Source organism: Zwartia lucis (assembly GCF_965234455.1).
Classification (GTDB): Bacteria; Pseudomonadota; Gammaproteobacteria; order Burkholderiales; family Burkholderiaceae_B; genus Zwartia; species Zwartia lucis.
Genome location: NZ_OZ248475.1, coordinates 57,077 through 112,689, shown reverse-complemented (window position 1 = coordinate 112,689; position 55,613 = coordinate 57,077). Strand labels below are relative to the sequence as shown.

At 50.5% G+C, this 55,613-nt stretch carries 59 protein-coding genes, 1 tRNA gene and 3 pseudogenes (2 of these 63 running past the window's edge); 32 read left to right on the top strand and 31 right to left on the bottom strand.

Annotated features, from left to right (window positions below; all coding sequences use genetic code 11):
* On the bottom strand, positions 1–903 hold the 5' portion of the coding sequence (locus AC8GE9_RS14850; protein ID WP_506677933.1) for a Bug family tripartite tricarboxylate transporter substrate binding protein. The gene continues 81 nt to the left of window position 1, outside the view; only the first 903 of its 984 coding nucleotides appear in the window; its start codon is at positions 901–903; its stop codon lies beyond the left edge, outside the window.
* Between the two features lie 214 nt (positions 904–1,117).
* Between AC8GE9_RS14850 and AC8GE9_RS14845 the strand changes: the two genes are divergently transcribed.
* From AC8GE9_RS14845 to AC8GE9_RS14825, 5 genes are all read left to right on the top strand, one after another.
* Complete coding sequence (locus tag AC8GE9_RS14845; RefSeq protein ID WP_506677932.1) at positions 1,118–1,456, top strand: helix-turn-helix transcriptional regulator; 339 nt, start codon at positions 1,118–1,120, stop codon at positions 1,454–1,456.
* A gap of 81 nt (positions 1,457–1,537) precedes the next feature.
* Positions 1,538–1,924: a DUF2946 domain-containing protein gene (locus AC8GE9_RS14840; RefSeq protein WP_506677931.1), complete on the top strand. Its 387-nt coding sequence runs from the start codon at positions 1,538–1,540 to the stop codon at positions 1,922–1,924.
* A gap of 66 nt (positions 1,925–1,990) precedes the next feature.
* Positions 1,991–2,494 (top strand): copper chaperone PCu(A)C, encoded by a 504-nt coding sequence (locus tag AC8GE9_RS14835; RefSeq protein WP_506677930.1) that lies wholly within the window; start codon positions 1,991–1,993, stop codon positions 2,492–2,494.
* A 9-nt stretch (positions 2,495–2,503) separates the two neighbouring features.
* Positions 2,504–3,391: an MbnP family copper-binding protein gene (locus AC8GE9_RS14830; protein ID WP_506677929.1), complete on the top strand. Its 888-nt coding sequence runs from the start codon at positions 2,504–2,506 to the stop codon at positions 3,389–3,391.
* A gap of 4 nt (positions 3,392–3,395) precedes the next feature.
* Positions 3,396–4,541, top strand: coding sequence for an MbnH family di-heme enzyme (locus AC8GE9_RS14825; RefSeq protein WP_506677928.1), 1,146 nt, complete (start codon positions 3,396–3,398; stop codon positions 4,539–4,541).
* A 248-nt stretch (positions 4,542–4,789) separates the two neighbouring features.
* On the opposite strand, the gene AC8GE9_RS14820 is transcribed toward AC8GE9_RS14825, so the two are convergent.
* Complete coding sequence (locus AC8GE9_RS14820) at positions 4,790–5,368, bottom strand: TMEM165/GDT1 family protein (protein ID WP_506677927.1); 579 nt, start codon at positions 5,366–5,368, stop codon at positions 4,790–4,792.
* A 67-nt stretch (positions 5,369–5,435) separates the two neighbouring features.
* Positions 5,436–6,380 carry a sodium-dependent bicarbonate transport family permease gene (locus AC8GE9_RS14815; protein WP_506677926.1) on the bottom strand — a complete coding sequence of 315 codons (945 nt, stop codon included), beginning with the start codon at positions 6,378–6,380 and terminating at the stop codon, positions 5,436–5,438.
* An 83-nt stretch (positions 6,381–6,463) separates the two neighbouring features.
* Here AC8GE9_RS14815 and AC8GE9_RS14810 point away from each other — a divergent pair, with 83 nt between their 5' ends.
* From AC8GE9_RS14810 to AC8GE9_RS14800, 3 genes are read left to right on the top strand one after another with little or no spacing between them, the layout of a single operon-like run.
* Complete coding sequence (locus AC8GE9_RS14810; protein ID WP_506677925.1) at positions 6,464–7,360, top strand: LysR family transcriptional regulator; 897 nt, start codon at positions 6,464–6,466, stop codon at positions 7,358–7,360.
* Positions 7,357–8,253 (top strand): cyanophycinase, encoded by an 897-nt coding sequence (locus AC8GE9_RS14805; RefSeq protein ID WP_506677924.1) that lies wholly within the window; start codon positions 7,357–7,359, stop codon positions 8,251–8,253. The genes AC8GE9_RS14810 and AC8GE9_RS14805 overlap by 4 nt, the downstream gene beginning before the upstream one ends.
* 43 nt (positions 8,254–8,296) lie before the next feature.
* Positions 8,297–9,079 (top strand): YdcF family protein, encoded by a 783-nt coding sequence (locus tag AC8GE9_RS14800; RefSeq protein WP_506677923.1) that lies wholly within the window; start codon positions 8,297–8,299, stop codon positions 9,077–9,079.
* 13 nt (positions 9,080–9,092) lie between these two features.
* Here AC8GE9_RS14800 and AC8GE9_RS14795 read toward each other — a convergent pair whose 3' ends face one another.
* Entirely contained in the window at positions 9,093–10,049 is a 957-nt protein-coding gene (locus AC8GE9_RS14795) for a hypothetical protein (RefSeq protein ID WP_506677922.1), read from the bottom strand.
* 197 nt (positions 10,050–10,246) lie between these two features.
* Here AC8GE9_RS14795 and AC8GE9_RS14790 point away from each other — a divergent pair, with 197 nt between their 5' ends.
* The 8 genes from AC8GE9_RS14790 (at position 10,247) to AC8GE9_RS14755 (ending at position 16,955) form a co-directional block, all read left to right on the top strand.
* Complete coding sequence (locus tag AC8GE9_RS14790; RefSeq protein WP_506677921.1) at positions 10,247–11,515, top strand: DUF3300 domain-containing protein; 1,269 nt, start codon at positions 10,247–10,249, stop codon at positions 11,513–11,515.
* Positions 11,516–11,566: 51 nt separating this feature from the next.
* On the top strand, positions 11,567–12,472 hold the full coding sequence (locus AC8GE9_RS14785; protein WP_506677920.1) for a DUF2950 domain-containing protein: 906 nt from the start codon (positions 11,567–11,569) through the stop codon (positions 12,470–12,472).
* A gap of 76 nt (positions 12,473–12,548) precedes the next feature.
* The gene (locus AC8GE9_RS14780; protein ID WP_506677919.1) at positions 12,549–13,772 is read left to right on the top strand and encodes a pyridoxal phosphate-dependent decarboxylase family protein; all 1,224 of its coding nucleotides are present in this window, start codon (positions 12,549–12,551) and stop codon (positions 13,770–13,772) included.
* Positions 13,769–14,497: an alpha/beta fold hydrolase gene (locus AC8GE9_RS14775; protein ID WP_506677918.1), complete on the top strand. Its 729-nt coding sequence runs from the start codon at positions 13,769–13,771 to the stop codon at positions 14,495–14,497. The genes AC8GE9_RS14780 and AC8GE9_RS14775 overlap by 4 nt, the downstream gene beginning before the upstream one ends.
* A gap of 100 nt (positions 14,498–14,597) precedes the next feature.
* A complete protein-coding gene (locus tag AC8GE9_RS14770) occupies positions 14,598–14,873 on the top strand; it encodes an EF-hand domain-containing protein (RefSeq protein ID WP_506677917.1) in 276 nt (91 codons plus the stop codon).
* 59 nt (positions 14,874–14,932) lie between these two features.
* The gene (locus tag AC8GE9_RS14765; RefSeq protein ID WP_506677916.1) at positions 14,933–16,183 is read left to right on the top strand and encodes a PrpF domain-containing protein; all 1,251 of its coding nucleotides are present in this window, start codon (positions 14,933–14,935) and stop codon (positions 16,181–16,183) included.
* A complete protein-coding gene (locus AC8GE9_RS14760) occupies positions 16,180–16,332 on the top strand; it encodes a hypothetical protein (protein WP_506677915.1) in 153 nt (50 codons plus the stop codon). The genes AC8GE9_RS14765 and AC8GE9_RS14760 overlap by 4 nt, the downstream gene beginning before the upstream one ends.
* Before the next feature lie 2 nt (positions 16,333–16,334).
* The gene (locus AC8GE9_RS14755) at positions 16,335–16,955 is read left to right on the top strand and encodes a glutathione S-transferase (RefSeq protein WP_506677914.1); all 621 of its coding nucleotides are present in this window, start codon (positions 16,335–16,337) and stop codon (positions 16,953–16,955) included.
* On the opposite strand, the gene AC8GE9_RS14750 is transcribed toward AC8GE9_RS14755, so the two are convergent.
* The 3 genes from AC8GE9_RS14750 to AC8GE9_RS14740 are packed head-to-tail and all read right to left on the bottom strand — an operon-like array spanning position 16,949 to position 19,056.
* Positions 16,949–17,167: a SlyX family protein gene (locus AC8GE9_RS14750; RefSeq protein ID WP_506677913.1), complete on the bottom strand. Its 219-nt coding sequence runs from the start codon at positions 17,165–17,167 to the stop codon at positions 16,949–16,951. The two genes, AC8GE9_RS14755 and AC8GE9_RS14750, sit on opposite strands and share 7 nt — an antisense overlap.
* Positions 17,168–17,192: 25 nt before the next feature.
* Positions 17,193–18,419 carry an MFS transporter gene (locus AC8GE9_RS14745; protein WP_506677912.1) on the bottom strand — a complete coding sequence of 409 codons (1,227 nt, stop codon included), beginning with the start codon at positions 18,417–18,419 and terminating at the stop codon, positions 17,193–17,195.
* Between the two features lie 25 nt (positions 18,420–18,444).
* Positions 18,445–19,056: a glutathione S-transferase family protein gene (locus AC8GE9_RS14740; protein WP_506677911.1), complete on the bottom strand. Its 612-nt coding sequence runs from the start codon at positions 19,054–19,056 to the stop codon at positions 18,445–18,447.
* 99 nt (positions 19,057–19,155) lie between these two features.
* Here AC8GE9_RS14740 and AC8GE9_RS14735 point away from each other — a divergent pair, with 99 nt between their 5' ends.
* From AC8GE9_RS14735 to AC8GE9_RS14705, 7 genes are all read left to right on the top strand, one after another.
* Entirely contained in the window at positions 19,156–19,884 is a 729-nt protein-coding gene (locus tag AC8GE9_RS14735) for an SUMF1/EgtB/PvdO family nonheme iron enzyme (RefSeq protein ID WP_506677910.1), read from the top strand.
* 38 nt (positions 19,885–19,922) lie between these two features.
* On the top strand, positions 19,923–20,267 hold the full coding sequence (locus tag AC8GE9_RS14730) for a protein tyrosine phosphatase family protein (RefSeq protein ID WP_506677909.1): 345 nt from the start codon (positions 19,923–19,925) through the stop codon (positions 20,265–20,267).
* A gap of 92 nt (positions 20,268–20,359) precedes the next feature.
* Positions 20,360–20,824, top strand: coding sequence for a universal stress protein (locus tag AC8GE9_RS14725; RefSeq protein ID WP_506678087.1), 465 nt, complete (start codon positions 20,360–20,362; stop codon positions 20,822–20,824).
* Positions 20,825–20,987: 163 nt separating this feature from the next.
* Entirely contained in the window at positions 20,988–21,491 is a 504-nt protein-coding gene (locus AC8GE9_RS14720; protein ID WP_506677908.1) for a peroxiredoxin, read from the top strand.
* A gap of 117 nt (positions 21,492–21,608) precedes the next feature.
* A complete protein-coding gene (locus AC8GE9_RS14715) occupies positions 21,609–22,745 on the top strand; it encodes an MFS transporter (protein WP_506677907.1) in 1,137 nt (378 codons plus the stop codon).
* On the top strand, positions 22,733–23,803 hold the full coding sequence (locus tag AC8GE9_RS14710) for a metal-dependent hydrolase (RefSeq protein WP_506677906.1): 1,071 nt from the start codon (positions 22,733–22,735) through the stop codon (positions 23,801–23,803). The genes AC8GE9_RS14715 and AC8GE9_RS14710 overlap by 13 nt, the downstream gene beginning before the upstream one ends.
* Positions 23,804–23,820: 17 nt before the next feature.
* On the top strand, positions 23,821–25,062 hold the full coding sequence (locus AC8GE9_RS14705; protein ID WP_506677905.1) for an MFS transporter: 1,242 nt from the start codon (positions 23,821–23,823) through the stop codon (positions 25,060–25,062).
* Between the two features lie 18 nt (positions 25,063–25,080).
* Here the strand turns inward: AC8GE9_RS14705 and AC8GE9_RS14700 are convergent, their stop codons facing one another.
* Both AC8GE9_RS14700 and AC8GE9_RS14695 read right to left on the bottom strand, forming a co-directional pair.
* Entirely contained in the window at positions 25,081–25,377 is a 297-nt protein-coding gene (locus AC8GE9_RS14700; RefSeq protein WP_506677904.1) for a helix-turn-helix domain-containing transcriptional regulator, read from the bottom strand.
* A complete protein-coding gene (locus tag AC8GE9_RS14695) occupies positions 25,367–25,708 on the bottom strand; it encodes a type II toxin-antitoxin system RelE/ParE family toxin (RefSeq protein ID WP_506677903.1) in 342 nt (113 codons plus the stop codon). The genes AC8GE9_RS14700 and AC8GE9_RS14695 overlap by 11 nt, the downstream gene beginning before the upstream one ends.
* Positions 25,709–25,945: 237 nt before the next feature.
* Between AC8GE9_RS14695 and AC8GE9_RS14690 the strand changes: the two genes are divergently transcribed.
* On the top strand, positions 25,946–27,079 hold the full coding sequence (locus AC8GE9_RS14690) for an ATP-binding protein (RefSeq protein WP_506677902.1): 1,134 nt from the start codon (positions 25,946–25,948) through the stop codon (positions 27,077–27,079).
* Position 27,080: 1 nt separating this feature from the next.
* Here the strand turns inward: AC8GE9_RS14690 and AC8GE9_RS14685 are convergent.
* From AC8GE9_RS14685 to AC8GE9_RS14655, 7 genes and pseudogenes are all read right to left on the bottom strand, one after another.
* Positions 27,081–27,200: pseudogene (locus AC8GE9_RS14685) on the bottom strand (helix-turn-helix domain-containing protein); the annotation flags it as partial.
* A 137-nt stretch (positions 27,201–27,337) separates the two neighbouring features.
* On the bottom strand, positions 27,338–28,105 hold the full coding sequence (locus tag AC8GE9_RS14680; RefSeq protein WP_506677901.1) for an ABC transporter ATP-binding protein: 768 nt from the start codon (positions 28,103–28,105) through the stop codon (positions 27,338–27,340).
* Positions 28,106–29,140 carry an ABC transporter substrate-binding protein gene (locus AC8GE9_RS14675; RefSeq protein ID WP_506677900.1) on the bottom strand — a complete coding sequence of 345 codons (1,035 nt, stop codon included), beginning with the start codon at positions 29,138–29,140 and terminating at the stop codon, positions 28,106–28,108. It abuts the gene before it with no gap.
* Positions 29,141–29,184: 44 nt separating this feature from the next.
* Positions 29,185–29,946, bottom strand: a complete 762-nt coding sequence (locus tag AC8GE9_RS14670; protein WP_506677899.1) for an ABC transporter permease — start codon at positions 29,944–29,946, stop codon at positions 29,185–29,187.
* 3 nt (positions 29,947–29,949) lie between these two features.
* Positions 29,950–30,714 (bottom strand): ABC transporter permease, encoded by a 765-nt coding sequence (locus tag AC8GE9_RS14665; RefSeq protein ID WP_506677898.1) that lies wholly within the window; start codon positions 30,712–30,714, stop codon positions 29,950–29,952.
* Positions 30,711–31,019 (bottom strand): DUF4387 domain-containing protein, encoded by a 309-nt coding sequence (locus tag AC8GE9_RS14660; protein ID WP_506677897.1) that lies wholly within the window; start codon positions 31,017–31,019, stop codon positions 30,711–30,713. Before AC8GE9_RS14660 ends, AC8GE9_RS14665 begins: the two co-directional genes overlap by 4 nt.
* Positions 31,020–31,031: 12 nt before the next feature.
* Positions 31,032–32,402 (bottom strand): acyclic terpene utilization AtuA family protein, encoded by a 1,371-nt coding sequence (locus AC8GE9_RS14655; RefSeq protein ID WP_506677896.1) that lies wholly within the window; start codon positions 32,400–32,402, stop codon positions 31,032–31,034.
* 127 nt (positions 32,403–32,529) lie between these two features.
* Here AC8GE9_RS14655 and AC8GE9_RS14650 point away from each other — a divergent pair, with 127 nt between their 5' ends.
* Positions 32,530–33,282 (top strand): GntR family transcriptional regulator, encoded by a 753-nt coding sequence (locus AC8GE9_RS14650; protein ID WP_506677895.1) that lies wholly within the window; start codon positions 32,530–32,532, stop codon positions 33,280–33,282.
* A gap of 30 nt (positions 33,283–33,312) precedes the next feature.
* On the top strand, positions 33,313–34,227 hold the full coding sequence (locus AC8GE9_RS14645; protein WP_506677894.1) for an SMP-30/gluconolactonase/LRE family protein: 915 nt from the start codon (positions 33,313–33,315) through the stop codon (positions 34,225–34,227).
* Between the two features lie 76 nt (positions 34,228–34,303).
* Here the strand turns inward: AC8GE9_RS14645 and AC8GE9_RS14640 are convergent, their stop codons facing one another.
* The 8 genes and pseudogenes from AC8GE9_RS14640 to AC8GE9_RS14605 all read right to left on the bottom strand — a co-directional run.
* Complete coding sequence (locus AC8GE9_RS14640; protein WP_506677893.1) at positions 34,304–35,197, bottom strand: LpxL/LpxP family acyltransferase; 894 nt, start codon at positions 35,195–35,197, stop codon at positions 34,304–34,306.
* Complete coding sequence (locus AC8GE9_RS14635; RefSeq protein ID WP_506677892.1) at positions 35,194–36,690, bottom strand: LTA synthase family protein; 1,497 nt, start codon at positions 36,688–36,690, stop codon at positions 35,194–35,196. Before AC8GE9_RS14635 ends, AC8GE9_RS14640 begins: the two co-directional genes overlap by 4 nt.
* Positions 36,683–37,435: an SDR family NAD(P)-dependent oxidoreductase gene (locus AC8GE9_RS14630; protein WP_506677891.1), complete on the bottom strand. Its 753-nt coding sequence runs from the start codon at positions 37,433–37,435 to the stop codon at positions 36,683–36,685. The genes AC8GE9_RS14635 and AC8GE9_RS14630 overlap by 8 nt, the downstream gene beginning before the upstream one ends.
* Positions 37,432–38,649: a capsule polysaccharide biogenesis protein gene (locus tag AC8GE9_RS14625; RefSeq protein ID WP_506677890.1), complete on the bottom strand. Its 1,218-nt coding sequence runs from the start codon at positions 38,647–38,649 to the stop codon at positions 37,432–37,434. The genes AC8GE9_RS14630 and AC8GE9_RS14625 overlap by 4 nt, the downstream gene beginning before the upstream one ends.
* Positions 38,650–38,720: 71 nt before the next feature.
* On the bottom strand, positions 38,721–39,968 hold the full coding sequence (locus tag AC8GE9_RS14620) for an aminotransferase class I/II-fold pyridoxal phosphate-dependent enzyme (RefSeq protein ID WP_506677889.1): 1,248 nt from the start codon (positions 39,966–39,968) through the stop codon (positions 38,721–38,723).
* A 78-nt stretch (positions 39,969–40,046) separates the two neighbouring features.
* Positions 40,047–40,478 (bottom strand): hypothetical protein, encoded by a 432-nt coding sequence (locus AC8GE9_RS14615; protein ID WP_506677888.1) that lies wholly within the window; start codon positions 40,476–40,478, stop codon positions 40,047–40,049.
* 270 nt (positions 40,479–40,748) lie between these two features.
* Positions 40,749–41,926, bottom strand: a pseudogene (locus AC8GE9_RS14610) (IS3 family transposase); the annotation flags it as partial.
* Between the two features lie 53 nt (positions 41,927–41,979).
* A pseudogene (locus AC8GE9_RS14605) lies at positions 41,980–42,744 on the bottom strand (ATP-binding protein); the annotation flags it as partial.
* 205 nt (positions 42,745–42,949) lie between these two features.
* On the opposite strand from AC8GE9_RS14605, the gene AC8GE9_RS14600 reads away from it, so the two are divergent.
* Positions 42,950–43,438, top strand: a complete 489-nt coding sequence (locus AC8GE9_RS14600; protein ID WP_506677887.1) for a DUF411 domain-containing protein — start codon at positions 42,950–42,952, stop codon at positions 43,436–43,438.
* A gap of 52 nt (positions 43,439–43,490) precedes the next feature.
* Here the strand turns inward: AC8GE9_RS14600 and AC8GE9_RS14595 are convergent, their stop codons facing one another.
* A complete protein-coding gene (locus AC8GE9_RS14595; protein WP_506677886.1) occupies positions 43,491–44,267 on the bottom strand; it encodes a TOBE domain-containing protein in 777 nt (258 codons plus the stop codon).
* Between the two features lie 88 nt (positions 44,268–44,355).
* Here AC8GE9_RS14595 and modA point away from each other — a divergent pair, with 88 nt between their 5' ends.
* Genes modA through modC form a run of 3 tightly spaced genes read left to right on the top strand, consistent with a single transcriptional unit; the run spans position 44,356 to position 46,911 of the window.
* On the top strand, positions 44,356–45,114 hold the full coding sequence (modA, locus tag AC8GE9_RS14590; RefSeq protein ID WP_506677885.1) for a molybdate ABC transporter substrate-binding protein: 759 nt from the start codon (positions 44,356–44,358) through the stop codon (positions 45,112–45,114).
* Positions 45,115–45,118: 4 nt separating this feature from the next.
* On the top strand, positions 45,119–45,808 hold the full coding sequence (modB, locus tag AC8GE9_RS14585; RefSeq protein WP_506677884.1) for a molybdate ABC transporter permease subunit: 690 nt from the start codon (positions 45,119–45,121) through the stop codon (positions 45,806–45,808).
* On the top strand, positions 45,805–46,911 hold the full coding sequence (modC, locus tag AC8GE9_RS14580) for a molybdenum ABC transporter ATP-binding protein (protein WP_506677883.1): 1,107 nt from the start codon (positions 45,805–45,807) through the stop codon (positions 46,909–46,911). Before modB ends, modC begins: the two co-directional genes overlap by 4 nt.
* 37 nt (positions 46,912–46,948) lie before the next feature.
* Here the strand turns inward: modC and AC8GE9_RS14575 are convergent, their stop codons facing one another.
* Positions 46,949–47,158, bottom strand: coding sequence for a hypothetical protein (locus AC8GE9_RS14575; RefSeq protein WP_506677882.1), 210 nt, complete (start codon positions 47,156–47,158; stop codon positions 46,949–46,951).
* 259 nt (positions 47,159–47,417) lie between these two features.
* Between AC8GE9_RS14575 and AC8GE9_RS14570 the strand changes: the two genes are divergently transcribed.
* A complete protein-coding gene (locus AC8GE9_RS14570) occupies positions 47,418–48,890 on the top strand; it encodes a hypothetical protein (protein ID WP_506677881.1) in 1,473 nt (490 codons plus the stop codon).
* Positions 48,891–49,022: 132 nt separating this feature from the next.
* Here the strand turns inward: AC8GE9_RS14570 and AC8GE9_RS14565 are convergent, their stop codons facing one another.
* From AC8GE9_RS14565 to AC8GE9_RS14555, 3 genes are all read right to left on the bottom strand, one after another.
* The gene (locus AC8GE9_RS14565) at positions 49,023–50,978 is read right to left on the bottom strand and encodes a sulfatase-like hydrolase/transferase (RefSeq protein ID WP_506677880.1); all 1,956 of its coding nucleotides are present in this window, start codon (positions 50,976–50,978) and stop codon (positions 49,023–49,025) included.
* A gap of 349 nt (positions 50,979–51,327) precedes the next feature.
* Positions 51,328–51,777: a VOC family protein gene (locus AC8GE9_RS14560; RefSeq protein WP_506677879.1), complete on the bottom strand. Its 450-nt coding sequence runs from the start codon at positions 51,775–51,777 to the stop codon at positions 51,328–51,330.
* A gap of 34 nt (positions 51,778–51,811) precedes the next feature.
* Positions 51,812–51,901, bottom strand: a tRNA-Ser gene (locus AC8GE9_RS14555).
* A 141-nt stretch (positions 51,902–52,042) separates the two neighbouring features.
* Here AC8GE9_RS14555 and yaaA point away from each other — a divergent pair.
* The gene (gene yaaA / locus AC8GE9_RS14550) at positions 52,043–52,813 is read left to right on the top strand and encodes a peroxide stress protein YaaA (RefSeq protein WP_506677878.1); all 771 of its coding nucleotides are present in this window, start codon (positions 52,043–52,045) and stop codon (positions 52,811–52,813) included.
* Between the two features lie 22 nt (positions 52,814–52,835).
* Here yaaA and AC8GE9_RS14545 read toward each other — a convergent pair whose 3' ends face one another.
* Together AC8GE9_RS14545 and AC8GE9_RS14540 are read right to left on the bottom strand one after the other, a co-directional pair.
* Positions 52,836–53,618 carry a 3-hydroxybutyrate dehydrogenase gene (locus tag AC8GE9_RS14545; protein WP_506677877.1) on the bottom strand — a complete coding sequence of 261 codons (783 nt, stop codon included), beginning with the start codon at positions 53,616–53,618 and terminating at the stop codon, positions 52,836–52,838.
* A gap of 1 nt (position 53,619) precedes the next feature.
* On the bottom strand, positions 53,620–55,613 hold the 3' portion of the coding sequence (locus AC8GE9_RS14540; protein WP_506677876.1) for an FUSC family protein. Its footprint extends 196 nt past the window's final position; the window shows 1,994 of its 2,190 coding nt (coding positions 197–2,190); the start codon falls outside the window, past its right edge; the stop codon is at positions 53,620–53,622.

Sequence of the window (55,613 nt, the reverse complement as noted above, 5' to 3'; positions counted from 1 at the left end):
AGGTGTGCTCTCAAGCGCCTCACAGCCTTGCTTGAGTAAACGCTCTTGGACGTCTTTGTCAGCCAAAGCTGTCTTGATGGCGGCGTTGAGCTTGTTGACGATGGCCTCCGGTGTGCCAGCAGGCGCCAAAATGCCGTACCAAGGTGTTGAGCCAAAGCCAGGAATCGTTTCGCTAATAGAAGGCACGTCAGGCAGCGCACCGATGCGTTTTTCGTTGGTCACAGCCAAGGCTTTGATTTTTCCGGATTTAATTAAGCCTAGGGAGGAGGGCGCACTTTGTACTGAGACGGGAACGATTCCGCCTGCCACATCTGCTGCTGCTGCAGATGCAGTTTTGTAGGGCACATGTTGTATGTTGAGGCCGATCTGCTGTTTGAACATTTCCATAATCAGATGATTGAGCGTGCCATTTCCTGCTGAGGCATAGTTGTACTTGCCTGGGTTGGCTTTGATTTGAGCAATCAGTTCATTGACATTGTTGGCTGGAAAGGTGGCATTGGCGACGAGCACATAACCTGCGCTGGCCACGAGGCCAACCGGCGTGAAGTCTTTGATGGGATCAAAGCCTGTGGTTTTATAAAGCCAGGGGTTGATGACCTGTGCGCCGTTGGTCGTGAGCATCAATGTGTAGCCATCTGGTTTAGCTTTTGCCGCTGCAGCGGTGCCGATGTTGCCACCCGCACCCGTCCGGTTTTCAACAATAAATTGCTGGCCGAGAACCTCGCTGAGCTTGGCGGAAATAATGCGGGCAATGGTGTCGTTGGCGCCACCTGCGCCTTGGGGCACGATCACGTTTACGGGTCGCGTTGGGTAATTTGCTTGGGCTGAGGCTGTGCCATGCGCCAGGGCGATGAGGGCAGCACCTGCGACGAGGGCACGAGTCATGGTCGAAATAATGCGCATGTCAATCTCCGATATTTTTGTTAGAGGTTCGTTTATACCGTAAGCACCTTACTTTGGTCATTTTTTTGTACTAAAAAGAAAGTAGATCTTTACGCCTTACCTCAAGGATGGAAAGAGTAACGTGATATCAAAAAATGAATCATTAATGAGTCATAAGCGTTCGTTGTGATACATTAATGAGTCAAAAAACAAATAGCGACTTAGTCTACATAGCATGGTCAAGCCTGTCGATAGACCTTATTCCCAACACAGTCAGGATGCTTTGCAATTGTTAGGACAGTTGATCCGCGAAGGGCGAATCGCTCGCGCGTTGACCACGACCGATCTAGCGTTACGAGCGGGGATCTCTCGTGCATTATTACAGCGGATTGAGCGTGGGGATCCCGGGTGCTCTGTGGGCGCGATATTCGAAGTGGCCGTGCTGTGTGGCGTTCCTCTGTTTGAGCCCAACTCTAGGCTCCTCGCGACGACCTTAGCCAGGCACTCTGAAAAAATGACGTTGTTGCCAAAAGCGGTTCGCTACCGTTTGAAGGAACCCAACGATGACTTCTGAACAGGTGCGGGAATGGTCGGATATCAGTAGTTTCATTTAAAAATCTTTGAAGTTAAATTTTCATATTAAAATTTGAACGTTATGTTCACCCTCCTCCCACTCAAACGCCTCGCTATGCATCTCCTCGCGGTGATGTTGCTGGCCGTTTCTGCGCCTACGATTTCCAAAGTGATCGTGATGCATGGGGCACAGTCTACATTGATGGAGATTTGTACGACCGAGGGTGTTCAACGTATTAGCCTCACGGACGCGGGCCTAAGTGTGCAGGACTCTTCAGATGGGCAGTATGTCCATGCTGAGGACTGTCCGTATTGTCATCTTCAGCTCAATCCATTTACCTCACCTTCGACGCCGACTTTTTTGAGCGTTGATGTCCTTGCATTTTTCCCCACGCTTTTTTATCAAGCACCTAAGGCTCAGTTTGTCTGGGCACCTCAGCTCGCTCGCGCTCCGCCTGTCCTCTCCTAATTTCTAAATCCAGAGAGCCTCTCGCCTATGGGCGCGAGGTGCTGCACTGATTTATTTGGAGAAGTCATGAGCCGAGTCCATCTCTTTCGCCGTGCATTGTTGGTCAGTGTTGCAACGCTGCCCTTTGCGATGGAAGTACACGCCCACACCTATAAAGCCGATGGTTTAAGAGTCGATCATCCCTACGCGACACGAACACCGTCTGGTGAAAAAAATAGTGCTGTGTATTTCCGTTCTATTGATAACGTTGGAAAAACTGCCGATGAGCTTATTGGTGCCCGAGCCGATATCGCCGAGCGAGTCGATATTCGGCTTACACAGCTTGGTGCTTCTGCCGCAGAGGATCTGCTCGTCAAGGAGGTGAGCTTACCCAGTGGTCAAGGCCCTTCATTTAGGCACAATGCGCCAAATGGTTATTACTTGTTGTTGGTCAATCTTAACGCGCCATTAAAAAACGGCGATCGCTTTCCGATCTGGCTGATGTTTCGTCACGCAGGGGAAAAGAAAGTCATGGTCTGGGTACAGACACCTAGAGGCTCACAAGCGCCTCAGCACGATCACAAACATTAAGGAATAAAGATGAAAACCTATTTAGCTTTAGTTGGAACATCGCTGTTGGTTGCATGTTCGACCGTCCCTTCACAACAGGCTGCCACTCAGCCCGTTGAGTTGCGTTTTCTCGCAGAGGTCAACGGACAGGCGTTTGAATGCGGTCAATCCTATAAAAATATTGGCACGACACGCTCAACGATGACGCCCAACGATTTCCGGATGTTTGTCAGTCAAGTTCATTTGATGACGGCAGAGGGAAAGGCTGTCCCAGTGCAGTTGGTTCAAGACAGTACTTGGCAGTTAGAGGGTATTGCTTTGCTGGACTTTGAGAATGGTCAGGGCCCATGCGTAAATGGTACGCCTCCCATGAATACGGTTGTCCGTGGCATCGCGCCTGTAGGACAATATACCGGTGTCAAATTTACTGTGGGAGTACCTTTTGAGCGTAACCATGGTGACCCCACGGTTGCGCCTGCGCCTTTGAGTTCGACAGCCATGTTCTGGACGTGGCAAGCAGGGTACAAGTTCATTAAGTTTGATGCGTCGACTTCAGGTCGTCCCTTACATACGGCGCAGTCAGCGGCGCATGGGAGTGCCAGTGCATCTGGTTTTTCGGTGCATTTAGGGAGCACGCTGTGTGCTTCTCCAGCTCGGACGCAAGCCCCATCCGCCTGTCAGAATCCTAACCGGATTGACGTGACACTGATTGACTTTGATTTAAAGAAAAATCAGGTGGTGGTGGATATGGGGAGAGTATTGGCCCGCTCTAATGTAGATGTGAATGCACCCAAGACTTCGCCGGGCTGCATGAGCTTTCCAAAGGATGCGGATTGTCCGCTTATCATGAATGCGCTGGGTCTGCCCTACGATGGAAAGGCACCCTCGAGTCCTCAGCAGTTCATCATTAAACGGTAAGCCGATGAAGTTGCGTTTGCTACGCCTGGCCGTGGTGTCCTTTTGGAGCATCATGGCAAGTGCCGCACAGCTTGATGTTGCGGCGCAGACTTATCAGTGGGACATTCCTGCTTGGGTACCCGTGCCTGTCGTGCCAGACGACAATCCTATGTCGGATAAAAAAGTCGAATTAGGTCGTCATCTTTTTTACGACAAACGCTTATCGGCTGATCAAACGATGTCGTGTGCGACCTGTCATCACCAAGACAAGGCGTTTACGGATGGTCGTCGGTTTGCAAAAGGGATTAGCGGTCAGCAGGCGATTCGCAATGCAATGTCACTGACAAATGTTGCGTATCTGCCTGTGTTGACATGGTCCAATCCTCTTTTGACTTCAATGGAAGCCCAGGTGTTGATCCCGCTTTTTGGTGAGCACCCGGTTGAAATGGGCATGGCGGGGAAGGAAGCAATTTTGTTTGAGCGTTTGAAAACAGAGCCGGTCTATCAGCGTTTATTTCGTGACGCTTTTCCCAAAGAGGCGCAAGGCGGTGAGACTCAGCTGTATTCCCTTTCAACGGTCACAAAGGCACTCGCGAGTTTTCAACGCAGACTGTTGTCCTTTGATAGTCCCTATGATCGGTTTCGCTATGGTGGCGATCAGGCCGCATTGAGTCCGCAGGCTAAGCGTGGGGAGGCTTTATTTTTCGGTGAAAAAATGGAGTGCTATCACTGCCATGGTGGTTTGAACTTTACCGATAATATAAAGCACGCACGCCTGCCATTTCCGGAGCTTGGCTTTCACAATACGGGTCTCTATAACGTAGATAGAAAAGGCGCGTATCCTTTAGGTCAGACGGGGATCGAAGAGTTCACAGGAGCAGTCTCGGATATGGGCAAGTTTCGCACACCGACTCTGCGAAATATTGCTAAAACTGCGCCCTATATGCACGATGGTTCTGTGCCGGACCTGGCGACAGTGATTCGCGCGCATTATGCGCGTGCGGGTCGTGCCGGTGGAGAGCCTTCGGGTCCTAACCCGAAGCGCAGTGAATTATTACTGGGGTTTCAGGTGAACGAACAAGAGGTGCAAGACCTGATCGCGTTTTTGCATGCCCTCACGGATGAGAGTTTTTTGAAGGATGAGCGATTAAGCGATCCGTGGAAGCGGTGAGGCTTGAACGACATTTTTCCAGCCCCAGACTGTGATTCCGTCGCGTTCGAAGTTGTTTGTTCCACCATACAGTATGGTCGAGTCGAAGGACTCTGTGCCTGCGAGTGATTGCCACTTTTTAAGACTCTGAGCTCAGTCTGAAGCGTAGGTGCTGCATCACGTTGAGTCTTTTACAAATCCAAGTTTCAACTTTAGATTTGTAAAATATAGGGAAAAATTGATTCAGATGCTTGATTTAAATGGTTTTTCTAAAACCCAAATCCCGCGCCTGCACCAAACAATGTCGCAATACCGAGGATGGCAAAGATCGCCGCCGCAATGGAATGGACCAGTTTCATCGGGATCTTGTTGGCTAATTTATCCCCGAGAAAGACCGCGGGGACGTCCGCAATCAACATGCCGAGCGTGGTGCCGATCACCACTATCAGGGGGGCGGCATAATGGGCGGCCATAGCAACCGTTGCGATCTGTGTTTTGTCGCCCATTTCGGCGAGAAAAAAGGTGATGAGTGTGGCACCAAAGACGCCAAACTTTTGCGCGACTTTGGTTTCTTCATCCTCGATTTTGTCGGGAATCATGGTCCAGATTGCCATGCCGATAAAGGAAATGCCCAACACCCAGCGCAGTATTTCGGGCGTCACGGCTGAGGTGATCCAGGCACCGAGGGCACCTGCCAAGCCATGATTGATTAGAGTCGCCACCAGGATGCCGAGAATGATGGGTACGGGTTTTTTAAAACGGGCGGCGAGAATGAACGCTAAGAGCTGCGTTTTATCGCCGATTTCGGCGAGTGCGACAACGCCTGTTGAGACAAGGAGGGATTCCATGGAGGTCTGGGCTGGTGATTGGCGCAGCCGCGAGTGGCGAAAGAAGTGATCTTAACAGGGTGAGATATCAGCCTAAAAAATACGCAGCAGCCTTTGCGTAAAGCGGAATCCCAATAATTAAATTAAACGGAAACGTCAGCCCTAGCGACAAGCCAAAATATAGACTTGGATTGGCTTCAGGCACGGCGTAGCGCAACACGGCTGGCACAGCAATATAGGAAGCACTTGCCGCGAGTACCATCAGCAGCGTGGCGTTACCGGGTGATAGGTTGAGCAGTAACGCCAGACCGAGCGCAATCGAGGCATGCAGCAGAGGCCCGAGCACGGCGTAGAGAATCAGTACGGGTGAGATACTTTTAAACTGAGGCAAGTTGCGTGCGGTCATCAATCCCATGTCAAGCAAGAAAAATGCCAACATGCCTTTAAACAAATCGCCGGAGAAGGGCTGCATGGCGGTTTGTCCCGCCTCGCCGGTCATCAGGCCGACCACCATGGCACCCAGCAAAAGAAGTTGCGCGCCATCCGTAAAAGATTCGTGCAAAATTTTCCCAATCGGAATGGATTTTTGCTGACGTAAGGAGTTGGCAAGGGTGACGGCCAAAATAATAGCGGGCGACTCCATAAGCGCCATGGCTGCAGCCATGTGACCGCCATATGCGATTTCCTGATTTTCTAAAAACTGAATGGCGGTGACAAAGGTGACTGCACTGACAGAGCCGTAAGTGGCTGCAATAGCCGCTGCATCAAAACCTGAAATAAAGCGTTTGAGTATCCAGTAGCCCATAGCAGGAACAAGGATAGCCAACAGAATCGCAGCAGCCAAACTCGTTGCCACTTCGGTAGTGAGTCCAGACTGCGCAAGCGCAAAGCCGCCCTTGAGGCCAAGCGCCATCAAAAGGTAAAGCGATAAAAATCGCGAGATGGCGGGTGGGATTTCTAAATTAGAGCGGACAAAACCGGCGAGGACGCCGAAGATGAAAAAGAGAATGGCGGGATCGAGAAGATTTTGCATGAATGTCCTTTCATGCAATCGTAGTTTGAGAGTGAATACATTGTAAAATCGATTTTGATGTATCTATATATAGATAAAAATCTATGAATATCACTTTTCGGCAGTTAAAACTTTTTCTTGCATTATCTGAGTCAGGTAGCGTGAGCGCGGCAGCACGGGTCATGCACGTCACACAACCGACGGCATCTATGCAGCTTAAAGAGGTGACCCAAGCGATTGGCGTGCCTCTCTATGAGGTGATCTCAAAAAAAATACATCTCACGGATGTTGGGCGTGAACTTGCGCTCGCCGCACGGGAGATGGTGCAAACATGGGCTGCCTTTGAGCAGGGAGTCGATGGTATCAAGGGGCTTGCGCGGGGCAAACTCAGGGTTGCGGTGGTGAGTACAGCTAAATACTTTATGCCGCGTCTCATCGGGACTTTTTGCAAAAAGTATCCAGAAATTGATGTGTCGCTTGAGATCTTGAATCGTGATGGCGTGGTGCAACGTATGCGAGACAATCTTGATGATCTCTACATCATGTCGCAACCACCCATTGGTCTGGACCTCAGTGATGAAATATTCATGGCGAATCCGCTCGTTCTTGTAGTGGCAACACGTTCGCCGTTAGTGAAAACAAGCGGAGTGAGTCTCGCAAGCCTGGCTGAGCAGCGATTTATTCTCAGGGAAAAAGGGTCGGGTACAAGAATGGGGGTTGATCAGTTTTTTAAGAAACACAAATTTCGACCTGACATCAGAATGGAGCTTGGGAGTAACGAAGCGGTCAAAGAGGCCGTGGCGGGAGGGCTTGGTATCGGTATCGTTTCTCGCCATGCCTTACACGGTCATCAAAAAGAACATGGCGTGGCCGTTGTCGATGTCAAGGGTTTCCCCATTCAATCTAATTGGCATATCGTGCACCCCGCAACTAAGCGGTTATCGCCGGTTGCCACCGCTTTCAAGCTTCATATGCGCAAAGAATTGGATCGTCACAAATGAGTGTTTCCAGGCTATGGCTGTTCGCGATGACGATCCTCTTAGCGATTTTCTCTAATGCTGCAAAGGCTGAAGTTTACGTGGAACCGAACAAGCGTGGCACACTGATTATTGTTGGTGGGGGGGACACGCCATATACGATTCAAAAACGTTTTATCGAGCTTGCAGGTGGGGCAGTAAAGGCGAGGATCGCTATTTTCCAGATGGCCTCAACAGGGGATGACGAAGAGGCAGAGGAGGTCCTTGCAGAATTTAAATTGTTAGGTGCGGAATCCGTGATTCTCAACTTTGATCGTAAGCAAGCCGAGTCTGAAGCAATGGATGTATTACTTTCAGGTTTTACGGGATATTGGTTTCTGGGTGGAGATCAAAATCTACTAGTGGCTTCTTTACTAGGAACGCGTGCCCTTAGGAGGATTGAGTATCGTTATGAGCGAGGCGCTGTCGTGGGCGGTACCTCTGCAGGCGCATCCGTCATGACAGCAACGATGTTGACTGGAGAGCGAAGAGCGGCCACTGGCAGGATCAACGAAGAACCAAACGCCGTCGCCATGCGAAGCACAGAAGTCGCATTTGGATTTGGCCTGTTACCAGGCGCGATTGTGGATCAGCACTTTAGTAGACGTTCGAGAGACAATCGTTTGGTCAGTGCAGTGTTGGATCATCCTCAATTACTCGGTGTGGGGATTGACGAGGAGACTGCTTTGATCGTGCGTCCGGACGGTCGTTGGGAAGTTTTAGGAAATGGGCATGTGAAAATATATGATGCCAGACGTGCCTATATCGTCAATCAGGATGAGGATGCTGTGGGTGCTTCCGGTATTAGAATGCATGTCCTGCCGCGCGGTTCGCGTTTCGATCCTAGGTTGGGAAGGATGGGATCGTGGCGCAATTAGTTTGTTGTATGACTCTTTCAGCTGAGGGAGCGGAGACGTTTATATGATTTATCTACATAAAATTTTGCCATACGCGATATCACCACTCGTATTGATTATTGTAGTTGTGGCGTTTGGTATTTTTAAAAATAAAAAAAAATATAGCCTCATGGGCTTAGTACTTTTATATCTCTCAAGTACCTTTATCGTTGCAGATTTTTTATTTGAAAAAATTGAAGGTAAAGAGCTTAAGTATTTCGCTAAAGATGCAAAACTAGCGGATGGAATCGTTGTGTTGAGCGGAATGATGGTTCGGGTAGGTAGTGTTGCTGGTCCAGTTCCTGAGTGGGATGATGCGGATCGATTTTTCGCAGGGATTGATTTGTATCAGGCGGGTAAAGCACCTAGGTTGATTTTTACAGGAGGCGCTTTACCCTGGGAAAAAGGCTCTCAAAACGAAGGTGTGATTCTAAAGACCTTTGCGCAAAGAATGGGTGTGCCCGAAGCCAGTATCACCGTATCGAGAGAAGCTCAAAATACGGAACAGGAGGCTCAAGCAGTGTGGGATTTATTTGTGTCTCAGGTTTCTCAAGCCTCTCACGTACCTCATGCACCCAAAATTTTGCTCGTCACCTCCGCATTCCATATGCCTCGCGCTCAACGGTTATTTGAGCGTCAGGGGTTTGAGGTCGAGGCGTTTCCGGTGGATTTTAAAGTCGGAGCTAGGGTCGTGACGCCGATGGATTTCTTTCCCGATCCGCGTGCATTGCGTATGACGGATGTATTGGTGCGTGAACTGCTTGGACGATTTTATTATCAAATTAAAACGATGGTTAGCAACGCCTAGGCGGCTGATGCGCTTAGAAACTTACAGCTAGACCAATCGCAAAACCTCGAACATTGTCACCAAAAGCGTAACGTGCCACGACTCTGGTTCTCGTGACGAATGCTTTGTATTTGCTCGAGTCAAACTCGATTCCTGCGCCCACGGAAGTTAAGTTATTAAAACCCAGCAGACCGCGCTGGTCTCCTAGATAAACAGTATTCGCAGCCTCTAGGACATAGCGAAGAGGCTTGTCCATTACGACTAGGCCTGAGGGGGCGCGATAGCGCATATACAGGCTGGCCGCCTCCGCGGAAGATGACCCACTGACCGAAGCGGAGGAATCAAAGGTGCGAAGTCGGATGTTGGTGTAACGCAACTCGACATCGATTTCGTGCTCTGGTTTGACAAGGGTGTAGTCGAGCATGAGTGAGCCGCCTAAACCGTAGGCATTGAGTCTCCCTCTTTTTAAAAAGTCTAACGAAGGATCGAAGCGTTCATCAACAAATCTCCCGGCTAAGGAGGCATCCGATTCGAGATGAGCCAGAGAAAAGTTAAAAATGGGTCGTAGCACGAGATTGGGGGCAACGGGGAAGTCGTAGCCAACGCCACCTGATAAAGCGATTGAATTCCATCGGGCAGGTACGGTGCGAAAATCTTGCCCACGTTCGCTCACAAAAACAGGATCGAAGCGCATGACGGCGGCAGAGCCCTCAAGATAGACAGGGACTTTTTTGCTGATGGTTTCCCCGCCCGCGAACTGCGTCATGAACAAGCGATTTTGTCCGACTTGATCGTCGCGGATGGATAAAAAGCTGCTTGTTAGATCAGGTACTACGGAATAGGACATCATCGCGAGGACTTCATCCGCGCTTTCTTTGATTTTGGCGGCCGGCAACAGGCCGAGCCCCTTCGCATGAGGGGCGCTGAATGGCATCCCCGACAGGGCGAAAATCAGGACAAAAAATGCGTGAGCGAGAAAATGTCTATACATAAGGTGATTAAAACTAAAGCGCAAGCAATTCCCATACCCTAACTGGAGTACGCTTTTGTTTTTTTTGGGGTGCTCCATTGATCAAGGCAAGCATTCGTCCCATTGTTCCATAACAATTGTAATATTTAGAACTCGCAGGCGCGATCAAAATGTGATGGTGACCTTCTTCGCAAGACTACATCTCTACAGGAATATGTATGCAGACTCCACACCGCTTATCGATGATTGTGCTTGCGCTCTCTTTTGCTTGGGCTGCGCCAACGATTGGACAGTCCGTGGGTCAAGCCGGATCTGCAGCGCCCCAAGCGCAAAACGCTAATGCGCCTGTTTTCTCAGCGCAAGAAGTGGACGCGATGGTTGCACCGATTGCTTTGTATCCAGATGCTTTGCTTTCTCAAGTGCTGATGGCGGCGACTTATCCACTTGAGATTGTTCAGGCTGCGCGTTGGTCAAAATCAACGGGTAACGCCGGAGGTGAAGCTGCGCTGAGCAAAGTGAGTGATCAGACTTGGGATCCGAGTGTCCAGTCATTGGTGGCGTTTCCAAAACTGTTGACCATGATGAGTGATCAACTGGATTGGACGCAAAAGCTTGGAGATGCTTTTCTGGCGCAGCAGGGCGATGTGATGGATTCGATTCAGCGCTTGCGCCAGCAGGCGCAAAAAGCCGGAAACCTGAGCTCTAACAGCCAACAGAATGTTTCCACGCAAGGTCAAACAATCATCATCGAGCCCGCACAACCTAATGTGATTTATGTGCCTGCCTACAACCCGACCGTTGTGTATGGCACCTGGCCTTATCCATCATATCCGCCTGTTTATTATCCGGGCGTGATGAGTTGGTATCCAGGCCAAGCATTGGTCAATGGCTTGATGTGGGGAGCGGGAATTGCTGCAACTGGTGCGATATTCGGCGGTTTTAATTGGAATAATCGCGACGTCAATATCAACGTCAATAACTTCAACCGAATCAGTCGCAATAACTTTTATTCCGGCCAGGGTAACAGTAACTGGAAACACAATCCTCAGCATCGTGGAGCGGTCGCGTACCGCGACAATGTCTCACGTCAGAAATATTCAACTAGAGATGTTAGCGCGGTTAATGCACGCAATGAATTGCGTGGGCACGGTCCAGCTCAGGGCGGTGGCGCACTCGCGGGAGATCGCGCGCCTGTTCGTAATGCCGGCAATGCCGACAATGCTCCATCGCGTCCCGTTGCTGCGGCTCCAGCGCGTCCAATAGAGCAAAATCGTCCCGCACCTCAGAGGGAGGCGGTGCAACAAAGAGCGGCACAGGCTCAGCCTGCTGCGCGCGCAGATGCCTTTAGAGGGGTAGATGCGGGAAGGCAATCCATTGATCGTGGACGGGCAAGTGCGGCGGCTGCTTCACATCCCAATGTGGGTCATGGTGGTGGAGGACGACCTGGCGGTGGCGGTGGTGGCGGACGTATGCAAGGGCGCGGTTAAACACGTAAGTGACAACATAAAAAATTAATCTAGACTTTTATTGAGACCACCATGATTGCACGTATTGGTTCAGTATTGATGTTGACGATGGGCTTGTTGCTGACCTCGGCAACGGCACAGGCTCAACGTATCCAGCAGGTTTTTAAAACGCCGCAAGCCGCGATGGAAGAGTTCGGTTATGCCGTGAAAAACAAAGACGATCTTTTATTTAAACTGATGCTCGGGGATGACTACAAATCGTTTATTCCAGCGCCGACCAAGGAAGACTATCAACGCTTTATCGCCGCTTGGGATAAAACACACAAGATTGTGATGGACAACCCTCAGTTAGCCCACATCGGCGTCGGTGAAAAAGGTTGGACACTGCCGATCCCGTTGGTGAAGCAGGGAACGGACTGGCGCTTTGATTTGGATTTGGCTGCACAAGAAATGAAACAACGCACCATCGGCGCAAATGAAATCGCTGTAATGAGGGCGATGCTCGCTTATGGCGATGCGCAGATGGAATACGCAGAAAAAGATCGCATGAGTGATGGAGTACTGCAATACGCACAACGTTTGCAAAGCACACCGGGCACCAAGGACGGTTTGTATTGGCCGACTAACGCCGATGAACCGCGCAGTCCAATCGGTGAATTTTTCGCTGAATCAAAATCGATTGATGGGATTGATGAGCGCGGCTTTTATGGATATTTGTTTAAAGTCTTGACCTCTCAAGGTCGCGCCGCCCCTGGAGGGGTGCTCGACTACATCGTAAATGGACGTATGATTGGCGGGTATGCTCTGTTGGCATGGCCCGTGAGTTATGGTGAAACAGGCGTGATGACGTTCATGGTCAATCATGCTGGTCAGATTTATCAAAAAAATCTTGGTCCTGCGACAGAACGTTTAGCGAAACAAATTTCGACTTTTAATCCTGATGCCTCATGGCAAAAGGTTTCTAAAGACGATCTGTGATCGTAGGGTGTCTGCACTGGTTGATAATAGCGGGATTGATATTTTTTAAAATATTTACTTTTTAGGTTGACGATCTGTGTCGCGCGAGCTTGATCAGGAGTTTTTGCTTAATTCTCAGGCGTTGCTGCATGCTGTCTCACTGATGGAAAAGGTTTCTAATGTTGTGGATGCCGCCTCTATTGGTCGCGTATTACCAGAGACAGGAATGGGCTCGATTGAGACCTTGAATCAGCTTGCTCCCATCGTATTGGGACACGCCGCGCGACTTGGCGCACCGACGGCCTTTGCGCACAAGGACCCTCCAACCCCTTGGGTCACTTGGGCAACCACGCTCTGGAATGCGTCTCTCAATCAAAATTTGCTGCATCCAGCAACTGCGCCTGTCGCCCGTCAACTCGAAGAAAAAGTGATCGCCTGGTTATGTCCGTATTTCGGAATGACGGGTGGACATATGACTCCAGGATCGTCAGCGGCCAACCTCACTGCCTTATGGGCGGCCCGCGAATGCGCCGGCATCACAGAAGTGGTGGCGTCAGACTCTGCGCATTTATCGATTAAAAAATCTGCCCATATTCTCGGTTTGCGTTTTACGATAGTTCCAACGGACGCGCAAGGCGTTCTGAATCCCGAGGCTCTCCCCAAGGACATGTCTCGTGCAGCGTTGGTCTTGACCTCTGGCACGACGAGTGTTGGTGCACTCGATCCGCTCGCACTGATTGGCAGAGCGGCCTGGACCCATGTGGATGCGGCCTGGGGTGGTCCCTTGCGCTTAACCCGTTTTGCGCATCGACTCGACGGTATCGCTCGCGCTGATTCAGTCGCGGTGTCCTCGCACAAATGGCTGTTTCAACCGAAAGAATCCGCACTTGTTTTATTTCGTGACTCAGAAAAGGCGACCGAAGCGATTAGTTTTGGAGGCGCCTACTTGACCGAGCCCAATGTGGGCTTGCTCGGCTCTCACGGTGCGACGGCGATTCCATTGTTGGCGACCCTGATGAGTTGGGGGCGTGAGGGTGTCGCACAACGTATCGAGCGTTGTATGGCGCTAGCAGATGAATTGGCTGATTTTGTTCGCAGCGATACCCGGCTCGAGTTGTTTGCCAAGCCTACGACTGGCATCGTCGCATGGCGGGCCATGGAGTCAAAAACGATCGAACGACTCATGCAACAATTACCTGCAGGTATGATTTCAACCGTGACGATTGGGTCGCGTCAATGGTTACGCAATACTGCAGCGAATCCAAACGTGGACATGCCGTTGATGATTGAGACGATAAAAAAAGTATTGAACGAAGCATGACAGTAAATACCAAAATGAACACCAACACCAACACCAACACTAAACCAACGATTGTCCTGGCGCCTGGTTTTATGACCGACTATGACATGTGGAGTGACTTTGTTCCTTTTTTAAAGGATTACAACGTCAGCTATGCCGACTTTAGCGAAGGGACCACGTTGCAAGAGTTGGCCGCGAGTAATTTACGCCGCTGTCCAGAGCGGATTATTTTGATTGGATTTTCTTTAGGTGGCTATATTTGTCGCCATATGTTGTACCAGGCACCAGAGCGCGTGGAGGCGTTGGTCTTGATTGGAACTTCAACCAGGCCCACTGCACCGCCCATGACTGACGGTCCGGCCGTGAAGATGTTTCGCGGCATGAGTCGCAGTGCCCTTAGGCGTGCAGTGCATGAGGATCGTGAGAATGACGAGGCGCTGATCGATAGATTGAAAGATATGGGAGAGCGCTTAGGAGCTGAGGTGTTTGCACGTTTATCCGCGCTTGAGCGGAAATCTGATCTTGAAATGATGCGGACTATCCAATGCCCTGTCTTGGTGGTGACGGCAGATCAGGATCGGTTACGCACGATGGAGGAGGCCACTGAAATGGCTGAGGCCGCCAACGCTCCGCTTGTGGTGCTTGAGCATTGTGGACATATGATGCCGATGGAAGAGCCTAAACAGCTTGCCAATGTGGTGCTGAGCTGGCTTTCAAAAGAGCTTGGGCAGCTACGATCATCCTAGACAGTCGTCAGGATTTGTGAGCATGTCGGTCGCTATCGTGAGTTGTGGGTGCTAAAGTCAATTACTTGTTTTTAACGCATCACTCACTGGGATTTCTTTCATGATCGCTCGCAAGCTTTTTTCAAGTTTTTTTGCCGTAACCCTGATGGCTGCTGCTGCTGTAGCCGTCGCACAAACACCCACCGCCAGCCAACAAAAGCAAATCAAGGAAGCCGAGGAGCGTTTTGCTGCTTCGGACAAAAATGCCGATGGCAAGCTGACGCTCGAAGAAGCACAAGCCGGGATGCCGCGCATTGCTTCTAATTTTAAAAAAATCGATGTAAATAACGATGGTTTCGTGACGATCGAAGAAATCAAGGCCATGATCCTCAAGTAATTCTGCAGCGATGATGTGGCACAATAATTTTTCAATAACGCCCATCAAGAGTGCAGAAAATGTCCAAGCTACAGTCCCCAATCGCGCCCAAGCCACCGGGCGTCGATAGTTTTTCACCGAGAGTCTTCAATGGTGTTGCGCACTTTCCTCTTTATTACATGCGTGGAGGAACGTCGACGGGTGTGGTGATTTGGGAGCCACATTTGCCTGAGTCCCTTGAACTCAAAGAGGAGCTCATCCGTCGCATCATGGGTGTGCCTGTCGAAGGCGAAACCAAAGGCAACAAGCAAATCAATGGTCTTGGGCGCGGTCCCGCGACAAGCAATAAAGTATTCATACTGAATATGCACGAGGGTCCTGAAGCGGACTTGAGCAGCACATTGGCACAGCTCGCTGCAGACAAATCCGCAATTGACTGGAGTGTGAATTGCGGCAATATGTCTTCAGCGTTACCGCTGTACGCCCTAGAGACGGGCTTGATCCAAGCGCAAATGCCTTTGACGCAGATTCGGATTTTTAATACCAACACCAACGTCATTACCGACGCGCGTGTGAGTACTCCAGAGGGTAATGCCCTGGTGCCCGCTGACACTGAGATCCCTGGTGTGATGGGCGCTTTTCCAGGTGTGGAGCTCAGTCTTCGGCAGCCGATTGGCGCCAAGACGGGCAAGCTCTTTCCGACGGGTAATCGCAAGGACGTGTTTGCGGGCGTGACCGTGAGTTGTCTAGACGTCGCTGTACCGATGGTGATTGTCAATGCGGCTGAGTTGGGTCAGCAAGGTGATGAGACGATTGAGGCGCTGAATCAAGACCATGCACTCAAAGCGCGGCTGCGTGAAATCTGGGTCGAAGCGGGTCTAAAAATGGGACTCAAGAAACGCAATGGTGAGTTGATGACGCGACCCGAGTTGGGAAACAGTGAAACGGTGCCAAAGATCTGTCTGGTCTCTGCGCCTAAACGCACAGGACACATCACTGTCAGGTATTTTACGCCCCAGTCGGCCCACAACTCTCTTGCAGTGACTGGCGGGTGTTGTCTGGCGACAGCGTGTTTATTGCCAGGAACAGTGGCTCATGATGTCGCTCAACATCTGTCTGAGTTTACAAACGAAGAGCGTGAAATCGTCGTGGATATGGAAAATCCAGCGGGTATTTTGCGTGCCCGCATTCGCGGTGCATTGTCAGGAGACGGAGCCTCCATTCCCTGGGCGGCGTATGCGCGCAACACACAAGTATTTATGAGGGGGTATGTGCCGATTTATACGCCCTCAAAAGAGTTAATAAAATTTTTCTCAGGAGATCTGACTTGAAAACGATTATTGCCAAGCCTTTGACGACACATAAAGAGCCTAGCCCTAGTTTGCCTTTTGAAGTGAGTCTCTTAAAGCGCGTTCAGGCTTTTCTCGCGGACGACGAAGAGTTTGTATTCATTCCACCCTTTCGTGTCACGCGAGGCTGAGGATGTCTGTTGTTTTGTACTCGTACCGCCGTTGTCCATATGCCATGCGCGCGCGGATGGCGCTGTGGTGCGCCGAGATTGCCTTGGATGTACGCGAGATCAGTTTGCGCGACAAGCCACCTGAGTTGCTGGCGATTTCTCCCAAGGGCACTGTGCCTGTATTGCACTGTGCCGATGGACAGGTCATTGACCAGAGCTTGGATATCATGCGCTGGGCACTTCAACAGTACGATCCACTCGGGTGGTTGCGCTGGGAGGAAGACTCTGAGGCTTTCGCGCGGCAAGAATCGTTGATCACGTGCAACGATACGACGTTCAAGTATTGGCTGGATCGCTACAAATATGCTGAGCGGTACCCAGAGTTTGATCAGACCTATTATCGTCATCAGGCACTGAGCTGCCAGCTTGAGGTGCTGGAGCAACGCTTGTCTCAATCTGCTTTTTTAGGCGGCGAGACTGCGGACCTCAGTGATGTCGCGTTATTTCCTTTTATCAGGCAGTTCGCTGCGGTCGATACGAGCTGGTTTGATGCGAGTCCTTATTCTGCGACGCGACAGTGGTTGCGCGGCTGGGTCGAGAGCGAGCTGTTCAAAAAGATCATGGCTAAGCTGTCGGTTCAATAATGTGGCGGGAGTTCGTCGCGCAAATTTTGTAAGCCTGTATTGCGATCCTGAGGGAGCTGCTGGCGCAGTGCATTGACCTCTCGTGCAAGGGCATCAATGAGTTGTTGTTGACGAAAAATGGTTTGATTCAGCTGATCAAGCATATCGTCGGCAAGTCCGGTTTTGATCTCTAGATCCGTTAGGCGTTGCTCGAGAGAGGGTTGCGTATTCATAGGCTTCTTTTATGAGAAAGGCGACTCATGAGGTCGTCCGGGTAGAGGTTTGACGACCACGCATCACAACCGCAGCGGCAAAAAAGTTGAGGCCTGCTGCGAGGCCAAGCGGGAGCTGATAGCCACCACTCAAGTCAAACAGCACACCAAAAAAGGCGGGACCTAAGGAAGACATCAGCTGCATGAGCATCGCCGCAACACCAAAGATCGCACCAAACGATGCGGCACCAAACTCACGGCGCACAATGAGTGGCGGTAATGTGGTGATACTCCCTGCAGACAGCCCAAAGCCCAAGACCGCGATGATGAGTGCCCAGGTATGGTCGTTGAAAAAAGCACCTAGGCTCAGACTCACGGCCGCGTTGAGCAATACCCCGCACGCGATTAACCGAACATCCAGATGGTCTGAAAAGCGCGCCAGCAACATGCGTCCGAGAAACGCGAGAACCGCTGCGAGCGTGACACACAGCGCAGTACCTGAGGTGCCGATCGCGGGAAGCAATAACGACACCTGGTGAGTCAGAAAGCCGATTTGTACCATCAGCGCGAAACCAAAGGCCAGGGTGACGGTTCGTAAGGCTGTTGTACTCAGTGCCGCAGATCGCGTCCAGGTCCGAGGCGCTGAAGATTGCGTGCTGTCTATTGGTGCGATGCCATCGGGATAGAGACCCAGATCTTGCGGGTGTCGACGCATAATAAAAAAACTAATGGGCCAAACCGTTGTTAAAACGATCAAGGCGACCACAAGCATGGCAATGGAAAAGCTAAAGGTGCCAATCAGCGCGAGCAAAACAGGCACTCCGACCATACCGCCGATGCTTGCCCCCAACATGGCTGTGGAGACGGCACGTCCCTGATGACGATCAAACCAGGGGGCCAGGGAGGAGGTGATGGCGGTGGTCGACAAGCAGGCCCAACCTAGCCCCATCAGGGCAAAGCTAGCATAGACATGCCAGATTTGGGTGATGGCGCTCATGGCGATAAAACCACTTGCCATCACGGCGGCACCAAGCGCCATGACGCGTTGCGGACCGTATTTGGAAATGGCGCTTCCGACAAAACTCAATACTGAGGCGTTGACCAGAAAGGCGAGTGTCAAGGCCGACGACACCAAGCCAATCGACCAGTCGTGCAGTTGACTGATGGTGTGCAGATAAACGCTCGGTCCGTAGAGACCGAAGGACCAGGCGACGGTCGCGACCGCCATGCAGCCCGCAACCATCCACCAGCCATGAAAAATTGTTGATTTCATGGCGGATGGCGCCCACTGCATGGGTTTAGGCCTCGAGTTGGCAGGCTTTGAACGATGGTAGCGCTTCGCAACGTGCCGTCAGGGCCACGAGGTGAGGGAAGTCGGCGGCAACGGCAACCTTGGGGATCATTTTGTTGAGAAAGAACCAACCGACGGCGACGGTCAGGCAATCAAGGCGGGCCTTGTCGCCACCCGGAAACGTATTTTTGGCGGCGAGTTCCTCGAGCATGACCAGGCTGGCGCGCACTTGTGCACTAAGACCGTCGATGAAGGGCTGATGAACTTTTTCAGTGGGGCGCTTGAGGGGTTCGTACAAAATCTGAATCGCCTTGTCGAGGCCGCTGGTCATTACGGCGCAATGCTGGAGAATGTGACGGCGATCGGCGCCGCTGGCTGGCAGCAGTTTCTGGCCGGGGCTCATTTCAAGCAGGGTATCGATGATGGCCGAGCTTTCGACCAGGTGCTCGCCATGGTCCAACACGAGAACGGGTACCTTGGCGATAGGGTTAAACGACTTGATGGCTTCGACGTCTTTGGCGGTCGACAAGCTTTTATGCTCGTAGGGGATGCCGAGGGTTTGCAAAACGACGCCGACGCGGCGAACAAAGGGTGAAACATAGCGGCCAACCAAAATCATTTTTATCTCCAGTTTGTGTGGGTGTTGTGTATGGCGGTGTTGTATTGATTTACAGTTGAGTATCGCTCAAATTTGTCCTTGCACCAAGAGATCCTGAAGATGACTCGAAATATGCCCTTTAAAAGCACTTTTATAAACGGTGTTGCCTGGGTGATGGCCCTGGCCATTTCCTCAAGCGTCTTGGCTCAAACCAGTACTCAGAGCCCCAGGGTTGATTTTGGAGACTTTAAGATTGACCTGACTGAGGTCAGTATCGGTCGCTTTGCCGAGTATGCCCAACGCAAAGGTCTCGTGACCGAGGCCGAGCGTAGCGGAGGAGGTTTCGAATATGTGATGGGCTGGCAAAAGCGCCCAGGCTGGAACTGGCGCACACCCTTCGGCATCCCGGCTCAAGCCGATGAGCCCGCAGTTCAGATCAAGTGGGCGGAGGCACGTGCCTTTTGTCAGGATGCGGGCGGAGACCTGCCCACCAAAGCGCAGTGGCAACGGGCGGCTTACACCGAACAGCGTGACAACCCTCCCGCACCATTTATCAAGGGTAAAACCTACGAATATCCTACGGGCGATACTGGCCAGGGTGCCAATGTGAAGGGTGGCGCGGATGGCTGGGAGCGTCATGCTCCGGTCGGTCGTACGCGCGCAGGTGTCAATGGACTGTATGACATGGGGGCGAATGCCTGGGAATGGTTGTTGGACGCCCAAGGCAAGACACACCTGACCGCAGGAGGTTCCTGGTGGTATGGGCCTTCGCAAATGCGTGTTGAAGGCATGCAATACAAACCAGACGATGTGTATGTGGCCTATATCGGCTTTCGCTGCGTATACTAAGCTTTAACATCGTTTGTTCTTTATTTTAGGAGATCCCTGTGTCTACGCCTATCAGCGCTTTAAATCCCGATTTTGCCGTTGCGCCTCAGTTGCAGCCGGGTGATATGGCTGCGGTTGCCTCAGCGGGTTTTAAAAGCGTCATTATTAATCGTCCTGATTACGAATCGGGTCCGGATCAGCCAACGGCGGCTGCAGTGAGCGCGGCGGCTAAAGCTGCCGGTCTAGCCGTTGAGTATCAGCCGGTGGTGAGCGGCGGGATGACTGCGCAAGACGTCGAGCGCTTTACAGAGCTGTTAGGAACGCTGCCTAAACCGATTTTGGCGTATTGCCGCTCGGGTACCCGTTGCACAGTCCTGTATCGGGCCGCGACCGGAAATTCTTGATTTTGATCAATTGTCCGCATTTTCCCTATTGGGTTGTTACGGTTTAGGGGCTAGTATGTAGTCGTTCAGTTCTCTTTGGAGGAAAGTCTATGATGTTCCAAAAAATATTAATCCCGACCGACGGTTCCGCATTGTCAGCGCAATCCGCAAACGCAGGTATTTCTTTTGCACGCTCTACGGGTGCCGAGATCGTGGCACTCCACGTTTCACAGCCTTTTGCGGCGACGATGGGTTTTGACGGCATGTCAGCGGCCTATGCCATCACCGATGAGGACTATGACAAGGCGAATGCAGAGCAAGCTAAAAAGCACCTCAAAGCTGTCGTGGATCGCGCCGAAACCGCAGGCGTTAAGGCCACTGCGCACGCTGTGTCGAACTTCAATATCGCAGACGGTATTGTTCAATCCGCTAAGGATTATCAGTGCGAAATTATTTTTATTTCTAGCCATGGGCGCAGCGGTTTGTCACGTTTGCTGCTGGGTAGTGTGACGACCAAGGTTCTTGCGTTGACCCATACTTCCGTGTTGGTGTATCGGGTCAAAGACGAGGCGAAGTAATCGAGGTTAAGCAAGACCACACACTCATTGTGGAGATTGCTCGGGGGCTTATGTTTGTTTGTGATTTGCCCTCGCACTTGATCCTTAGCTGGCATATGATAGAGGTCACGCTAGGCTCAAGTGTGGCAGCCGTCGCTGCCCGTGAAGCCTCAGGAGAGCGCATATGACTATCAAAGTCGGCGATCGGGTTCCCGATGCCACACTCACAGAATTCATCGAAACTGAAACAGCAGGCTGCACCGTTGGCCCAAATGCGTTTAAAGTTTCCGACTTGGTCAAGGGCAAAAAGATTTTGATGTTTGCGCTGCCTGGCGCCTTTACGCCAACCTGCTCAGCCAAACACGTGCCTAGCTATGTTGAGCATTTTGACGCGATCAAAGCCAAGGGCGTTGACGAAGTGTGGTGCGTTGCCGTCAATGACGCCTTTGTCATGGGTGCCTGGGGCCGCGAGCAGAAAGCCGCTGGCAAGGTTCGCATGATGGGCGATGGCTCTGCTGAGTGGACTAAAGCACTCGGTTTGGAACTCGACCTCAATGCGCGCGGCATGGGCACTCGCTCAACGCGTTACGCAGCCTATATCGATGACGGTGTCGTCAAAGTTTTACATGTCGAAGGTCCTGGCAAGTACGAGATCAGCGACGCTGCTTCGATGCTCAAAGCGATCTAAGCGATTCGTTTTTTTGTAGGCTGAGTCTGACGGACTCGTTTCGTCACACTCACGTTTCATTTCATCCCGTCTCATGAGGGCCTCTGCCCTTTTTAGGCGGGATGTTTTCATATTCAGATGATCTCAACCCTCAGTTCCTTTCCCTCGCTGTATTTGGCCACGCTGTTGATGCTGGTCAGTACGGGACTATTCAACACCTACATCGCATTGAAATTGTCCGCCGAGTCGGTGAGCGCCTTTTGGATCGGGACACTGATTTCTGCTTACTACTTGGGTCTGGTGTTTGGTGCGCGGATCGGACATCGGTTGATCATTCGAGTGGGACATGTCCGCGCTTGCGCGACCGCCGCGATCTTGTCGATTTGTGCGGTGCTCTCTCAAAGTTTGTTCGACTCTTTGCCTATTTGGATTGGATTGCGCTTGATCGTTGGTGTGGCGATGTCGGTGCAATACATCGTGGTGGAAAGCTGGCTCAACGAGCAAACAGAAAACAGTCATCGCGGTCGTGTGATGTCGGTCTATATGGTGATGTCTGGCTCGGGCACCGCGCTTGGTCAACTCGCGATTACGCTTTATCCAACACACGATTTGCGTCCACTTATTTTTGTGGCGCTGTGTCAGGCGCTGAGCTTGTTACCGATCGTGTTGACACAACGCAAGTTGCCTATTCCACAGCCTCCCGCGCCGATCGACTTTCCTTATTTTTTCAAAGCCGCTCCGCAGGCACTTTTTACCGTATTTTTAGCGGGAAATATTTCCGCATCGTTTTATGGTTTGGCCGCGGTCTTTGCGTATAGCCAAGGTCTGACTACGCCGCAGATCGCGCTCTTCACGGCGACGAGTGTGATTGCAGGTCTGATGGCACAGTGGCCGATGGGTTGGCTCTCTGATCGCACTGACCGCACCAAGTTGATCCGCAATAACGCGGTCGTCTTTACTGTGATCGCGGTGCTGATGTGGGGCTGGATGAGTTGGCCGTATTGGGTGATGCTGATTTTTGCCGCGGGCTTTGGGGTGATTCAGTTTACCTTTTATACCCTGGCCTCTAACCTTGCCAATGACCGCGTCACTACTGAGAAGCGGGTGGGCTTGGCTGCAGTCGTGATGATGACCTATGGCGTGGGTGCCACGATCGGACCGATGATCGCGGGCGCCCTGATGCGTGCCGGTGGCCCCAATATGCTCTACGTGTTTAGTTCGGTGTGCGCCTTGATTCTGGTGTTGTTGATGTGGCAGCCTAAATGGACTCGGTAAGCCAGATCGCGCTCGGTGCGGCGATCACGGTCGGGGTGATGGGGCATCGCACTGCGATATGGAAAGCTGCGCTCTGGGGTGGTATCGCGGGGACTCTGCCAGATCTGGATGCGGTTATCAATCACGGCGACCCCATTTTAAATATGATCCGCCATCGTGCAGAGAGTCACTCTTTGTTGTACTTGAGCCTGTTGGCACCGATCCTTGGCTGGGGCTTGGCAAGGTTGCAGGGGCAGGGTCACACCACGCTGTGGCGCAGATGGACCTTGGCGTTTTGGTTGGCGCTCTTTACCCATCCACTTCTCGATGTGATGACGGTGTATGGCACGCGATTATTACTCCCGTTTACGGATCACCCGTTTGGTGTGGGAAGTGTCTTTATTATTGATCCTCTGTATACCGTTCCGCTTTTAATCGGTTTAGGTGCGGCGTTGATCTTGAAGTCTGCGCGTGGCTTGAAATGGAACGCGGTCGGACTCGCCTTTAGCACCCTGTATCTTGCGTGGGGCGTTGCTGTTCAAGCGCATATGACCCAGCTTGCGGAAGCTTCCTTAAAAAAGTCTGGCATTCAGGCTGAACGATTATTAGTGAACCCCACCGCGTTCAATTCAATTCTTTGGCGCTTGGTCGCGATGACACCCGACTCTTATTACGAGGGTTTCCGGTCTCTACTCGATGAGAAGCCTCAGATTACTTGGAGACAGTATCCCCGTTGCGATGCCTTGGCGCCTGTTGCTGCAAACAATGCGGGTGCCGCGGCGATCGCATTGTTTAGTCACGGCTTTTATAGTCTAGGTCAACAAGACGGACGCTTGACTGTGATGGATCTGCGCATGGGTCAGGAGCCGTACTATTTTTTCCGCTTTGACGTGGGCTCTTTGGAGGGCGGTGCAAGTCGTGAGATTGTGTCGCGCGCAGTGGGACAGAGACCTGATGTCGCAAGTGCCTTGCCCTGGCTTTGGGCGCGAATCAAGGGACAGGATGTGCCGCTGCCTGTCGCCGACCATACTGGTCGATCCATTCAAGCGCTACAGTTAGAACGTTGTGGTGCCCAATAAAAATAAAGGGGACGAGATTGACTCAGGTGCAGGCAAGACCCGGTAAGTGGTATTTTGGTTGGAACATTGTCGCGGTCGCGACGTTTATTACCTTGCTAACAGTCGGGATGAGGCTGGGCATCGGTCCATTTTTTATCCCTATGGCCGAGGATCTGGGCTTTAGCCGAACCTTGCTTGCGACAATCGTGGCCGTTGGGATGCTTTTTTACGGCATCGGTATGCCTATCGCCGGGATGTTGGTGGCTCGTTATGGCACCCGCTTTGTGTTGTTAGTAGGAACGGTGATTGTGATGGGTTCGGTACTCTGGGCCATCGTGGCGCGCGAGCCGTGGTCGTTCATGCTGTCCTTCGGTGTGTTGATGTCGGTCGGCCTGGCCTTTACCAGTCCCGTGGCGTTGACGCCGGTGATCAGTCGCTGGTTCACACGTCAGCGCGGCATGGCGCTGTTTTATCTGTCTACAGGTTCGATGGCAGGGATTGCGGTAATGACGCCCTTGATGACCTGGGCGATTGAGACCTATAGCTGGCAGGCGACCTTGCTTAGTTTTGCGATTGTGTTTGCATTATTAACCATTCCTTCAGCGCTTTTCATCATCAATGATGAGGCACCTGAAAACACGGACCTCTTGCCCTCGCAGATCAATGCGGAAAACAAACAAAGAGCCGCTGCGGCCTCTGCAATGACTTTTTCTGATGCAGTGCGTACGGTCGTGTTCTGGAAGATCTGCCTTGGATTATTTGTCTGCGGCTTTAGTATGAATCTGTTGGGGACGCACGGATTGCCGATGCTGATGGATCATGGTTTTGATTCGGCGACCAGTGCGATGGGAATTAGTGTCATCGGTATCGTGGCGATTTTTGGAACGTTGATTCTTGGACGCCTGGCGGATAAGCTCGAGCGTCGCAGTATTTTGGCTGTGATTTATTTTGTACGCGGATTAGGGTTCTTTGCACTGGTGATGGTGGGTACTCACGTTGAGCTGTTCGCAGCCTCTTTTGTTGGCGGCCTAGTCTGGGCGGGTAGCATCGCGATGTCCTCTGCGATTTTGGCCGATACCTATGGTGTCAGGTTGGTCGGTGTGTTGTATGGCTTGGCGTATCTCGGACACCAATTTGGTGCGACCTTTAGCTCCTGGATTGGTGGCTGGGGCTATGAGACATTTGGTACGCACTGGGTGGCGTTCGGGATGTCGGGCGGGTTGCTGATTGCAGCCGGGTTGATGTCGATGACGTTGCCGCGGAATGCGGTGCGAGGGTAGAGGCTCCGTTTTTTGATGCTAGCTAGCGGTAGTCTGCACTTTGAGGCGCAGGCCCATTGCTTTGAGAATAGCCGTTAGGCTGCTGAGTGCAGGGTTTCCTTTTGGGGATAGAGTGCGATAAAGCTGTGTCGGATTGAGCTGCGCCTGCTCGGCCACTGCCTGAATACCACCATAGGCTTGGGTCAATTGTCTCAACACGATAAGAAGCTCAGCTTGATCGCCGTCTTCGAGTATGTCGTTGACTACGTCTATTGCGAGCGCAGGATCGTTGCGATACAGCTCGGCCATTGCGTCGTCGTGTGGTCTACTTTTCATTGTCGCCTCTCCTTTGCCAGTCGTTAAAGTAAATAACAGAACGCGTAATGTCCGCATCTTGAGTGCGTTTGTCCCCGCCGCATAGAAGTAGCAACACCCGCTGTCCGACTAATGCATAGTAAATACGGTATCCAGGGCCTATGTCGATGCGCATTTCCCAGACACCATCACGGCAATATCTGTGGTCGCCGAAATTGCCATTTTCGATGCGAGTCATGCGCCTGATTATTGCGATCTTGGCTTGTTTGTCTCGCAACCGGCTTAGCCAATCTAAGTAGATATCCTGCTTATCTGCAAGACTTAAGTAATGTTCAATTTTATAAGCGATCATTTTCGTTTATAAACGAATTTAAGTCAAGATTTAAAAATGACGAAAAGTTCGCTTTGAAGAAAAACGGCGCAGGTTAAATCAGAGTGGCTGTAACGTGTGTTTCATGATGAAACACTTGTTTCCAAGTTGCCCAAATCTTGTTTGTGGGTCGTGGATCTATTGTCTTATTAAGCGACTTTTATATATTTAATTATAAAATAGTCGCGACTTTATTATAATTTACTATAAAATAGTCGCATGAAACGCTATCTCGATGACCTCGTCCTTAAAGATCTCCATCGCAAGATGGTGATCGTGACCGGACCACGTCAGGTCGGTAAGACCACACTTTCCAAACAACTGATGCCAAAGTTCGAGCGGGCTCAGTACTTGAATTGGGATGTTGCGCAAGATCGTCGCGTGTTGGTCGATCAAGCCTGGCGACAGGACGCTGGGCTATTGGTCCTCGATGAGATTCACAAGATGAATCTTTGGAATAACTGGCTCAAGGGCGTCGTGGATGGTCGACCAGCGTCGCAAGCTTTACTCGTGACGGGCAGCGCGAGGTTGGATACTTTCCGACATGCTGGAGAGTCGCTGGCAGGGCGTTTTTATTCTTATCGCTTGCATCCATTTTCGGTCAAGGAGTGGTGCTCGACGATGGGTGTAGAGCCTGCAGTGGCGCTCTCTCATTTGGTTGAACGTGGTGGATTTCCTGAGCCGTGCATGGTTGAGTCGACAGAGGACGCGAATCGTTGGCGATCTCAATATTTAACAGGGTTGATTCGCGACGATGTGCTTGAGTTTTCGCGCTTGCGAGAGGTCGGCGCTATGCGGCTTTTTGTCGAGATTTTGTGTGATCGAGTGGGCTCACCATTGTCATTGGCATCAATCGCACGTGACCTCGCGATTTCGCCCATGACCGTGGCGACCTATCTGGAAATTTTGCAGGCGCTTTTCATCGTTTTTACGATTCGCCCTTGGCATAAAAATATCGCCAGAGGGTTGCTCAAGACGCCGAAGATTTATTTTTATGACACGGGGCTCGTCAGAGGTGACTCTGGTGTGCGCCTTGAAAACGCGATGGCGACGATGCTTCAAAAGCACGTTCACTTTTTACAGGATAGCTCCGGACGTGAAGTAGAGCTGCATTATGTTCGCACTAAGGACGGAGCAGAGGTGGACTTTGCGATCAGCGAGGATCGTACTTTGACGCATTTGATTGAGTGCAAAGCAATGGATGATCGTGTACATCCGGCACTGGCACGGTTTGCAGGGGAGTTTCCAGACGCGACTGCGGTTCAGCTGGTGGGGCAGTTGAGACAAGCTCAGTCGAGACAAGGTGTGCTTGTGACGGATGCTGCGACGTGGCTTGCGGAGTTGTCGGCGTGAATTAGATAATTGCTTGTAAGCCTTTGTCTGCGAGTACATTCAGTAGCTTGAGGGCGGGGCCAGTGGGGCGAGTTTCACCTTGTTCCCATTTGCGTATCGTTGAGGCAGTTGTGTTTAGATGAAATATGGCGATCTTTAATCCCAACATACTTTCCAATCCTCGAGATTGTTGCCAGCTAAGGTATCGTCTTGAGACAGCTCAAGTTGTAGTTGAAAAATGTCCGGGGGGTGTTTGGTTCAGTATTCCGTTGGATGCGCTCAGCTCATCTTTTTTAAGCTCTCCCAGATATGACGCCTGAGCTTTAAAAACTCAGGGTCGGTTTTAATCTCGTCACGACGGGGGCGAGCAAAAGGGACGTCAATGATTTGTGCTATCCGGCCTGGCCTGGGTGACATCACCACAATCCGGTCAGCAAGATAAAGCGCTTCCTCTATGGAGTGGGTGACAAAAACGACTGTTTTGCGCTCACGCTCCCAGATATTGAGTAATTCGTCTTGAAGCAGATCGCGGGTCTGTACGTCGAGGGCACCGTAGGGCTCATCCATCAGCAGAATGCTGGGTTTGATCGCCAATGCCCGGGCGATACCGACCCTCTGCTGCATGCCGCCTGAGAGTTGGTGGGGGTAGGCGTTTTCAAAGGCGGTGAGGCCAACGAGTTCGACACACGCACGTGCTTGCGCGAGACGCTGCTGCTTTTCAACACCAGCCACTTCGAGACCAAAGGCGACGTTGTCGAGCACGGTGCGCCATGGGAAAAGTTCAAAGCTTTGGAATACCATGCCGCGGCCGTGTCCGGTGGTGCCGGTCACGTCTTGGCCATCGATCAGGATGCGTCCGCCGTCGCTGGTCTCGATGCCGTTGATGATTCTCAGGAGTGTGGACTTGCCACATCCTGAGGGACCCAGCAACACGAGAAATTCCAGATCTTTGACTTGGAGTGAAAAGTTTTCCAGTACCGGCAGGCCGCTTATGCCCTGCCGGTAGATCTTGGTGATCCCTTCGATCTCAAGCTTGAAATGTGCCAATTAGCCGAGCTCCTTGAGGGCTTTTTCCATGTACTGAGTGTCGATCGTTTTGGCGATGTTGGTACCGCGTTTGACCGTTCCGGCTTTGACGTAGACGGGCATGAGCTCTTCAAAATACTTGATCCGAAAGCCGCCATCGTCAGGCCAGGCTTTAATTTGCTTGGAGAGGGTTTCCCAGACGGGTCTGAGTTGCTCTTCGGTCGCAGTCTTGGCGTCTTTGACGGTGGCGTATTTACGATAGCCCTCGGCAAAGTAGGACAGGCTTTGGTTGGTCTTGCGAAACGATGTCACGGTGGCTTTGAGCAGGTCAGTAATGGCGCGGGCGTTGTCTGCATTTTTGAGCCAAGAGCCTTGTACCAGCCATGCTTCCGAGAGCCAGGGGTTGTAGATTTTCCAGGGCTCGACCATGACTTTGTAATTACCCTGTTTGAGGATGTCGGCCGCTTGGTCAAAGTGCACGGGCACAGCTGCCACGCGTCCACCAAGCAGCGCGCGCATGCGTGAGCCTGAGCCGCCGACGTCCACTACGGTGGCGTCTTCGATATTGACGCCATTGCGTTCAAAAATACCGCTCAACATGACGTAGATAAAGTCGCCAGTTGAGTTCAGGGCGATGGCGTTATCTTTATTTTTAAAATCCGCGTAGCTTTTGACTTTGTCGGCGTTGACGACCAGCACTTGGCTGGTGTTGTTGTAGACCATACCGACCATTTTGACGTCTGCACCGACCGAGCCTGCGCGAAGGGCTGAGACGATGTCGGACTCGCCGACTTCGGCGGAGCCGGCCACGATCGATTGAGTCAAAACTTGCATGGACTCGATGCGTTTCATGTCGGAGGCGCTGTAGCCGAGGGCTTGCATGCCTTCGTTGAGTGCCATGATGGCGGGCACATGAATCGATAGCGTAAAGCCCAAAATCTGTGCTTTCAGGGCGCGATTTTTTTGCGCGAGGCTTAACGGTGCGTAGGACAGCAGGGCGGCTGAGCCCAATCCCATTCCGGCATGCTTCAGTAGATCTCTGCGAGTGATTGTCATGGTCTTCTCCTTGTGGCTCTTAATGAGCTTATAAAAGTTTTTACTTAAAGTCTCTGGCGTTGTTGTTCATACCAGGGTGCCAGATGTTTCCCCCATTGCGAAAGAAGGGCGTTTGCGATCAGACTGACAAACGCCAGGGTGAGTAGCAGACTGAGTAGTGAGCTGGTGTTGATCTCCATCCCGGACTGATTGATCAGGGCGCCGTAGCCGACGATGACAAACATTTCGGCCATCACCATGGCGCGGATAGCGTGTATCAGTCCGATGCGTGCGCCGGTAATGAGGTAAGGATAAAGCGCTGGCAGGATGATTTTCCAAAAAATTTGTGTACGGTTAGCGGAAAAGGATCGACCGACGGCGAGGAGCTCGGGGCTGATGCCTTTGGCGCCGTTGTAGGTGGTCAGCACGATGTACCAGACGGCTGCTAAAAACACGACGGTTGAGCGCAGGGTGAGTCCGGTCCCTAAAATCATGATCAGAATCGGGATCAGGGCGGCTGTCGAGGTCACTACAAAGATGCTGACCCACGGTCTGAGCATGGCGTCTGAGATCGTGGAGCGTCCCATCGCGATGCCCATCGGCATCCCGATCACGCATGCGAGTGAAAATCCCAACAACATTTGACGCAAGGAGATAAAAAGCTCCTGGAGCATTGTGCCTTCGCGCAGCATGGCCACATATTGCACAAAAACGGAGGATGCGGGGGCGAACAGACTGCTGCCGAGCTTAAGTCCAACGATTTCCCATAAGCCAAGCACGAGGCCAAAGCCGATCAGAGGCAGGAGCGCGTTTTTAAGTGTTTTCATAGGTCAGCGCCTCAAGTGCCAGTGCAACAGGCGTCGCTCGAGCATATGAATGATGCTTTGTGCGAGTAGCCCCATCAGGCATACGGTCATCACGACCGCCAGGGCTGCAGAGGCGTCAAAGGCTTGGGTTGAGCGCTTAAGGAGTTGTCCTAAATTGACGGCGGCAAAGAATAGTTCTGCGGTGATCATGCCGTTTATCGCTCGAGCCGAACCGACGCGGAGTGAGGCAAACAGAAAAGGTGTCAAGGCGGGAAAGACGATGTGCCGCAGGCAGTAGTAGCGGCTGCCACCAAACGATCGGCCGACATCAATCCATGAGGTTCTGACATCCCGTGAGCCCGCGATAATGACCACAAGGATGTCGAAAAAGCACATCAGAAACACGAGTGCAACGCGTGACTCGAGGAATAAGCCAAACCAGATAATCAGAAAGGGCACCATCGCTACAGGTGGAATGGCGTAGATGGCGTTGATCACCGGATTAAACATCCGATACAGGGTGTCGGAGCGGCCGAGCAGGGTGCCAAGTGGCACGGCGATCAAAAGCGCCAACGAAAAGCCTAGCCCGAGCTGCACCAACGAGCCGGTGACAGCCTTGAAGAGTCTGGGCGCAAAGACGGGATCGAAAAACTGCGCAAAAACGCTGAGCGGTGAGGGTAGGATAAAGTCAGAAAACTGTGTCGCACAAAGTTCCCAAACAAATAGCCCGATCACAATCGACAGTGCACCGAATCCCAGTGCTTTTAGTTTGGTGAGGGGGCTATTCACGGGATGTGAATGTTGAGCACCGGTGCGTGTTGTTGGGCACCGTAGACGTCTGTGTCACCGATGCCACCAGATGGAACGAGCCTAGGGAGGGTCGCTTTAAAGGCAAAGGCGGCATCATAGGGTGTAAAGAGGACGTCTTGTTCGTTGACGTTATAAAGTTTTGCGAACAGTTTTGGGCACAGCACGCCTGAGCGTTTGACCCGATTGTAGGCCTCGGCATTATCAAACACGACATCAATCGTGAGCTCGAACGGGCCAGCATTTTTGCTTTTGCATACGATGGCGAGATCTTTGATGAGTGGCATTTAGCGTTCCCTTTAAAGGTTTTCGTAATCGATCGGAAAGAGCTCGCAGGGATCGTTGACTTCGAGCACGTGGTGCATGGAAAACTGGTACATCGGCCCGCCTTCTTGATCTGAGGGTGAAAACGGAAAGGCCATATTGCCCTCTCGACACATCCGCCCCGGAAAGTCCATATGCAGCATTTGCGTGCGTGCAAGTGCGAGGACGCTATTGGCCGTTGTTTGATCTTTGGCGACGACCTCCACCAGAAAACCAAGCTCGTGGGCAGTGGCGTCTTGTACGGGTTCTCTTTCTGCCATGACACCGTTCAGTCCGTAGGTGCGGATGACCAGGGTGTACTCGGTGGGTTTGACGCCGAGGTCAGCCGCTTTGGTGGCAGTCAGTTCACGGATATTGGACAAAAAGGTCTTAACCGTGCTGATCAGCAACGGATCGTGTGTGCCACAAATAGTAAAGGCGCGATAGCCGGCCAACTCGGCTGCCTCAAGCTTGACCGTATAAGGATTGGTCGTCCAGGTCATGCCACGAATAATCACGGCACGATCGGTCACTTCTTCAAAGGTGCAGGCGGAGGTATCGAGGAGTCCACCAGGCTCGACGTGGTGAATCGGACTCGCGTTTTCATGTAGGCTGTGGTTTGCGATCGAGACACTGGTGCAGCGGCGAATGGGGTTCATTGCCTCGCATTCGACATCGCCATTTTTTCTGATCTTGACCATCAGGCAGTCGTGGCCTTTTGGAATAGCAGGGGTCGCGCCACACTCGAGCATTTTGCCGGCATACCAGGCTGCGGCGGGAGGAAAGCCTGCGTTGATGGCTGCTGCAGCCCAAGGTGAGGGATCGCTTGATCGCCCAGCTAATATCACTTGCGCGCCGGAATTGAGGGCTTGAGCAAAGGGCTCTGGCCCCATCATGCCGACGATGCGGATCGCGCGGTCAACGGTGGCGGGGTCAAGCTCGTGGTGTCTGCCTAGGGGACGGATCTTTTTTTGCTGAAGCTGTGCTTTGATGAAGTCGGGCTTGAGCTCGGCGTGGATCACGGCCATTTTGAAATGTAATTTATCTTCTGCGGCGATCTCTCGGGCCATTTGTACGACTAAATCAAGATGAGGCTCGCCGCCTGCTCCGCCGCAAGTGCCGATGATGAGTTTGCAGCCATGCTTGATCGCAGCCTTGAGCATCAGACGCAAGTCTCGTCGAATCGCCATCGGTGAGCAGAACGGTTTTCCGGAGCCCAGATAGTGCGGTCCCGGATCCACCGAGCCTCCATCGACACCAATCACGTGTGGCTTTAGGGCCATGCCTGCTTCGAGTGAAGCCTCGGGAAACCCGTAACCCAGAATTCCACTGGTGGAAAGCATCCGAAACTCATTCATATCACTCATGTGCAGTTATCTCCCGCGCTTTAGACTACGAAATTTAAACGTAATACGTTTTGTTTTAGTTGTATAGTCATTTAAAATGTAAAGGCTGTTATTGCTAGAGTCAACCATTAATTGCCATTAATTGTGCATGACCAAAATAAAAAGCACGCCTATTTTTGAACGTATTGAGCAATGTGTCCGAGAGGGGATTGCTTCGGGGATGTATGCGCCAGGCGCCCAATTACCTTCTGAGTCTGAGCTCGCGACTCGATTTAAAACGACTCGTGCAACGGTACGGCAAGCGTTATCGCGACTAGTGTTTGAGGGCATGGTGACGCGCCATGCCGGTCGTGGCAGTTTTGTCGCGCCAGTCATGATGGGGACTTTTCCGATCGATTCCCGCCATTGTTTACCTTTTGAGGATCAGGTTGCACTCGAGGGGCTCCGTGTGAGTTACCGCTCGCCAAACTATGAACTCGTGCAAGCACCTCCTTCGGTCTTGGCTCAACTCTCCTTGCCCAAGGGCACACAGGTGTTCAAGCTCGAACGTTTAAGGATGATCCATGACAACCCGGTGTGTCTGGAAATTCGTTACTTGCCGATTGAGCTCGGTCAGGCGGTCACAGGTGAAATGTTGTTGACGCAATCTGTGCACGCATTTGTGAGTGCAATCGTGGGGTACCGTGTGCCGACCATCGTGGTCCAGGTCTCAGCAATCGTTGCGGATGCCTTGCTGGCAAGCCGACTCGAGGTGCCCAAGGGGAGTGCGATGATCGTGCGAGATAATATTTTTCTGGACCCAAAGGGTCAGATCATGATTTGTGGCAAGTCGTTATTTCGTGGTGATGTAGAGACTGAATATGTGCTGGGGCCGGATTTGAGAAAGCCGGTGAATAAATAAATATATCAATTATTAGACGGAGACGAGATCATGTATGCACCCCCAAAAGAAATTGAGACCACTCTCTTTTCAAGTATTCCCGACCACTTGCGGATGAAAAATCGTAAATCTGGGTGGAGCTTTGGTAAGGGAAGCGACCACTTACATTCGTTTATTGAGGGACCATCGTTTGATCGAGAAGGTAATCTCTATGTGACAGATATTCCTTATGGTCGAGTGCTGAAGATCACGCCCGACAAAGAGTGGTCGGTCGTCACTGAATACGATGGCTGGCCAAACGGGCTCAAGATTCACAAGGATGGGCGTTTTTTTATTGCAGATCATCGCTATGGGATCATGCAGCTAGATCCGACAAGCGGCAAAGTTACGCCTGTTCTGGACCATGTGCGGCGCGAAGGTCTCAAGGGAACCAACGATCTGATTTTTGCGAGTAATGGGGATTTGTATTTTACCGATCAAGGTCAGACCGGTATGCAGGATCCGAGCGGTCGCGTGTATCGTCTGCGCCCGGATGGTCAGGTGGATCTGTTGATCTCAAATGTCGCAAGTCCGAACGGATTGGCCTTGAGTCCCAATCAACAGGTTTTGTATGTCGCCGCGACGCGTGCTAATCAGATTTGGCGCATGCCTCTGCATCCCGATGGAACAACGTCAAAGGTTGGTGCGTATATTCAGTTATCGGGAGGCTCTGCAGGTCCGGACGGCATCGCTGCGGATGTCACTGGTGGTCTTGCCGTGGCACACTGTGGTCTTGGCTCAGTCTGGATTTTCAGTAAGTTGGGCGAGCCACTTTATCGTCTGCGTTCTTGTGCGGGGCTATCGACCACGAATATTGCCTATGGTGGCGCTGAGAACAAGACACTGTTTATGACTGAATCGGACACAGGTAGCATCTTGATGGCAAAGGTGCCCGAGGCGGGCTTGGGAATGTTTGGGCAGGAGTAAAGGGGTAAATCAGGTTCGTGCTTTGACGCATTTGATCGAGTGCAAAGCAACGGATGCGTCAGCGGTCCATTTTGTCTCAACCCAGCCGCGCATGGTAAATCTGTAGCCAGCGCTCGGGGTATCGCCGCACAATCTGCTCAAAATCCTGATCAATTGTTTGGATAGCCTCTTGCTCGTCATACGATACGCTGTTGAAATCCATTACTCTGATTGTATGAACCGTGAAGTGCGCGGTTGCGTTGGGATCCCTCAGTAGATACAACGGAACCAGGCAGGCCTTTGATCGCATGGCGAGCTTGACGGCATAGCGTAGGTTGATCCCTTTGGGTAATTCACGACCAAAGCTTGGGCAGTGGACCTGATGTTTGCGCGACTCGTCAACGTGCAGCATGAGGATACTCGGCGGTGTTAAGAGCTCGTCTAAAATTTGACGGGCCAAGCCGGGTTTTGGAGCGGATACCCAGGCGGACTGCTTACCCAAAAGCAGCCTTCTACTGCGATTTGCGATCCAGCGATCGATAGGATCAGCGATTTGTCTTGCAGCCCCGCCCATTCTATAGTCAGGGGCTCCGTACCCAAATTCATGGACGATTGAAGCACCCACTACATCACCAAGATTAGAGAGATGGATGCAACAAAAAATAATTGGACGTTTTTGTTGTATCGCATGATCAAGCTCTTGATTGGGTATCCAGCGGACCCTGCCAACGCGCGCAATCCGATCTGCAATCAACATTTCTAGTGCGGCGCGACCGTTTTCTGCCTTGAGTAGCGTGAGTAATGGGCTAGGACGATCTACACCCAGAAATTTTAGATTTATCTCAACGCGGGGGCGGAGTTCGTTTTCTTTTGCCTCACGATAACGCCCCATCTTCGCACCCAAATTGGACACCCAATCAATCGGTAAAAGCCGGCATAAACAATAGCCAATGATTTTCCCCAGAGCCTGAACAAAATGAACGCGTTTCACGATTCGAGCTTTTCAGTAAAACCGCCAACACGCAACATCTTTGCAGCGAGCATATGGGCATGGATTGTTTCAGGCGTAGCGCTGAGTTTAGGAGCATGAGCGATAGGCTGACTGCACCACACCGCATAGTCAGTCGTGCCATCAGGCATACCCAACCAGGCATATACCTCTGGCAAAATTGGGGGATGGTCACCATACACACACAGCACGACAGGACGATTCAGCTTGGGTAGCGCCTCGCGCAGATACCCAAGCATCGCATCCGTGCCCGCCATGCGAGCCGCGTATTTATCCAAAACCTCGGCGGGCTCCGCACCCTTGCGGGTATAGGGACCATGTCCCGCCATAGTGACCGCTTGCAGAAATGTGGGACCCTGAGCGTGATTGAGCAACGAAACCAATGTCTCTCCCAAAGCAAGATCACTCACATAGTTTTCAGATGATGCAGGCGCATCAAATGCGGTCACATCTAAAAAAGAATCAAATCCAAGCTGAGGCATGACTCGATGTCGGTTGTAAAAGTTTTTAAGGTAAGGATGCACAAATATGGTTTCGTAGCCATTGACTTTCAGGTAGCGAGCTAGGGATCGTGGAGTATGCTTAAAGGCTAAAGCATAGGGTTGAAAGCGGTGTACACCGAAATGTGATGCACTCAGTCCTGTTAAAAACTCGAACTCTGTGCGGACAGTATTTGCGCCCCAAGCCGGGACGATCAAGGGACCATGGGCATGAGACTCATCGTTGAGTGCATCCAAGTTGACAAGCCAACGCTCAGACAGATGCCCTGTAAAGTGTCTCTTTAGGTCAAAAAAAGACTCTGCCTGTATTGCGATGAAATGCGGTAGGAGCTTGTATTCTGGGGCTTGGAGAGATAAAAAAGGTGAGCCTGTTTGGTTGGGGGGACGTTTAAGATCGTATCCATAAAGCGCAAGCGTTGCAAAGAGTCCCCATTGGGTGACGTCTGACTCGACATCGTAGTTGGTTGTGCGGCTATCTGTAGGCCAAGACAAACAAGCCCATCGAAGACATACTGCACCGCCAACGACGCAACCCATCCCAACCATCACGAGCGGGTTGATGTTGCCAGACCAAGGAGGCTCAAGCCACAGCCATAGAGTCAGCACGGACACAAAGGTACCGAGCATCAGCGCCGCTTTGAGCGAACCAAAAAAGGGAAAATACAAACGCGGATAGCGAAGCGCCTCAACAAAATAACTCCAGTCACTCGCCAGAAAAGGCTCCCGAAGGTGGGTATGCTTGGTGTTGTTGATGATGATCAATAGGACAGGCAAACCTAACGTTAAGGCAGAGGCCAACCAAGGGCGACGCAGTACAAGCAGATACAGCCCAAATACCGTAACCAAAATCGAAACGTGCATGACATTTGCACGCCAAGGTCGTCTAAAGACCGAATTCGGTGTTGGCGTCATCCATTGCTCGGCTGCCCACCCCCCGAGGAGGGTGGTCAAGACGCAGATCAACATCTCAGCCATAGCCGAATTTTCTCAAGAGCCAGCCAGAGACGCTATCTGGTAAAAGAGCGAGCGTATGGCAGCCCATACTCAAAAAAAAAGGAAAGCTAATACGGCCTTTGTTTCGATCCAGACCAAGACGAATGACGCGTGCTGCGCGCCCTGGCGTCCATTGCCAAGGCTTAGGCCCCGGCATGGCCATGCTCATGGGCGAGTCAACATAACCCGGCATCACCACATTGACACGGATGCCAGCAGAAGCGAGATCTGTGCGCAGGGCCTCGCCATAGGCTTTCAGTCCAGCTTTACTCGCGCTGTAGCTTGGAGTTTTTGGGAGACCACGCCAGGCGGCCAAGGAGCTGATTAAGGCGATTTGGCCACTACCACGCACGCGCATAGCAGGCAGACAGCCCTGAATCAGCCTGATGGCGGATAACAGGTTGACGAGCATTAACTCATGTGAAGCATCGGTGGACTCGTCAGGCTGTTCTGATGAGGTATGAATGTTTATGCCAGCGTTGAGAATTAGCAGATCAGGCACACCCTCATAGCATAGGCGCTGGGCCCAGTCTGCCACCGCATTAAGATAAAACAGATCAAGCGTTTCGATCTGAACAATGGCACCACGCTGCTCACATTGAAGAGCCAGCGATTCCAAGACCTCTGCATTTCGTCCATGTAAATGCAAAGTGATCTTAGGACCCGCATACTCTAACGCGAGTGCCTGACCAATGGCGCCTGATGCACCCGTGATGACGATATTCATGCATGCACCTCAACGCGAGCGGAGGGCACAACAGGCTGCACGATATCCATTAGCATAGCCAAGCGACTGGGAGACTCAAGAAGACGCGGGATTGCATTTTTAATGGCGAGTGCAATCCCTTCGGTGGTGTAGAGGCCGCCATTGACTTGGGTGAGATGAGTCACGACCTTTTTAAAGTCATTGAATAACACCATATCGACCTGACCAGGTTGACGCCAAAAAATATCCAGACTTTCCTGACATAGGAGCCCATCAACAGCAAAAATACTACGTCCAAGTGCTTTAACAGGGCAGCGATGAAAAAGGGCCTGACCAATTGTGGTGCTGTTGACAGTGATGAGTCCCTGTGCATGATCTAACAGGGTGGGTAAATGACCTGTCTCCAGATAATCCACTCGCTCAGAGATCTCTAATTTTGATGCGAGCTTGACAATACGGTCCCCGTAATCCATAACTCCAGGATCAAGTGGATGGTTTTTAACGACTAGACGGACATCCGGTGGAGCATGCTTGGCAAAAGAACCCAAGACTTCACGTAAAAGCTTTTCACTATCTGCATAGTCTGAGTGAAAACGAAGTTGTGCATCTCCACGGACTTGTAAAGCCAGGAGAAAATATTTTTCAGAGGTGATCAGAGACCGTACTTTTTCGTTATCTTTGGCGCGTGTGTTTCTAACTCGCATGACGCGTTTAGCGTAGGCTACGTATTCCTCATGAATGGTGTCGGTGACATGGGTCGGGTAGTTGGGATAAAAAATGGAGTTTGCGATACAGCCAAGGTTGTACGCGATGTCGTGCAAGACGCGCGCTTTTAGGCTAGAGGGAAGTGCTGCGGGAGGGGGGGCATCGTGCAGGATCCGTGCCGCGGTTCTGTACCATACGCTTTGCATGGGAAGTAATGAATAACCATTCACCCCCGTCGTTTCAAGCGTGATCCAGTCGGGTCGAAAATATCCCTCTTCGAAAATATGCACCTGAATACCAAGAGTAGATGCCAGCGCAATTGCAGGCACATGGACAGGCCGACAGTCTCCAAATAGAACAATATCCGTGGGGATGAGTTGAGTAAAGATCTGCTGATAAAAATCACATAACTGCTCGCGTCTCACGTGACAACCCGTGGAAGCACCTGTCCAATACAGCGTATCACCTACGGTGTACTGGATTTTTGAGACAGATTGACCCTCATTTCGCAGCGCCTGTGCCAGCCGCATAAAAAATGGGGACCGTAAGCCTTGCAGAAATAAAAAGTGCCTTGACGCCATTCCTGATTGATCCAATGACGTTATAGCTTAGACATCACAGTACACCAGGCATCGATCGCTTGGTCCACCATTTGAGTCGTGTGCTCACAGCACATAAAAAAACGAATACGTGCCGCCTGATCTCCCACTGCGGGATAGATGATGGGCTTTGCATGGATGCCTTGATATTCAAGTTTGCGAGAGATTGTTACCGCTTGGACAGGGTCGCCAATCATTGCTGGGATAATGGCAAAGCCCATAGCCGAGCCTACATTGATACCTACATCTTTTGCGCGCGTCAGAAAATATTTACTAATCGCTTGCAGGTGTGTAACACGTTGTGGTTCCGCTAGCATGATTTCAAGAGCTGCAAAAGCAGCCGCCGCGCTTGGTGGAGGTAGTCCAACACTGTAAAGAAAGCCTGGAGAGAAAAATTTAAGATTGTCGATCAGTGCATGTGATCCTGCAATATAACCGCCCGCACTCGCGAGTGTTTTACTCAGCGTTCCGGTCCAGATATCAACATCAGAACCTTTAAGATTAAAGTGCTCTCTTATGCCGAGACCACGTTGACCGAGGACGCCCAGTCCATGGGCATCATCGACCATTAGCAGGCAACACCACTTTTCCTTCAAGGCGACAAGGGCCGCAAGATCTGGAAAGTCTCCATCCATGCTGTAGAGCCCCTCAACGATAATCAGCACAGTTTTATATTTGTGCCGCATGCGAGTCAGTCTTTTCTCTAGATCGGCTAAATCATTGTGAGTAAAGCTAATACGATCCGCACGGGAGAGCTTGATCCCTTGCAAAATACTGTTGTGCGAAAGTTTGTCATGAATAATTAGATCATCTGGACCGAACAAATAGCCTAGAGCAGAGACGTTAGTGGCGTGCCCACTTACGTAAGTCAAGGCTCCATCAGTATCATATATTGAGGCTAGAGCACTTTCTAGTAATTGATGTACAGGGCGTTCTCCTGACACAATCCTACTTGCAGAAACAGATGTTCCAAACTGATCGATGGCAGCTTTCGCCGCAGCAATAACACGTGGATCACCATTTAATCCTAAGTAGTTGTAGCTTGAAAAATTGAAAAATTCTTTACCATCAATCGATGTTGTCGCGCCTGCAATTGAATCGTGAACAGTGAAAAAAGGATTTGGCGTATCGGTAACCTGTGCATAGTATCGAAGTGCCTTGACTTGTAAAAAACCAGGATGATTATCAAAATATTGAGAACGATATTTTGCATTAAAAACGGTGACATTGCTTTTTAAAGAATTTGACACGTATTGATCCAGGAACATTACTTCACTTGATTCTAAAATTATCGATTGCATTAAAAATTAAATTTTTGAAATGCTTCATTACTTTAAAGGAGTAGTTTTAAATTTTTGCTTATTGTGAAGAATTTCCGTTAACTTAATGACGAGATTGAATTCATCCCTAGCTAGCTTTTGCATCATGATTATGCAACGTGAAGCTTCGTCATGACTGATGTGTGATTTATCCTTGGTCAGATCTTGTAGATTGCGTTGAGGCCAATTTTCAAAAGGCATAAGTAACTCGGGACCTAACCAGTCGGATAGGGACTGCGCGCGCGGATATTGCGGAATTGTTTCCCCTCGTATCCACTTTCTTACTGTTTCCACACTGACATGGGGAAGATGACTTGCATGGAGGGAAAAGTCACGAGCAATCTTTGACATGGGTGGAATACGTCCTCCATAACGAGCTTGTAGACACTTTTTGAGTTCTGCAGAAAACCGATGTTTCATTTCCTTGATATCAGGGCTCATATCTACGTAGATGCCTGTGTGAAGTATTTTTTAAATTGATCTTAGGTTACACATATCGATAGTTTTAAGTACAAAAGTCTTTGTCAATTCATTGTGGAAACTAAGGTGGAACGGAAACTCAAGACAACTTTTTGCTAGAGTTTAAGCTGTAGGTTCCAGTTCAATTGCAGCCGCTCGGCGCTGCCCCGTGTTTACTTCTGTTGTTGCAGTTGCTTTGTTGTCTTTCACTATACTGCCAGAAACGTCTGAGGAGCGTAGCGGATCAGACGTTTCTGGCAGTGAATCACCATATTTTTCAAGAATCATCGCGCCGCCGCCGCTCGCGGTTTGATACACCGCATCTGGCGTTTGGTTACTAAGCGACTGGTGAGGCCGCTCTTCGTTGTAGAAAGCAAAGTACGCACTCAGTCCGATTACCAATTCACCCATCGTGGCGTAACCCTTGAGATAAATGTCTTCATATTTGACGCTGCGCCAGAGGCGTTCGACAAAGATGTTATCAAAGGCACGGCCTCGGCCATCCATGCTGATGACAACGCCCGCGCGTTTGAGTACCTCTGTGAAGGCAAGACTCGTAAACTGAGAACCTTGATCGCTGTTGAATATTTCGGGCGTGCCATGGTGGCGTAGCGCCTCTTCAAGGCAGTCAACGCAAAACACTGCATCCATACTGTTGCTGATGCGCCAGCTCAGCACCCGACGTGAATACCAATCAATGATGGCTACCAGATAGGCAAACCCATGAGCTAGGCGAACGTAGGTGATGTCTGTACTCCAGACTTGATTGGGCCTGACAACAGGTACACCACGCAACAGATACGGATAGACCTTGTGCTCGGGGTGAGCGCGGCTCGTGTTCGGACCAGGTGCCATGCCGACCAGGCCCATCGCGCGCATGAGCTTCTGCACACGTCTGCGCTTGATGTCATGCCCGAGCCTGACTAAAAAGACCACCATCCTACGGCTGCCGTAGAACGGGTGCCGTGTGTACTCTTCGTCAATCAGAGCGCTCAGCATCAAGTCATTTGAATCGATTGGCACAGGCTTCAGATGAGCATAGACCGTGGCACGCGAGACCCCTGCCAAACTGCATTGACGAACTTGCGAGAGCTCCTCATGCTCACCGATCCAGGACTCTCGAATCATGGCAGGCTGATCCCTGACTTTTTTTTAAGCCAATCGAGCTCTATCTTGAGTCTGCCAATCTCGCTGTACAGTCGCTCGGGTTCGGTATGCTCAGCCACAGGTGCTGGGGCCGGACCGCGTTTGCCTTCAAACAAGGTTTTGCATTGCGTTTGGATTTCTTTCTTCCATTGGCTTACCTGCACGGGATGAACACCAAACTCCTGGCTAATCTCGTTGATTGTCTTGACCCCACGCACTGCCTCAAGACCAACCTTGGCTTTAAATTCAGCCGAATGCACCTTGCGTTTCTTTCGTTCGGTCATGTTTGCTTAGTCCCGTTGTTGGAACATAGCTTAAACCAATCGCTAAAACTGTCTTAAAAAACCGATCCACTATAGTGTGCTGCTATTTGCTCGATGACAAATCCTTCCCAAGAGGCTCCCGTACTGGGGTGGCCTAAGAGGTCATTGGCCTCGCGAATGCCAAGTAAGTTGTGCAATAGTCCACTGTCACGCACATATATCTTGGGTGATTTCACCAGCCTTTTACCTAAGTTAATAAAATATGGCTCCAGACGCTTGACCATAAGCATGTCACATAAGTGATCAAGATAACGTCCAGTCGATGTAGCAGAGATGCCCAGCGAGCCAGCTACCGCTGAAGCATTAAAGATTTGGCCATGAAGGTGTGCAACCATCCGCCAAAATCGATGCATCAGTTGTGGATCGACATTGATACCTAAACTTGGTAAATCCGTGTTTAAGAAATGTCGAATAAGTGCTGAGCGCCAGTCCCACGATGCATTGATGTTCTTGGCCAAGTAACTATTTGGAAAGCCGCCTCTAAGCCAAAGAGACTGGGTATCGTTAAAATTTTCATACACCTCACTTAGTACGAGCGGAGACATATCTACTAGAGACAAGCGTCCTGCAAGAGATTGTGATTGCTTGAGTAGCTTAAAGGATGCTGACCCTAAGAGCAAAAACCGTCCTGGACGGCGATCTGCGTCAATCTCTCCGCGCATTTCACTCAGCAGTTGCGGGTGATTTTGAATTTCATCCAAGATCACTAGTCGTTCGCGATTTTCTGCAAAAAATGCTCTTGGGTTTGATAGTTTTGCTAAGGCCTCTGCTGAATCTAAATCTAGATAAAATTTATAAAAAGTGGTGTGAGTCTGCGACCGAGTCCAATCTCAGCAGCAACCGCCACCAGATCGAATAGGGTTTACGATTCTCCATCGCTAGCCTTGTGCGGATGACAAATATGTAATGCAAATAATGCGTAGAGGTCAGGACAAATTCGGTAATATATTTAACTTACTCAAGATCATTGATGGATAGAAACAGATGAATCATCCCTTACAGAAGAGTGCATCGCTTCGGCGTTCATTCTTAATGATGCTTTTGGCTTTGAGTACAGCTCCCCTTGATGCTTTAGCCGCAGCCTCTGAGCGAATGATGACTGTCTGGAAAGATCCTGACTGCGGCTGTTGTGCAGAGTGGGTCAAGCATCTTGAAAAAAATGGTTTTGTTGTCAAGATCGTGGACACAGGGAATCAAGCGATACGCACACAATTAGCTGTTCCACCAAAGTTTGGCTCTTGTCACACGGCTTTAATTCAGGGCTATGTCATTGAGGGTCATGTCCCTGCTGCAGACATTCAGCGACTTATTAAAGATCAGCCTCGTGCGCTTGGTTTGGCTGTTCCTAAAATGCCGATTGGCTCCCCAGGTATGGATGGTCCCGAGTATCGAGGCAGACGCGATCCTTATGAGGTGTTGCTCATTCAAAAAGATGGCAGATCTTCGATATTTAGTTCATACAACCAACATTGAGATGAGCACGACCTAACCTGTTTGACCGGCTGTGGTGAACGGATCGACGCTATCAAGCAATAGTGGCAATCACAATAGCGTTTTGCTCGATCGCGGCCATCGCATTTTGTCTGAGTTTGAGTGGACTTTCCGCATCGGCAAATCCTACCAATCCTTGCCCTGGGTTGAGTTGTAAAGATATCTCAACACCACTCACACCCGCTCCTTTGCGTACCACTTTTCCGGCGAGGAGATTGACGGCTCCCGCCGCAACAATCGTTGGGGCAACAGTGACTGCAGTGGCCTTAAAGAGTGCCAATACTGGTTGTTCAGGCTTAAGATTCAGGAGTTCAAGACTTTCCAGGGTGATACGTGAAATCAGGGCCTGACCATCCGCAAGCGACAAGCTGACTTGGGCGATGCCGCGGATCTTTTTGATTTCTTTGACTACGCAAGGTAATTGGTTACGCATACTTGTTCGGAAGCCAAAGCTGGCGATGCCACCGAGGTTTAGCCCAGAACCCTTTGAGGCCTCTGCGATTTGGGTTAAGGCTCTTTCACGGGCCTTGTTGAGTAGGTCTGCTGCCTGCAAGACTCGAATGCCCTCAGGTGTGAGCTTCGCACCGCCACCGCCTGATCCTCCAACAACTTTCGCCACCAAGGGAACACCCGCGAGGTTGCTGAGCGTTTCAAGGGCCTGCCATGCAGCCTTGTAACTCACCCCATTCGCTCTGGCAGCCTCTGAGATGGATCTCGCGCGATGGATCGCGCGCAATACTTCCAAACGCTTGTCTGTAGAGGCTGTTCCCAGCACTTCGCCAAAGTGGATATTAGGTGTCTTGATTGTCATGACGTGAAAAGTGAATATGAATATCGCTATTCATAAGTAGAATAGCGTATAAAATCCGATTTCTTATTGTTGCATATCGAAAGTCTTTATGAATACCTCCTGGCCGAAAAGATTGGCGTTTTGCGTGATTTCTCTCGCGTGGACGCATGACTCCTTGGCGGCCGATGTCAGCGTGGCGGTAGCGGCGAACTTTGCCGCACCCATGAAAATCATTGCGCAGGATTTTGAACGCATAACTGGTCACAAGGCAGTCCTGTCCTTTGGCGGCACAGGGCAGTTCTATGCTCAGATCAAAAATGGTGCACCCTATTCGCTGTTACTAGCTGCCGATGCGCATACACCGGCAAAGATAGAAAAAGAAGGCTTGGGTGTGACAGGCACGACGTTTACCTATGCTATCGGTCATTTGGTACTCTGGAGTAAAACCTCTGGACGGGTAGACGATCGGGGCGAGATTTTAAAAACGGGAAATTTCTCCAAACTCGCGATCGCGAATCCCAAGCTTGCCCCCTATGGCGCTGCAGCCATCGAGGTACTCAATCATTTAGGTATCATGAGTCAAGTCAAACCCAAGATCGTAGAGGGTGCAAATATTGCGCAAACCTATCAGTTTGTCTTTTCTGAAAATGCAGATTTGGGTTTTGTCGCGCTTTCCCAAGTCTATGAAAACGGCAAGCTCAAGCAAGGTTCAGCTTGGATTGTGCCCACTTCGCTGCATTCGCCTATCAAGCAAGATGCGATTATGCTGAATCCAGGCCGTGACAGTCCGGCGGCAATCGCGTTGTTGACCTACCTGCGCAGCGACGCAGCAAAAGCGGTGATCCGAAAGTTTGGTTACGAATTTTAAAAATATGATCTCGATTGTGACACCCGAAGCGATGCAGGCGATACTCTTGACACTCAAGCTTGCATCCTTGACAACGCTACTGCTATTGCTGATCGCCACGCCTTTGGCTTGGTGGTTGTCTCAGACGCAGTCACGCTGGAGGGCGCCTGTCAGTGCGGTGGTGACCTTGCCGCTTGTATTGCCCCCGACAGTACTCGGGTTTTATATTCTGATTGTGCTAGGTCCTCAAGGCTGGGTTGGACAGTTGACGCAGTCATTTGGCTTAGGCGTCCTCTCTTTTTCCTTTACAGGTTTGCTCATCGGCTCGATTATTTTTTCACTTCCCTTTGCCGTCCAGCCCATCCAGTACGCATTTGAGGCCATGGGCAGACGCCCGATGGAGGTCGCGGCTACGCTACGCGCCAGTCCGATGGATGCCTTTTTTACCGTTGCGTTGCCTTTAGCCAAGCCCGGACTGCTGACGGCCACGGTGTTGAGTTTTGCACATATGGTCGGTGAATTTGGCGTTGTACTGATGATAGGCGGCAACATCCCCGGCAAGACACAGGTCGTTTCTACGCAAATCTATGGCCATGTCGAAGCCATGGAATACACACAAGCACATTGGCTGGCGGCCGGCATGGTTGTTTTCTCGTTTGGGGTATTGATTGCGCTATCGCGACTCAAGCGTCGCAGTGAGCGAGTCATGCCATGACAGATACCCATTCAGCTCAGCAGGCTTTTCATCTTCGATTGTCATTGAACCTCGCAGACTTTACGCTCAATATCGATCAACGTCTTCCCGTACAAGGCATCACGGTTTTATTTGGACCCTCTGGCTCAGGTAAAACAACGGTACTCAGATGCGTGGCGGGGTTAGAAAAAGCCACGGGTGTTGTTTCTTTAGGAGATGAAATCTGGCAAGACAGCGCACGCCATATCTTCAAACCAACCTGGCAGCGTGAGCTTGGCTATGTGTTCCAAGAAGCGAGTTTGTTTGAACATATGGACGTGCGCGCTAATCTTCATTTCGGATTGCGTCGCGTTAAAAGAATTGGCCGAACCGGACAGACGCAAGATCTCGACGCGGCGGTGGCGCTTCTCGGAATTGATCATCTGCTTGATCGTTCGGTGACCAGCCTCTCAGGTGGTGAGCGTCAGAGAGTCGCGATTGCACGCGCCTTGGCGACACGCCCAAAGTTATTGTTGCTTGACGAGCCGCTTGCCTCTCTGGATGTGGCACGACGCAAAGAGGTACTGCCTTGGCTGGAGCGTCTCCATCATGAACTACGCATTCCGATTCTCTATGTCACGCATTCGATGGATGAGCTTGTACGCCTAGCTGATCATGTTGTGCTGTTGGAGGAAGGGAGTGTACAAGGCAGCGCTCCTCTTTCTAAAGCGATGGCATCGCAGGAGGTTGCGCGGGTCATTGGGGACGAAGCCGGCGTCGTGATAGTGGGTGAGGTCGCAGAAAAAAATGTCCAAGATCAGACAGTTAGGGTGCGTTTTGGAGACTGCTACGTTTGGGTCCCTGAACAGGCTGTGGTGCTAGGACAAAGAGTGCGTCTACGGATTCTTGCGCGGGATGTGAGTCTTTCTCTGACTGAGCACGACGATACGACGATTCAGAATTGCTTGCGAGGCGAGATCGCATCTATCGATGCTGATGTGCATCCATCACAGGTGATATTGCGTGTACGGTGTGGTCACGAGGTGATGATCAGTCGTGCCACTCAACAATCTATCGCTAAACTTGGGTTAGTCGTTGGGTCGAGTGTATGGTGTCAGATCAACGCTGTTTCATTGATTGTCTGAGCACCTAAATTGTGAAATCAATTTTAATGTGAGGTGATCAGCGAACGTTGCATGCTACCCAGTAAACGGCAGCGACGAGTGCGGTGGATCCCGCCATCGCGCCTCCTAAAAGTTTCCAAGTCATGCTGTGAAGTTCGTGATGAAGATCCGCTTTGGTCGCAAAAGTATCTAGCCGAGTTTCAATGCGCGTCAAACGATCTCGCGTTTCAATTGAAAATTTTTCTAGGTCCATAATTCTGGCTTGCACGCTTTGACTCCCTAATCAGCATGCGTAAAAGTCTCTCATAAGTGAGACTGAGTAACAAGCTTAAGAGTGCTACAAGGTGTTACACCAGAAATTTCATGGCTTTAGTTTTGTGAGAGGTTTTGTGATGGAAATACCCGATGATCAATCTGCAGGGCGCTGCGGCTCCACTCAGCATAATTAATGAACATTACAATTTGTAATTGATTTATTTACTTGAAACCACTTACCATCGACTTATTCTTAACTAAAGTATTTCATTATGAAACTGAACTCATTTAATTGTCTTGGTACTTTTAGAGTCCTATTATTAGGATCTTGCCTTAGTTTTTTATTAGTCATGACAGGTTGCGGTGGAGAAGATAAGACATCAGTTAACCCTGCGCCTCAACCGACAACAGCTAACACTACGCCTCCAGCGAAAGCGCCTATGCAAGCAGTACCCCCTAGAGGTAGTACGAGTGCCGGTGGTGGTGATTCTGCTTGTACGGACTCCAGACAGGCCAATTTCGCCTGGATCAACTCAACTGCTTATACCTTCAAGTTTTCTGCGCTGACTGGTAATCAGGCAAAACCTAAGGCCGAAAGTACTATTAAGCCTGGAGCGACCTTTCAAAATGTTGATGGACTGACTTGGAAGATTGATGTTTATGATTCGGCTGGTCAGACCCTTTTATATCCGACAACAGCAATACTCATGTGTAATTCCAACCAAAATAATCTTTATTCTTATGTCATGGATGACCAGTATAAGATTACGTGGACTTACACCGAATACAAAAACAATCAATCTTATCAAAATATGACTATTAATCTTGCCCCTCCAGTGGTGACTAATTCTGGGTGGGTAAGTGGCATGGGTAATAGTCTCTCAACGGCCACAGAGGGAAACAGCTTTTGGGGTATTGATTATGGCGATGAACCTGATCGCTGGACCGTCACTTCGGACGCCATTTATCAGCTTAATCAAGGTATCGACTATAACGGCGGCACCAATTACGGTAGTCGTGCCTTTCCCGTGGCGCTTGGTACCGATTTTGTTGCTACTCCAGGGCCAGGCGGGGCTAAGGATGGTTTGTGGCAACTCGATATTAAAGCGGGTACAACGGGCCTTTCCAATGACTCTTATATCGAGACCTTTTATCTTGCTGAGCGCATAAATCCAGCGGTGGGAACTAGTAACTACATGGATGGTAGCCCCAAAGGCGGTAAAAATAATGCTCCCGGAGGGTGGGGGTTAGAGATTGATATTATGGAGACCCGTTGGAATGCCGGGGGTGGAAGGATTGGCCCGCAAATTAACTTGCCTACTGGCTTGGGCGGCAACAACAGCACCTTTACTGGTTGGACCACAGACAGCACCTACTACAACACAGTATTAGGCTTGTGGTCTGACCCTGGTATTGGCGGCATGCCTAATCCGCAATTCGTCACCTATGGTGCACTGATTCGCGGAAATTCACTCTGGATTTATGCGTACAAACCTGACGGTAGTTTTTGGTACTCCACACCGGAGATTAAAAATAGTGGCACCTACGCATACACTTCACCGTTATATCCCTATATTGGCACATGGGCCGACCCTACAAATTATGGTACTGAAACGATTAATAATGTAACTAAGACTGGTTACAGCAACTACATTTATCTCTCTGCTGATGATCCTAAGATTCAAGGATTCAATCCATACGATAATCCCGACAAGTTTGGAGCTGCGTTAAAGTTGTTAAAGTAATGCAACGAAAGTATTTTTAGTAAATAGAGTATGTCATAACCATACGTATCCTTGGGGATACGTATGGTTGTCGGAGATTATTCGGGTTTTATGATTGAGCAGTAAAGTGAAATACGTAAAAGCAATTGCTCACTAACCTAACGGTAATGATTGCTGGCTAATATAGTAGTCAATAAGCTGTTGTTTAGCAGAATTTTGTGCTGACAACAAAGAGGCGGATAAAGGTGCCCTCATCTCATTTGGCAATAAGTCATTAATTAACTGACTCTTGATGAGAGTCACTCTTTCAGCATAAGAAGGGGATGAATACTGATTATCTAATTCTAACCCGGCATCGGATGATGTAAGGTCATAGAATTCGCCTTCCTGCCGACCATCATTAGCAATATCAACGGTACCAGGAGTCCAATTTGAATAAACTCCAAGCTTACTAGTCTTAGTTATCAAGCCAAGTATATGTCCGGCTGTTTGATTCATCTCATCATTTGGTGCCGTTACAAAATCTTGCCATAAACTGATAGTTTCATCTGTCGAAAAGAGTGCATAATCTCGCCCTTTAGCAGAAGCCGATTTTAGTACTGGAAACATATCAAACCTTTTACTGTAAAGGGTTGCATTATCTCCAGTTAACCATGATCGGGTTCCGTCATAAGCAAAACTCACCATCATCGCCACCAAATCAATGGATGAAGTAATTTGCGTGCGCTCTTGAGCAAGATCACCTGTAAATTTTCCAGAAGGATCAACCACTATTAGTGGTACACGAATAGTTTCATCGTATATTTCTCCTGACTTGTTTGAAACAAATCCATGTGATCCAGCCTGCTCACCATGATCGGATGTAAAAATAATGATCGTATTCTTAGCTACATCACTAGGAATTGATTCTAGAACCATCCCGATGCTTTTATCTACAATCTCCATTGACAATGTATAGGCGGCCATTCCTCTTTGCCAGTAACTATAAGGAGCAACTGCATTACCTAAAGTGGTCGTGGTGCCTGGTACATATGGGCTAAATCCCGCATAAACATGGCTGGTATCTGGGTAGGGCGTCACGCTGTAGCTGGTATTGCTAGGTAACTCTGAAGCAGAGCCAAATTGCATTCCGTTCCATTGCCTACATAGCATTTGATATTTCGGCTTATTCTTCCAAAGACTATCAAGGGCCTCCCAATTAGGCGGCACTGCAGGATAGCCATAAGCTGAGGCATTGAAATTATTAAAGATATTCGTTTCCCAATCAACGCCAGTAGCGCTAGGTTGTGAGCTATAAGTTGCAGCCTGGATTGACCCGGACGGATTAGTGGCGCCGCTTGTGAATAAATTGGTGAAAGTTTTAAACTCTGTTCCGCTTGGGAAGAACTGATAATCATGGGGATTTTGTAAACCCACAGTAAGGCACCAAGGCCGATCACCTACTTTTTTATTTTGCAGCCAGCTTGCAGCGGTCTTCGCAATAAACTCGTCGTTATAGAAGGGGTTCACCTCTCCATCGGAATTCACATAATTAGGGTCGCTATAAGTGCCCTGAAGATTGCCTGCATCTAAACTATATTGCTCGGTAATGCCATCAAAACCATATCGCGCCATACCTGTTTTCCAGGGCTCTGATAGATGCCATTTGCCCATATACGGAGTGTCATAACCAGCAGCCTGAAATAACTTGCCATAGGTGGGCATCTCAGGACTTAGCTCTGGTGGCGTATTTCCGAGTATGGGTGCATATGTAGCGGCACACCAAGTTTGCTGTGTATAGAGTCCGGTAACTAAGGTGGAACGGGAAGGCCCGCATGCGGTTGCGGCAATATTGTGATTTGAAAACTTTACGCCACGCTTCCACATAGTGTAAGTATTTGGCATGTAAGTTTTTATAAAGTCGTCCGCGCTATTGATACCTGAAGGAAAGAACTTAGGAAAGCGCATCTGATCAACCAGAATAAAAAGTACATTTGGCTGGCTAGTCTGCTCTGGTGCAGCTGTGGATTCTCCGCCGCAACCAGAAACTGCTGCGCTTGCACTTAATACTGCCGATGCTTTAAGGAAGTCTCTTCTGGAAATCTTGTGAGGATGTTTTTTTGAGTGCATACGTGTGTCTTCCTTAGCATATCTGTTTAGATATTTAAATATTTAAATATTTAGTCTCATAACCTAACTCCTGGGATTGCAGTGTGCTTGAAATCTGGGGCGGTAGATTTGGTTATATGCCAAGTCAGCTCAAAGGTCTGTTGCCTATTTAGAGTACCATCATATTGATAGAGGTCAAATGAGTCCGACTAAATGGACCTATATAGGTAGCAACCGGGCATGGAATGATTTACCGCCTTCAAGGCGCTATAACGAGGCTATATGGTGGGAGGAACGCCAAGAAGTTTTTGATCGCGAAAAGGATAGCTGTGCTAAGGAAACGGGAGACAGCAAAACACCAGGTGTGCCGTCAAGCCTTAGGGTCATAAAAAACAAGGCCTGGAATTGTTTGCGCCTTGAGCGGGCTCATGTCGGCCCTGAGTTCAATGGTGTTGCGGTCTGGATCACGAAAAAATACAGAAACCTGACCATCGCCAAACGTCACGGGCCCTTGCGTGATGGCAATACCGTGTTCTTGCAGCGTCTCAATGGCCTTAACAATATCAGTGACCCTGAGCGCCACATGCGTAATGCCTGGATGCTTTACGGGCAGATCCATCAAAATGTTTTTACCCTCGAGTGAGTCCTCGCCATTGAGAATTAAATTGATCTCAACTCCAGCGTCATTTTTAATAATGGCGACTTGATCAAAATCAGGTTCAAATAAAAGCTTAAACCCCAAAACCTCATAAAACGCCAAGGCACGGTCTCTTTGGGTCACCCGAATACCGATGTGATCAATTTTTTCAATGCGTATCATGAAATGATGGGCCTTGGTTTTTTGACTATTGACTTGGCGGAGAGGGTGGGATTCGAACCCACGGTGGATTTGCACCCACGCCTGATTTCGAGTCAGGTACATTCGACCACTCTGCCACCTCTCCGGCGCGTGCAATTGTGTGGATCAATCGCGATGTAGCAGTCGCTACACCTAGGTCAAGGGCGTCATTCTAGCAGAAACAGGGCTGTAAGCCGCTACACTATAGGGATTGATGATGATCTCAACCTACGCGCCGGATTAAGCCATGTTATTTCTGTTATCCCCAGCAAAAAAACTCGACTACGACTCCGCCGTCCAGACCGAAACCCATTCGCAACCTCTCTTTGTAAAAGAAGCCGCGCAGCTGATTAAGGTCCTCAAAACCCAGAGTGCCGAGGACGTCGCCGACCTCATGGACCTGAGCCCAGCGCTAGCCAAGCTCAACGTTGAGCGTTATGCAGCCTGGAAACCTACTTTTACACAGACTAACGCCCGCCAAGCTGTTCTTGCTTTTAATGGCGATGTGTATGAGGGTCTGGAGGCCAGTACGCTCAAAGAAAAAGACCTAGATTGGGCGCAGGATCACGTAGCGATCTTGAGTGGCCTGTATGGTGTGCTTCGCCCCTTAGATTTAATGCAGCCTTATCGTTTGGAAATGGGCACCAAAATCGCCAATCCTGGCGGTGCCAACCTCTATCAATTTTGGGCGAAAACGATCGCGCCTTATTTAAATGAGCGTCTGGCCAAAGATAAAGACCCGCTCATCGTCAATCTGGCCTCTGAGGAATACTTCAAGTCCGTCGATCAAAAGGCGCTCAAGGCCCGGATCATCCAGTGCGTGTTTCAAGACGCCAAAGGCCCGACTTGGAAAATTGTCAGCTTTCATGCAAAGCGCGCCCGTGGTTTGATGGCGCGTTTTGCGATTGAGAAACGCATCACCAAACCTGAGGGCCTGCAAAAGTTTTCGAGCGAAGGCTATGCGTTTGCACCAGAAGTGTCTACGGAAGACAAGCTCGTATTCCGTAGACCCGAATGACAAAGAGTCGGTCTAAAGCGATTTAGTGCATGCTCCAGCCATGGCTGACCACGACGGACTGACCTGTTAAGGCATTGCTTTCAAAGCTGGCTAAAAACGCAATCACGTTTGCGACGTCTTCGGTAGTGGTGAATTCGCCATCCACGGTGTCCTTGAGCATGACATTTTTAATCACCTCTGCTTCGGTGATCTTAAGTGCAGCGGCTTGCTCAGGGATTTGTTTTTCAACGAGAGGTGTGCGAACAAAACCCGGGCACACGACGTTGGCGCGCACGCCGCGTGGGCCACCTTCTTTGGCTACCACACGCGCGAGACCGAGGATGCCGTGTTTGGCGGCAACGTACGCGGCTTTCAAGCGTGAGGCTTCGTGCGAGTGCACTGAACCCATGTAAATGATTGAGCCACCTTTGCCACTAGCATACATATGCTTGATCGCAGCTTTGGTGGTGAGAAATGAGCCATCGAGGTGAATCGCGATGATTTTTTTCCAATCCGCGAACGGAAAGTCCTCAATCGGATGAACGATCTGGATGCCAGCATTGGCGACCAGGATATCGATGCCACCAAAGGTCTTAGCCGCGAGATCAGTGCCCGCATTGACAGCTTCTTCGCTTGTGACATCCATCACGACACCCATCGCCTTGCCGCCTGCTTGTCTGATTTGTTCGGCGACCGCATCGGCTGCGGCTTGATTGAGATCTGCGATCACAACAGTCGCGCCTTTGCGGGCCAGGGTCAGCGCACATTCGCGGCCAATACCGCTTGCCGCACCAGTGACTAGGGCAACTTTATTTTGAAGAGACATCTCATGCTCCTGAAGGGGGTTGGGTGGGGGAGATATTGCTATGAATAACCGCTATTTCATCATCGATATTGATGATCGTTTTTTGCATTTGAGTCATAGGATAAGCAAAGTTAGGCAAGCTTCCATCCACGATTGAGGTGGGGAGTGCGGGAAGGGGCGAGCTTCGGTCTGCTTGCAAATGCGGAACGATTTGAGAAAGATGATAGGTCACAATAGGGTTGGCTTGCGCAGAGGTTGTGAGCACATGCATCACCGCATTGATTTGAGAAGCCAGCATGTGCGTCTGAATCATCAGGTTGTTGAACTCGACCACATGCCACTGACGCGTGCGTGGCTCGAGCATCATGCGATAAAAGGCTTCGGCAAAGTTGCCGAGCGCGACATAGACGTTTTTGCGCGCAAGCCGCCAGGCAACTTCAGCGCGATGAATGTCGCTGTTCTGCGGGTCTTTTTTGTTAGCTTGCAGCGTATCAACGTAATGCAATCCTGCACGTAAATATTCCCGGTTAGCGTTGAGGGCAGCGCGCGACAAGGAGGGCATAAACTGCGCTTCCCACCAAGGCAAGAAGTAGCTGCAGGCAAAAGAAATCACCGAGCCAATCAGTGTGTCGATGGCGCGATCCGAGATGATGGTCGTTGCACTGGGATCGACAAAGTGAAACGCCAATAGCACCGCATTGGTATTAAAGACCGAAGCCATCATGTAATTGAGTTGCAGCAAACTGCCACCAATGATGGTGGACAACACCATCGCCCCAAAAAGCCACGTATTGTTGTTGGTACTGTACAACGCGCCTAGCGCAACAACACAACCCATCAACGTGCCAAACAGTCTCCAGCCGTTACGTTGACGCGTCAAGGCAAAGCCAGGTTTCATGATGATGAGAACCGTGAGCAAAATCCAGTAGCCTTGAGGTGCGAGTGCTGGAACCAAGGTCCACAAGGCCATTGCACATGCAGCCGCTAACGTGACGCGTAACGCATAACGACAAATGGGTGAGTCCAGCCTTAAATTGCTGGTGAGCATACCCACACGATATTTTTCACGAGAAAGAAATTGACTGAGAGACTGGTCTAGCACCGTTGGCTGAATGGCCTCGGTATTTTTACTCATGTCGGTTAAGTTGATCATGCGTTGCACGGTATTAGCGCTGTGCCGTAATCGTCGCAAAATTTCGACACAGAGATGGTAGACATCAGGTTCCTGGCGCGCGTACCCATTTCGCTCCATTTGATCAATTTCAAATTCGAGGGCGCGTAATTCAGCCTTCACACTATTGCGCGGGGTCGCGATGCGTTCGCGTGCAATGGCCAGAGCGATCCTGTCCAAGTCGATGGAAATTTTATAGAGCGCATCCCGCATGAAAATCAGGATATCCGAGTCTGCAAGCTTGGTGCGTAAGAGCGAGTAGTCTGTGCGGGTTGCCACCAAGGTGTCAAGAATTTCGATGGTGTCGACAAAAAGATTCCAGAGCATCATGCGCTTTGGTTGATTCGGCGTGATTTTTCCGGTGATACCTCTCAGCACCATGTCACGCGCTGCTTGCTGCTTGTCCGTCATGTTCGATTGACTGGCAATAAGTTTACGATAGCTTTCATCCAAGTCATGATCGATGTTGTACATGTCCGCGCGTTGTGCCACGTAGTCTGACGTTGCAAAAAGCGCGACGGAGAGTGCTTGCTCTTTTTCCCGCAGGTTCATCGCTCGGCTGAGCGAGTAACTAAAAATCGTATAAAAAAGGCCGCCGCCTAAAGAGGTCAGGGTATGCAGCCAGACTTGGTCCGTCGAGAGGGCCTCGTGCATGGTGACGGTCATGAGCAGCAGGCAGGCAAAGCCGATTTGACCGCCTTTTTTGCCGTAAACGGACAGCATGGAGTACCCGAAGCATTGACCAATCACAGCGAGCCACAATAGCCATGGATGATTGGACGCTAGCCCGGTGATGGCGACTGTTAAGGTGCTCAGCAATGTGCCGCCCAGCATCTCCCAGCGAC

Bases quoted from the DNA above. Each gene is read 5' to 3' on its own strand.
- AC8GE9_RS14840 (WP_506677931.1), top strand. From the start codon at position 1,538: ATGTTCACCCTCCTCCCACTCAAACGCCTCGCTATGCATCTCCTCGCG.
- AC8GE9_RS14775 (WP_506677918.1), top strand. From the start codon at position 13,769: ATGACAGTAAATACCAAAATGAACACCAACACCAACACCAACACTAAA.
- AC8GE9_RS14725 (WP_506678087.1), top strand. From the start codon at position 20,360: ATGTTCCAAAAAATATTAATCCCGACCGACGGTTCCGCATTGTCAGCG.
- AC8GE9_RS14750 (WP_506677913.1), bottom strand. From the start codon at position 17,167: ATGAATACGCAACCCTCTCTCGAGCAACGCCTAACGGATCTAGAGATC.
- AC8GE9_RS14755 (WP_506677914.1), top strand. From the start codon at position 16,335: ATGTCTGTTGTTTTGTACTCGTACCGCCGTTGTCCATATGCCATGCGC.
- modA (WP_506677885.1), top strand. From the start codon at position 44,356: ATGAATACCTCCTGGCCGAAAAGATTGGCGTTTTGCGTGATTTCTCTC.
- AC8GE9_RS14800 (WP_506677923.1), top strand. From the start codon at position 8,297: ATGATTTATCTACATAAAATTTTGCCATACGCGATATCACCACTCGTA.
- AC8GE9_RS14625 (WP_506677890.1), bottom strand. From the start codon at position 38,649: ATGCGGCTGGCACAGGCGCTGCGAAATGAGGGTCAATCTGTCTCAAAA.
- AC8GE9_RS14545 (WP_506677877.1), bottom strand. From the start codon at position 53,618: ATGTCTCTTCAAAATAAAGTTGCCCTAGTCACTGGTGCGGCAAGCGGT.
- AC8GE9_RS14735 (WP_506677910.1), top strand. From the start codon at position 19,156: ATGACTCGAAATATGCCCTTTAAAAGCACTTTTATAAACGGTGTTGCC.
- AC8GE9_RS14570 (WP_506677881.1), top strand. From the start codon at position 47,418: ATGAAACTGAACTCATTTAATTGTCTTGGTACTTTTAGAGTCCTATTA.
- AC8GE9_RS14635 (WP_506677892.1), bottom strand. From the start codon at position 36,690: ATGGCTGAGATGTTGATCTGCGTCTTGACCACCCTCCTCGGGGGGTGG.
- modC (WP_506677883.1), top strand. From the start codon at position 45,805: ATGACAGATACCCATTCAGCTCAGCAGGCTTTTCATCTTCGATTGTCA.
- AC8GE9_RS14810 (WP_506677925.1), top strand. From the start codon at position 6,464: ATGAATATCACTTTTCGGCAGTTAAAACTTTTTCTTGCATTATCTGAG.
- AC8GE9_RS14745 (WP_506677912.1), bottom strand. From the start codon at position 18,419: ATGAAATCAACAATTTTTCATGGCTGGTGGATGGTTGCGGGCTGCATG.
- AC8GE9_RS14615 (WP_506677888.1), bottom strand. From the start codon at position 40,478: ATGAGCCCTGATATCAAGGAAATGAAACATCGGTTTTCTGCAGAACTC.
- AC8GE9_RS14770 (WP_506677917.1), top strand. From the start codon at position 14,598: ATGATCGCTCGCAAGCTTTTTTCAAGTTTTTTTGCCGTAACCCTGATG.
- AC8GE9_RS14785 (WP_506677920.1), top strand. From the start codon at position 11,567: ATGATTGCACGTATTGGTTCAGTATTGATGTTGACGATGGGCTTGTTG.
- yaaA (WP_506677878.1), top strand. From the start codon at position 52,043: ATGTTATTTCTGTTATCCCCAGCAAAAAAACTCGACTACGACTCCGCC.
- AC8GE9_RS14650 (WP_506677895.1), top strand. From the start codon at position 32,530: ATGACCAAAATAAAAAGCACGCCTATTTTTGAACGTATTGAGCAATGT.
- AC8GE9_RS14655 (WP_506677896.1), bottom strand. From the start codon at position 32,402: ATGAGTGATATGAATGAGTTTCGGATGCTTTCCACCAGTGGAATTCTG.
- AC8GE9_RS14695 (WP_506677903.1), bottom strand. From the start codon at position 25,708: ATGATCGCTTATAAAATTGAACATTACTTAAGTCTTGCAGATAAGCAG.
- AC8GE9_RS14690 (WP_506677902.1), top strand. From the start codon at position 25,946: ATGAAACGCTATCTCGATGACCTCGTCCTTAAAGATCTCCATCGCAAG.
- AC8GE9_RS14660 (WP_506677897.1), bottom strand. From the start codon at position 31,019: ATGCCACTCATCAAAGATCTCGCCATCGTATGCAAAAGCAAAAATGCT.
- AC8GE9_RS14790 (WP_506677921.1), top strand. From the start codon at position 10,247: ATGCAGACTCCACACCGCTTATCGATGATTGTGCTTGCGCTCTCTTTT.
- AC8GE9_RS14830 (WP_506677929.1), top strand. From the start codon at position 2,504: ATGAAAACCTATTTAGCTTTAGTTGGAACATCGCTGTTGGTTGCATGT.
- AC8GE9_RS14670 (WP_506677899.1), bottom strand. From the start codon at position 29,946: ATGAAAACACTTAAAAACGCGCTCCTGCCTCTGATCGGCTTTGGCCTC.
- AC8GE9_RS14835 (WP_506677930.1), top strand. From the start codon at position 1,991: ATGAGCCGAGTCCATCTCTTTCGCCGTGCATTGTTGGTCAGTGTTGCA.
- AC8GE9_RS14560 (WP_506677879.1), bottom strand. From the start codon at position 51,777: ATGATACGCATTGAAAAAATTGATCACATCGGTATTCGGGTGACCCAA.
- AC8GE9_RS14565 (WP_506677880.1), bottom strand. From the start codon at position 50,978: ATGCACTCAAAAAAACATCCTCACAAGATTTCCAGAAGAGACTTCCTT.
- AC8GE9_RS14700 (WP_506677904.1), bottom strand. From the start codon at position 25,377: ATGAAAAGTAGACCACACGACGACGCAATGGCCGAGCTGTATCGCAAC.
- AC8GE9_RS14820 (WP_506677927.1), bottom strand. From the start codon at position 5,368: ATGGAATCCCTCCTTGTCTCAACAGGCGTTGTCGCACTCGCCGAAATC.
- AC8GE9_RS14645 (WP_506677894.1), top strand. From the start codon at position 33,313: ATGTATGCACCCCCAAAAGAAATTGAGACCACTCTCTTTTCAAGTATT.
- AC8GE9_RS14720 (WP_506677908.1), top strand. From the start codon at position 20,988: ATGACTATCAAAGTCGGCGATCGGGTTCCCGATGCCACACTCACAGAA.
- AC8GE9_RS14595 (WP_506677886.1), bottom strand. From the start codon at position 44,267: ATGACAATCAAGACACCTAATATCCACTTTGGCGAAGTGCTGGGAACA.
- AC8GE9_RS14710 (WP_506677906.1), top strand. From the start codon at position 22,733: ATGGACTCGGTAAGCCAGATCGCGCTCGGTGCGGCGATCACGGTCGGG.
- AC8GE9_RS14805 (WP_506677924.1), top strand. From the start codon at position 7,357: ATGAGTGTTTCCAGGCTATGGCTGTTCGCGATGACGATCCTCTTAGCG.
- AC8GE9_RS14715 (WP_506677907.1), top strand. From the start codon at position 21,609: ATGATCTCAACCCTCAGTTCCTTTCCCTCGCTGTATTTGGCCACGCTG.
- AC8GE9_RS14795 (WP_506677922.1), bottom strand. From the start codon at position 10,049: ATGTATAGACATTTTCTCGCTCACGCATTTTTTGTCCTGATTTTCGCC.
- AC8GE9_RS14845 (WP_506677932.1), top strand. From the start codon at position 1,118: ATGGTCAAGCCTGTCGATAGACCTTATTCCCAACACAGTCAGGATGCT.
- AC8GE9_RS14600 (WP_506677887.1), top strand. From the start codon at position 42,950: ATGAATCATCCCTTACAGAAGAGTGCATCGCTTCGGCGTTCATTCTTA.
- modB (WP_506677884.1), top strand. From the start codon at position 45,119: ATGATCTCGATTGTGACACCCGAAGCGATGCAGGCGATACTCTTGACA.
- AC8GE9_RS14630 (WP_506677891.1), bottom strand. From the start codon at position 37,435: ATGAATATCGTCATCACGGGTGCATCAGGCGCCATTGGTCAGGCACTC.
- AC8GE9_RS14825 (WP_506677928.1), top strand. From the start codon at position 3,396: ATGAAGTTGCGTTTGCTACGCCTGGCCGTGGTGTCCTTTTGGAGCATC.
- AC8GE9_RS14815 (WP_506677926.1), bottom strand. From the start codon at position 6,380: ATGCAAAATCTTCTCGATCCCGCCATTCTCTTTTTCATCTTCGGCGTC.
- AC8GE9_RS14675 (WP_506677900.1), bottom strand. From the start codon at position 29,140: ATGACAATCACTCGCAGAGATCTACTGAAGCATGCCGGAATGGGATTG.
- AC8GE9_RS14740 (WP_506677911.1), bottom strand. From the start codon at position 19,056: ATGATTTTGGTTGGCCGCTATGTTTCACCCTTTGTTCGCCGCGTCGGC.
- AC8GE9_RS14765 (WP_506677916.1), top strand. From the start codon at position 14,933: ATGTCCAAGCTACAGTCCCCAATCGCGCCCAAGCCACCGGGCGTCGAT.